General features: G+C 42.4%; 35 protein-coding genes and 2 pseudogenes. 8 read left to right on the top strand and 29 right to left on the bottom strand.

Going from position 1 to position 43,942, the window contains the following annotated elements:
• The 13 genes from CS060_RS10315 to gabT all read right to left on the bottom strand — a co-directional run.
• Nucleotides 1-491: IS630 family transposase (locus CS060_RS10315; protein ID WP_257211131.1), on the bottom strand; the 491-nt coding region annotated here is incomplete at its 3' end.
• Nucleotides 484-1,047, bottom strand: coding sequence for a winged helix-turn-helix domain-containing protein (locus tag CS060_RS10310; protein ID WP_099668930.1), 564 nt, complete (start codon nt 1,045-1,047; stop codon nt 484-486). The genes CS060_RS10310 and CS060_RS10315, both read right to left, overlap by 8 nt.
• An 824-nt stretch (nt 1,048-1,871) precedes the next feature.
• Complete coding sequence (locus CS060_RS10300; RefSeq protein ID WP_035046337.1) at nt 1,872-2,075, bottom strand: hypothetical protein; 204 nt, start codon at nt 2,073-2,075, stop codon at nt 1,872-1,874.
• A gap of 5 nt (nt 2,076-2,080) precedes the next feature.
• The gene (locus CS060_RS10295) at nt 2,081-2,383 is read right to left on the bottom strand and encodes a ferredoxin family protein (RefSeq protein ID WP_025948820.1); all 303 of its coding nucleotides are present in this window, start codon (nt 2,381-2,383) and stop codon (nt 2,081-2,083) included.
• Nucleotides 2,365-3,660 (bottom strand): FAD-dependent oxidoreductase, encoded by a 1,296-nt coding sequence (locus CS060_RS10290; RefSeq protein WP_035046340.1) that lies wholly within the window; start codon nt 3,658-3,660, stop codon nt 2,365-2,367. The genes CS060_RS10295 and CS060_RS10290 overlap by 19 nt, the downstream gene beginning before the upstream one ends.
• The gene (locus CS060_RS10285; RefSeq protein ID WP_035046342.1) at nt 3,653-4,699 is read right to left on the bottom strand and encodes an electron transfer flavoprotein subunit alpha/FixB family protein; all 1,047 of its coding nucleotides are present in this window, start codon (nt 4,697-4,699) and stop codon (nt 3,653-3,655) included. Before CS060_RS10285 ends, CS060_RS10290 begins: the two co-directional genes overlap by 8 nt.
• A gap of 12 nt (nt 4,700-4,711) precedes the next feature.
• Entirely contained in the window at nt 4,712-5,524 is an 813-nt protein-coding gene (locus CS060_RS10280; protein ID WP_035046345.1) for an electron transfer flavoprotein subunit beta/FixA family protein, read from the bottom strand.
• Nucleotides 5,525-5,622: 98 nt separating this feature from the next.
• Complete coding sequence (locus CS060_RS10275; RefSeq protein ID WP_035046347.1) at nt 5,623-6,771, bottom strand: saccharopine dehydrogenase family protein; 1,149 nt, start codon at nt 6,769-6,771, stop codon at nt 5,623-5,625.
• A 12-nt stretch (nt 6,772-6,783) separates the two neighbouring features.
• Nucleotides 6,784-8,259 carry an aldehyde dehydrogenase family protein gene (locus CS060_RS10270; RefSeq protein WP_035046349.1) on the bottom strand — a complete coding sequence of 492 codons (1,476 nt, stop codon included), beginning with the start codon at nt 8,257-8,259 and terminating at the stop codon, nt 6,784-6,786.
• Nucleotides 8,256-9,881 (bottom strand): thiamine pyrophosphate-binding protein, encoded by a 1,626-nt coding sequence (locus tag CS060_RS10265; RefSeq protein WP_099668929.1) that lies wholly within the window; start codon nt 9,879-9,881, stop codon nt 8,256-8,258. The genes CS060_RS10270 and CS060_RS10265 overlap by 4 nt, the downstream gene beginning before the upstream one ends.
• Nucleotides 9,882-9,970: 89 nt before the next feature.
• Nucleotides 9,971-11,350, bottom strand: coding sequence for an APC family permease (locus tag CS060_RS10260; RefSeq protein ID WP_035046351.1), 1,380 nt, complete (start codon nt 11,348-11,350; stop codon nt 9,971-9,973).
• 14 nt (nt 11,351-11,364) lie between these two features.
• The gene (locus CS060_RS10255; RefSeq protein ID WP_180271080.1) at nt 11,365-12,807 is read right to left on the bottom strand and encodes an aldehyde dehydrogenase family protein; all 1,443 of its coding nucleotides are present in this window, start codon (nt 12,805-12,807) and stop codon (nt 11,365-11,367) included.
• Nucleotides 12,807-14,108 (bottom strand): 4-aminobutyrate--2-oxoglutarate transaminase, encoded by a 1,302-nt coding sequence (gene gabT / locus CS060_RS10250; RefSeq protein ID WP_035046355.1) that lies wholly within the window; start codon nt 14,106-14,108, stop codon nt 12,807-12,809. Before gabT ends, CS060_RS10255 begins: the two co-directional genes overlap by 1 nt.
• Nucleotides 14,109-14,517: 409 nt before the next feature.
• On the opposite strand from gabT, the gene CS060_RS10245 reads away from it, so the two are divergent.
• The gene (locus tag CS060_RS10245; RefSeq protein ID WP_035046357.1) at nt 14,518-15,675 is read left to right on the top strand and encodes a CaiB/BaiF CoA transferase family protein; all 1,158 of its coding nucleotides are present in this window, start codon (nt 14,518-14,520) and stop codon (nt 15,673-15,675) included.
• The gene (locus CS060_RS10240) at nt 15,662-16,855 is read left to right on the top strand and encodes an acyl-CoA dehydrogenase family protein (protein ID WP_035019864.1); all 1,194 of its coding nucleotides are present in this window, start codon (nt 15,662-15,664) and stop codon (nt 16,853-16,855) included. The genes CS060_RS10245 and CS060_RS10240 overlap by 14 nt, the downstream gene beginning before the upstream one ends.
• A gap of 20 nt (nt 16,856-16,875) precedes the next feature.
• Here the strand turns inward: CS060_RS10240 and CS060_RS10235 are convergent, their stop codons facing one another.
• From CS060_RS10235 to gltB, 5 genes are all read right to left on the bottom strand, one after another.
• Nucleotides 16,876-17,202, bottom strand: a complete 327-nt coding sequence (locus CS060_RS10235) for a DUF3870 domain-containing protein (RefSeq protein WP_032101467.1) — start codon at nt 17,200-17,202, stop codon at nt 16,876-16,878.
• 85 nt (nt 17,203-17,287) lie between these two features.
• Nucleotides 17,288-18,970 (bottom strand): dihydroxy-acid dehydratase, encoded by a 1,683-nt coding sequence (gene ilvD / locus CS060_RS10230; protein WP_035046359.1) that lies wholly within the window; start codon nt 18,968-18,970, stop codon nt 17,288-17,290.
• 100 nt (nt 18,971-19,070) lie between these two features.
• Nucleotides 19,071-19,439: an alpha-helical endospore appendage domain-containing protein gene (locus tag CS060_RS10225; RefSeq protein WP_069201712.1), complete on the bottom strand. Its 369-nt coding sequence runs from the start codon at nt 19,437-19,439 to the stop codon at nt 19,071-19,073.
• Nucleotides 19,440-19,496: 57 nt separating this feature from the next.
• Complete coding sequence (locus tag CS060_RS10220) at nt 19,497-20,957, bottom strand: glutamate synthase subunit beta (RefSeq protein WP_099668928.1); 1,461 nt, start codon at nt 20,955-20,957, stop codon at nt 19,497-19,499.
• Nucleotides 20,958-20,990: 33 nt separating this feature from the next.
• Nucleotides 20,991-25,535, bottom strand: a complete 4,545-nt coding sequence (gene gltB / locus CS060_RS10215; protein WP_035046363.1) for a glutamate synthase large subunit — start codon at nt 25,533-25,535, stop codon at nt 20,991-20,993.
• 119 nt (nt 25,536-25,654) lie between these two features.
• Here gltB and gltC point away from each other — a divergent pair, with 119 nt between their 5' ends.
• Nucleotides 25,655-26,554: a glutamate biosynthesis transcriptional regulator GltC gene (gene gltC, locus CS060_RS10210; protein WP_035046365.1), complete on the top strand. Its 900-nt coding sequence runs from the start codon at nt 25,655-25,657 to the stop codon at nt 26,552-26,554.
• A 34-nt stretch (nt 26,555-26,588) separates the two neighbouring features.
• Here gltC and CS060_RS10205 read toward each other — a convergent pair whose 3' ends face one another.
• Together CS060_RS10205 and CS060_RS10200 are read right to left on the bottom strand one after the other, a co-directional pair.
• Nucleotides 26,589-27,950 carry a methyl-accepting chemotaxis protein gene (locus CS060_RS10205; RefSeq protein WP_035046367.1) on the bottom strand — a complete coding sequence of 454 codons (1,362 nt, stop codon included), beginning with the start codon at nt 27,948-27,950 and terminating at the stop codon, nt 26,589-26,591.
• 101 nt (nt 27,951-28,051) lie between these two features.
• A pseudogene (locus CS060_RS10200) lies at nt 28,052-28,437 on the bottom strand (GtrA family protein).
• Between the two features lie 115 nt (nt 28,438-28,552).
• On the opposite strand from CS060_RS10200, the gene CS060_RS10195 reads away from it, so the two are divergent.
• Nucleotides 28,553-29,017, top strand: a complete 465-nt coding sequence (locus CS060_RS10195; RefSeq protein WP_035046369.1) for a GyrI-like domain-containing protein — start codon at nt 28,553-28,555, stop codon at nt 29,015-29,017.
• Nucleotides 29,018-29,068: 51 nt separating this feature from the next.
• On the opposite strand, the gene CS060_RS10190 is transcribed toward CS060_RS10195, so the two are convergent.
• From CS060_RS10190 to CS060_RS10165, 6 genes are all read right to left on the bottom strand, one after another.
• Nucleotides 29,069-29,992 (bottom strand): AEC family transporter, encoded by a 924-nt coding sequence (locus tag CS060_RS10190; protein WP_035046372.1) that lies wholly within the window; start codon nt 29,990-29,992, stop codon nt 29,069-29,071.
• A 12-nt stretch (nt 29,993-30,004) separates the two neighbouring features.
• Entirely contained in the window at nt 30,005-30,706 is a 702-nt protein-coding gene (locus CS060_RS10185; RefSeq protein WP_035046374.1) for a response regulator, read from the bottom strand.
• 3 nt (nt 30,707-30,709) lie between these two features.
• Nucleotides 30,710-32,290, bottom strand: a complete 1,581-nt coding sequence (locus CS060_RS10180; protein ID WP_035046376.1) for an ATP-binding protein — start codon at nt 32,288-32,290, stop codon at nt 30,710-30,712.
• A 61-nt stretch (nt 32,291-32,351) separates the two neighbouring features.
• Entirely contained in the window at nt 32,352-33,869 is a 1,518-nt protein-coding gene (locus CS060_RS10175; RefSeq protein ID WP_099668926.1) for a tripartite tricarboxylate transporter permease, read from the bottom strand.
• A gap of 12 nt (nt 33,870-33,881) precedes the next feature.
• On the bottom strand, nt 33,882-34,337 hold the full coding sequence (locus CS060_RS10170; RefSeq protein WP_035046378.1) for a tripartite tricarboxylate transporter TctB family protein: 456 nt from the start codon (nt 34,335-34,337) through the stop codon (nt 33,882-33,884).
• A gap of 54 nt (nt 34,338-34,391) precedes the next feature.
• Nucleotides 34,392-35,426 (bottom strand): tripartite tricarboxylate transporter substrate binding protein, encoded by a 1,035-nt coding sequence (locus tag CS060_RS10165; RefSeq protein WP_052025496.1) that lies wholly within the window; start codon nt 35,424-35,426, stop codon nt 34,392-34,394.
• A 339-nt stretch (nt 35,427-35,765) separates the two neighbouring features.
• On the opposite strand from CS060_RS10165, the pseudogene CS060_RS14445 reads away from it, so the two are divergent.
• Nucleotides 35,766-36,363, top strand: a pseudogene (locus CS060_RS14445) (IS3 family transposase); the annotation flags it as partial.
• A gap of 287 nt (nt 36,364-36,650) precedes the next feature.
• Nucleotides 36,651-37,220, top strand: coding sequence for a Uma2 family endonuclease (locus CS060_RS10155; RefSeq protein WP_035019858.1), 570 nt, complete (start codon nt 36,651-36,653; stop codon nt 37,218-37,220).
• 52 nt (nt 37,221-37,272) lie between these two features.
• On the opposite strand, the gene CS060_RS10150 is transcribed toward CS060_RS10155, so the two are convergent.
• Together CS060_RS10150 and CS060_RS10145 are read right to left on the bottom strand one after the other, a co-directional pair.
• Nucleotides 37,273-38,712, bottom strand: coding sequence for an aldehyde dehydrogenase family protein (locus CS060_RS10150; protein ID WP_035046380.1), 1,440 nt, complete (start codon nt 38,710-38,712; stop codon nt 37,273-37,275).
• Between the two features lie 198 nt (nt 38,713-38,910).
• Nucleotides 38,911-40,314, bottom strand: coding sequence for a cryptochrome/photolyase family protein (locus CS060_RS10145; RefSeq protein ID WP_099668925.1), 1,404 nt, complete (start codon nt 40,312-40,314; stop codon nt 38,911-38,913).
• Nucleotides 40,315-40,384: 70 nt separating this feature from the next.
• Between CS060_RS10145 and CS060_RS10140 the strand changes: the two genes are divergently transcribed.
• Complete coding sequence (locus tag CS060_RS10140) at nt 40,385-41,854, top strand: phytoene desaturase family protein (RefSeq protein WP_231563502.1); 1,470 nt, start codon at nt 40,385-40,387, stop codon at nt 41,852-41,854.
• A gap of 21 nt (nt 41,855-41,875) precedes the next feature.
• Here CS060_RS10140 and CS060_RS10135 read toward each other — a convergent pair whose 3' ends face one another.
• Nucleotides 41,876-42,286, bottom strand: a complete 411-nt coding sequence (locus tag CS060_RS10135) for a protease complex subunit PrcB family protein (RefSeq protein WP_231563504.1) — start codon at nt 42,284-42,286, stop codon at nt 41,876-41,878.
• A gap of 130 nt (nt 42,287-42,416) precedes the next feature.
• On the opposite strand from CS060_RS10135, the gene CS060_RS10130 reads away from it, so the two are divergent.
• Nucleotides 42,417-43,942 (top strand): multicopper oxidase family protein (locus CS060_RS10130; protein WP_099668924.1); only part of this gene is annotated, 1,526 nt, incomplete at its 3' end.

Below are 43,942 nucleotides of genomic sequence, written 5' to 3'. Positions count from 1 at the left end.
CCGATGCGGCGTAACACCTCATCTGGGTGCTGTAAGACGTATTGTTCAAAACGAGTAATCGACTGGGCAATATCGTTTTGGTCTTTATGCAAGACATTGGCGATGACGTCATCTTTCAGCCACTTCCATAACCGTTCTATCGGATTCAAATGTGGAGAATAAGGCGGCAGAAAAATAAAATGAAAGGCACCGCCTTCTTCCCTTTGAAGGAAAGCTTGCACCATGTTGGCATGATGAATACGCGCATTGTCCAATACAAGCACGATAAATCGATCCGCATATTTCTTTTTCAACAGGCGCAAAAAGTCAAGGAACGTTTCAGCATTGGCGGATGATGCGCGATGAAACACGACATCGCCTTGTTGCACGTCGACTGCGCCAAAAATAGAAACGTGGGCGTGGTGACCGTAGCTTGGCACCTGCTTTTGATTCCCTACTTCTGCCCATGTCGTACGAAGCGCTTGATAGGCGCGAACATGCGTCTCATCCACATGAAGAAGAACGATTTCTTCCGTGATTCGTTTTTTTTATAAACTCGAGTTCTTTTTCAAAGGCTGCTTGAAGCACTGGATCGCCTTTGACGAGCTTATACGTCGGGCGTGTCCATGACAAGCGAAGACGATGCAATAACTTACGAATACCTTCGCGTGACATCGAAACGTCATATGTTTGTTGAATGTAAGATTGCAACAGGCGTGTGTTCCATGACGAAGCAATGCCCCAGCCGACCTCCACAGGGGTGGTGGTTAACACGAGTTGTCTAATTTCTTGTTGTTGTTCTTCCGTAAGAAACGGCATACGACCGGGTGGCAAACGGCGATCGAGTAGACGATCGAGCCCTCCTTCATTAAAGCGTGAGACGTAGAGAGCAACTGATTGACGGCATAGGTTGACCATTTTCGCGACATCTTTTCCGAGATACCCTTCCATGACGAGGCGAACGGAGGTGACCCGAGCACGAAGCGAAGCGTCTTTGATTTTCCGTTCTTGTTTCCGAAGGGTTCGAGGTGTCCATCCGTGATCATTCGTAATTTTAAGACGTTTCATGTCATTTCCGCTCCTTTTATACATGATTATTTAGGAGCAGTATAACCATGGAAAAGGGTGTTCATACAGAAGTCATTACTTTAAAGTGCATGTATATAACCAAGACAAAAACAACAGTTCTAATCATTCGAATTGCATTCCTTTGTATGAAAAATAATTTTTTATAAGATTACATTTATCGAAAAAGACAACACAACGCAAAACTAAACTTCTCTCTATTCCCTTTTTATAAGCAAGAGACTTGTGAACTACTCATTACTCATGGACGTTTTATTTGGTAATGCGTTATGGTATTATGTCAAGAAAGATTTAGAATCCTACTACCGCACTTCGTTTGATGACCTCTTGAGAGGGAGAACGATTTGGTAAACCTTTACCTTCTCAAGAGAAAAGATGTTTCTTATATCGTCACTAATGAAATTTTTTATCCTGCCACCGCACAAACAAGCAAAATAAGCAACAACGAAAACGGAAAAACAGCAAAAACAAAAGACCATGAAGTAAAGAATGAAAGGAACGCAAAGACCCCACAGTTGATAGAAATACCTTCTACAAAATCTTTTATACTATCTTCACAATCGGGATAAAAGAAAAAGAAAAATGAAAATACACGTGTAAAACAGTATCTTTTCTCGCGGTTTTCCTTTTCGCTCAATAAGCACATACAACAAAAACGTAATAACAAGCGAGTATAGAAGTTGAAAGAACATAAAATTCACCTTATTTTTATCTTCTTATCGTTACCGATTTCTAGTCCCAATTATAAACTCATATGTTCTTTCCGTACATTCATTTTTCAGAATAAATTGTATATAAAAACCACCCTACAATAAAGGGTGGCTGATGTTAGAAGAAGTGCGAATCGTTTGTTTTTTTGTTAGCTCTTCATCGACTTTTAATAACTCTTTTTTCTCCCAGCTAACAAAATAGTCTTCCCATAAAACGTGACACGAGTGATCGTCAACTTCAAGTACGATACCACGCGCACCATCACGCGTAAATACAACGCAGTCTCCGATGTGAAACATGGCGATCACCCTAGACGGAAGACGATGCCGTAGCCGCCGCGTGGATATTCCCACTGAATGTTTTCATACGGACAGCCGATGCGACAACTGCCACACTCATGACATCCTTCATAGCCGACGTGCATCCGAACTTCTTCCCATTTATACACAGACGCCGGACAAAAAATCGTACAAATTTTATCCGGACATTTCGTTAAACAAATATTCGGGTCAAGCACGTGAAGATGCGATTTCGTATCCGCGTTGAAGCGAACTAAATATTGCTTTTCTTCAATCGTTTGCGCCTTCATCATTTCATCACCTTCCATGCCTTCATCATATCGCGCGCCAGCTTAAACTTTTGTTTCGTCGAGCCAAGATCACGCCAAATTTTTTGCTGTTTTTCCCATTTTGACGTACCGTCCACTGTAAACATTTGGCTTGCGGCGCGGTTCATCATCGGGATGTATTGCTCAAAATATTGCGGGAAGCGCTCAAAATGATGCGTCGCGTCTTTATATTTTTTCAAATCTTGCCCGATAAAGCTTTCCATGAGCTTCATTCGGTATTGGTCAAGCATGCTTTCGGAAAAGTCGTTTTGCGCCTTCGCCATGATAATTGTTTCTGCTGCTAGTCGGCCAGATGTCATCGCCATATTTGAACCTTCGCGATGAATCGCATTGACAAGCTGAGCGGCATCGCCAACAACAAGCACCCCGTTGCCTGCCACTTTCGGAATCGAATGGTAGCCTCCTTCTGGAATTAAGTGCGCTAAATATTCGACCGGTTCGCTTCCTTGAATGTATGGGCGAATCATCGGATGGTTTTTCACGTACTCAAGCAACTCATACGGCTTCATTTTATGTTTAATTAGTCCTGATAATAGCGTTCCGACACCGATGCTGAGCGTATCTTTATTCGTATATAAAAATCCCGTGCCGACAATTCCTTTCGTCGCATCGCCAAAAATCTCAATCGTACAGCCTTGGTTCGGCTCGAGATTGAACCGGTCTTCAATGATGTTTTTATCGAGTTTTAAAATTTCCATCGTCGCTAAAGCGACTTCATCCGGTCGCCATTCACGATGGAAGCCAAGCTGTTTTGCTAAAAGGGAGTTGACGCCGTCCGCTAACACGACGACATCGGCATAAATGTCGCCATCTGGTCGATCCGTACGAACGCCGACGACGCGACCGTTTTCGACAATACATTCAACCGCGACCGTTTCACAAACGAGAAGCGCCCCTTGCTCGACTGCTTTTTCGGCAAACCATTGGTCAAATTTGGCGCGCAATACGGTAAAGTTGTTGTACGGCTCGCGTCCCCATTCTAATCCTTTATAGCTAAACGTCACCGCCGATTCTTTATCCATCATCATAAACCGCTGCTCGACAATTGGGCGTTCGAGCGGTGCTTCTTTATAAAACTCTGGAATAATATCTTCCATCATTTTACGGTACAATACACCGCCCATGACGTTTTTCGCCCCTGGATATTCGCCGCGCTCAAGCAACAATACATTGACTCCTGCTTTTGCTAGTTCATAGGCACAAGCTGTTCCAGCCGGACCTGCGCCAACGACGATACAGTCAAATTTTTCAGGCATGGCGGATTTCCTCCTTCGCGTGAGCACCCTTTAGTTTCGGAATTTCTTCTTTGAACCGTTCGATTAAAAGTGGAACAATTTCAAACGCATCGCCGACAATACCATAATGGCATGATTGGAAAATAGGTGCGTTCGGGTCTTTATTGATGGCGATAATTAGCTCTGAGTTTTGCATGCCGACGACGTGCTGAATGGCACCAGAAATACCGATCGCAAAATAAATTTTTGGCGTGACAGTCACACCCGTTTGTCCGACTTGGTGATGATGATCAATCCACCCTACCTCTACAACGTCACGGCTCGCCCCAACTGCACCGCCAAGCACTTCAGCTAGTTGGTGAATGAGTTGGAACCCTTCTTTGCTGCCCATGCCTTTTCCGCCAGCAACAACAATATCTGCTTCATCAATTCGCGCTTTTTTTGTCGTTTCTCTGACAATCTCTAATACTTTCGTCCGCATTTCTTCTTCGTGTAATTCAATATGTTCCTCGATCACTCGACCTGTGCGCGACGGATCTGGCGGTAGCGCTTTCATCACTTTTGGACGAACAGTTGCCATTTGTGGACGATACTTTTTACATAAAATCGTTGCCATAATATTTCCACCAAACGCCGGACGGCTCGCCAATAATAACCCGGTGTCTTCTTCAATATCAAGGATCGTCGTATCGGCCGTTAAGCCTGTCGGTAAATCGGTGGCGATGGCGCTAGCTAAGTCTTTTCCAGATGGTGTTGCTCCATATAAAATAACTTCAGGTTTATGTTTATGACAGCAATCTAATAAGGCGCGCATATATGGTTCTGTTCGATAATGCTCAAAAATCGGATCGTCATACACATATACAACATCGGCACCGTATTGAAAAAGCATTGGTGCAACTGTTTTTACACCGCTACCAATTAAAACGCCTGCGAGCTCTGTTTTCCGTTTATCGGCAAGCACCCGTCCTGCTCCTAATAATTCTAATGATACAGGAGCAATTTGTCCGTCTTTCACTTCAACGTATATCCATATCCCCCGATAATCATCGAAATTCATTCGCTACTCCCCCTATACAAAAAGCTCTTTTTTCTCAAGTACAATAGATAGAAGTTCGTTCACTTGTTGTTCTTTTGTCCCGGATAATATTTTTCCGCCCTCTGGTTTTGGTGGTGCCCATACTTTTGATACAATCGTTGGAGATCCTTTCAATCCTAGTTGTTTGCGGTCAACATCTTCTAAATCGTCTGCAGTCCAAATGGTTGGTTGATATCGTGCGGCTTTAATCATGTTTGGCAATGGTGCAAAGGAGATGTCATTGATGTCTTTTTCTACGGTAAATAAGCAAGGTAACTGCGATTTCACTACTTCATAACCATCTTCTAATTTGCGATGAACGATCGCATACCCTTTTTCTTTGTTAATTTCAACGACTTTTTTCACGCCAGTAAGAGGAGGGATGTTTAAACGTCGTGCAATGCCAGGTCCTACTTGCCCTGTATCCCCGTCAATGGTCATTTTTCCGCAAATGATAAGGTCAATCGGACGCTGTTTGGCGATTTTTTCAAGCGCTTTTGTAAGTGCATAACTTGTCGCAAGCGTGTCAGCTCCGGCAAATGCTCGGTCTGAAATCATATACCCTTCATCTGCCCCGAGCTCTATACATTTTTTAATCGCTTTGACTGCTGGTGGAGGACCCATCGTTAAAACAGATACGATTCCACCGTACTTCTTTTTTAAACGAACAGCCTCTTCTACCGCATGCGCATCATACGGGTTTAAAATCGCCGGGGCACTCGCACGGTCCATCGTATTCGTTTTCGGATTCATTTTAATAATTTTTGTATCTGGCACTTGCTTAATACAGGCTACAATATGTAGCATATGTTCACCTCCAGATCTATTCGATGTATACATATTTTAGCATAATGAACAAATCACTCGTCATAACAATCAGAAAATTTACTATTTTGTTCACAATTTTAATGCACCGTTGCGCGAATAACGACACCACGGCGAATCATTTCTTCAATATAGCGATCTCCTGGAACGATTTGTTCAGGTGGGTAAGCCCCGCGCTTTTGAATCGTTCTGTCGCCAATCATTTGTGCAACGACAGAAACCGTATATGCTGTTGAACGAGCCATTGCCGTGACTTGTTTTTGACGGTCTTTCTCTGTTACCATCTCATATTCGTACGTTCTTTCTTTCCCATCTTTTTCTCCCGACACAATTACGCGCAACAAGACGACATCGTCTTTTTCTTTTAAATCTAAAAGTGGCGTAAGCACTTTTAACAATACGTCACGCGGACGTACGATCACTCCGTCGACTTCTACTTCGTAGTCTCGACGCGTGAATTGTAGATCGACAAGAAGCTGAAATTTTTCTGCATGGCCAGGATAGCGAATTGTTTTATATTCTAAACATTTTACATGCGGGTAAGAACGTGGCAACGTTGATGTTCCTCCAGATGTATGAAATGCTTCAAGCGGTCCAAAACGCTCAAAATAAATCGTTTCAATTTCTGATAAAGACGGTACTTGTTGCTTTTGGCCATCACGAATAATTAAGGAAGGATCGGTGTAATGATCGAGTAAACCTTCAAGCGAAAAGACGTGATTATATCCAAGTGGCGGTTCTGGCCGAAGAGGAATACCGCCAACATATAATTTAATGGTATGAACGCGATCCAGTTGACTTGCTCCATATCCTGTTAAAATATTAATCATTCCTGGAGCAACACCTAAATCTGGAATTAATGTAACACCTGCTCGTTTTGCTTGTTCGTGTAAAGCAAGGACACGATCTGTCATATGTCCGATATGTCCACCTAAATCTACGGCGTGTACACCCGTTTCAATGGCCGCTTTCGCTACGTTTTCATTAAACGTGTAAAAGAGAGCATTAATGGCTACATCATGCCCATGCATCGCAGCCCGCAGTTCTTGATCATTCGCTGCATTCACTCGCTTCACTTTCACTTTTTCTGATGCCAATGAACGTTGAACAGCTTTTGCTTTCTCCTCATCGACATCCGCAAGTGTCACCGATAATACCCCTTGCTGTTCAATTAAATCTCGCACAGCTTCTTTTCCCATTAACCCCGCTCCAAGAACAATGACATTCATCGGCTAACCTCCTCACACATCAATTTGGGCGCGTTGTAATTTACCACTATAATCGACATAAATGCTTTTCCACTCCGTAAATACATCGAGTGCTGCGACACCGGAATCACGATGTCCGTTGCCTGTTCCTTTCGTTCCACCAAAAGGCAAATGAATTTCTGCCCCTGTCGTTCCTGCGTTCACGTATACAATTCCTGTATCGAAATCACGCATCGCTGTAAACGCTCGGTGAATATCGCGTGTAAAAATCGCACTCGAAAGTCCATAATCAACGCTGTTATTTACTTCAATCGCTTCCTCTAAACTGTGAACAGATATGATCGATGCGACTGGACCAAAAATTTCTTCCCTTGCAATGGTCATTGCTGGTGTGACGTTTGTAAACAATGTTGGGGCATAATAAAATCCGCCTTTGTATTGCTCATCTTGCAACATATACCCTCCTGCAAGCAGCGTGGCTCCTTCGTTTTTACCCATTTGAACGTAATAATCAATTTTTTGCAATGCCTCTTGATTAATGACTGGTCCGACTTTTACTCCTTCCTCTAGGCCGTTTCCAACCGTTAATGTGCTTATCGCTGCGAGTAACCGTTCTTCCAATTGTCGTTTCACACGTTCATGAACAATAATTCGACTGCATGCGGTACAACGTTGTCCAGACGTACCGAAAGCACTCCATATGATCGCTTCTACAGCAAGTGAAATGTCGGCATCGTCCATGACGATAATGGCGTTTTTCCCTCCCATTTCAAGCGATACTTTTTTCAACTGACGTCCGCACGTTTCAGCAATTCGTCTTCCGACTTCATTAGATCCTGTAAACGAAATAACTTTTATATCTGGATGTTTAACAAGCGCTTCACCAACAACAGAGCCACGCCCATGTACAACATTAAATACACCGTTTGGCAATCCGGCTTGCTCGAATATTTGCGCAAGTTGCTGTGCCATAATCGGTGTTTCAAGCGCAGGTTTCCAAACGACCGCATTCCCTGCAACGATGGCAGGAAATGACTTCCACGTAGCAATCGCAATCGGAAAGTTCCATGGAGTAATTAAGCCGACGACACCAATTGGCGCCCGAACGCTCATCGCAAATTTATTCGGTAACTCTGACGGAGTCGTATCTCCAAATAAACGTCTCCCTTCCCCTGCCATGTAAAATGCCATATCGATTCCTTCTTGCACTTCACCACGCGCTTCTTCAATGACCTTTCCCATTTCCATCGTCAATAGGCGTGCGATTTGTTCTTTTCGCTCTTGTAGTAACATGCCCACCTTATAAAGAACTTCGGCTCGTTTTGGTGCTGGAACGAGCGCCCATGCTTTTTGGGCTCGTTTTGCCGCCAACACCGCCTGTTCGACATCTTGTTCATTCGATACCGTCGCTTCCCCGATACTTTCACCGTTAGCTGGATTAATAATGGGTACAAACTGCTTACTTACAGACGGCACCCATCGTCCATCGATATAGTTTAGTACTTTCATTGTTTTCCTCCTCTCGCCTGTTCAACTGTTAAAAACGGAGATAATACATGCGGATCTGTCATTACTTCGATGACAGTCGGCTTATTGTTTTGAAGCGCCTTGATGAGCGCTTGTGAAAATTGTGTTTCGGTTTCTATACGTACACCGTCAGCTCCGAGGCTATGCGCTACATTTGCAAATGATATAGCACTTAAGTCTGTTCCGATGACGCGATTTGGATAACGGAGCTCTTGGTACATGCGGATCGTTCCGTACATTTGATTGTTAAATACGATACTAATGATAGGAATATGGTATCGAACGGCTGTTTCTAGCTCTTGCATCGTCATCATAAACCCTCCATCCCCGCTCAATGAAACGACCGGGCGTTGCGGATGAGCCAATTTTGCACCAATGGCTGCAGGTAGACCATACCCCATCGCTCCGGAAGTCGGCCCAATATATGTATGTTGCTGAAATTGAAAAAATGAATGAAGCCAGCTCGCAAAATTCCCAGCATCGTTTGTAATGATCGATTCTGGAGGGAGAAGGCGTTGAAGGGTATCGATGACAATCTCATTGACGTTACGTTTAACGAGCGGAATCGATGATATTTGTTCATACACTTCTCGTCGTTTTTTTGTCCACGTCGCCCATGTTGGCTGAAGCTTAATGGTGAGCAATCGCTTTAAAGCTTCTTTCGCATCAGAAACAATTCCAATATGTGGGGAATAAGTCACGCCGATCACATCGTAATCAATATCGATATGGATGAGTTGTTGCGTTGATAATAGCCTATAATCTTGTGTCGTCACTTCTGACAAACGTGTGCCAATGGCTAAAACAACATCTGCTTGTTCAACCGTTTCGACAATCGCTCGATGCGTTCCTAAACCGAGATGACCGACATAAAGAAAATGATCGTTTGGAAATACATCGTGTCTACGAAAAGAGGCCATGACAGGGAGCGACCATTTTTCAGCGAACAAACGAAGAACATCGGTAGCTTTTGAACGTATAACACCTCCGCCAGCAATGACAATCGGGCGCTTCGCTGACTGTAACAATTGCTCGATACGCTGGATGTCTTCTTCGCTTGGTGCTGGTTTTGGAACAAATGTTTTGGAAAACTTTTCATTATGAATTTGTTCATGAAGAATATCTTCAGGAAGCGAAACGACAACTGGACCAGGTCTTCCTGTTTGTGCAATTCGAAACGCCCGTGTCAACAACTCCGGCAGCCTTTGTGCATCGTCAATCTCTACTGCCCATTTGGCTAGTGGTCGAAAACATGCTTCAACATCTACCTCTTGAAATCCTTCACGTCCCCGAAACGCTCGCGCAACTTGTCCTAATAATACAATCATTGGTGTCGAATCTTGTTTTGCTGTATGAATACCAATGGCAGCATTTGTCGCTCCTACTGCCCTCGTTGCCATCACAACACCAACTTTTCCGCTTGCCTTCGCATACCCTTCTGCCATAAATGCGGCGCCGCCTTCATGACGAGCAGAAATGAGCTGGATTTTTTTTTCAGAAAAAAGGGCATCAAGAATCGGCAAATAACTTTCCCCTGGTACACAAAAAACGTGAGAAATGTCCTCACTTTTCAAACATTGAACGATCGCCTCAGCTGCATTCACGACAAACCCTCCTTTCTTTTTGTATCATGTATACACAAATGAAATCGTTTTATGACCTTTCAAATAAAAAGAGGAGCGTATTTGCTCCCCTACATCCGATGTACATGTTCTGTTTGTTCCATTGCTTTTTTCTTTATTCTTCCGATAAAAAACGCGCCAATGACCCACCATCCAATAAATATGAGCCACTCATACGGCCAGACGAGCTGTGATGGCATGCCTGGCATGTATAGGACAATAAATCCGATCGACAACACGAGTGCAATCCAACCAACAGCTGATGATTGACCGACTTGAAACGGTCGTGGCATATTCGGTTCTTTTTTACGTAATGCAATAAATGACCAGGCAACAAGGAAATAGGCGATGATGATAGAAAAACCTCCCGCATCTACAAGCCAAACGAGCATTGGTCTGCCAAGTAGAGGAGCAAATGTGGCGAGCGTTCCAATGAATAAAACAGCGTTTGATGGTGTTTTGTATATTGGGTGAATATGGGCAAACCATTGTGGAAGAAATCTTTCTTGTGCCATCGCATAAAGCACGCGACTACCACCGATAATAAATGCGTTCCAACTTGTTAAAATGCCAGCTAACCCCCCGATGATGAGCACTTTTGAAAAAAACGAACTGCCTAATGCAGCTGCCATTGCATCCGCTGTTGGAAGCGACGAATTGGTCAACACATCATCCGATAAAATGTATGATACAGCAAAAACAACTGCGACATAAAACAAAACAGCTAGAGCGACGGATAAAATAAGAAGTTTTCCGATAGAACGTTGAGGGATTTTCATTTCCTCTGCTGTTTGAGGAATGACGTCAAAGCCAACGAACATAAACGGCGTCATAACTAGTACAGCGAGCAAACCAGCTGAACCATCTTTAAATAACGGCTGCAAATTTGCTGTTTCCCCGTTTACAAGTGACCCACCTAAAAGTGCCATGCCGACAAGAAAAATGACAAACGTCAATACAACTTGCAAAAAAGCGGCACTTTTTACGCCACGATAGTTAATCCACGTAATGATGATGGAACCGAGCATACCAATCATTACCCAGGAGGCGTTTACATCCCACCCTGCAATTGTCCAAAGATAACCAAATTTAAATGTCGGGAATAAATACTCAATTACCGTTGGAAGCGCAACTGCTTCAAATGCTACAACCGATAAATAACCAAGGGCTATTGCCCAAGCAGCGATAAACGAAGCTTTAGGACCGAGGGCACGTAAAACGAAATAATGTTCTCCTCCTACTTTCGGCATGGCTGATGATAACTCCGCATACGTTAAACCGACAAAAATCACGAGAATTCCCCCGATTAAAAAGGCGATGATCGCCCCCAGTGCACCCGCACTCGTGATCCACGTACCTGAGAGCACCACCCATCCCCAACCGATCATCGCACCAAATGCTAATAACAACACATCGAGTTTCGTTAGTACTTTATGAAACTGTTGATCCATTCCATATCCCCCTATCACATATTTGGATGTGGTCGAATAGAAATCGTTTGATACGCTGTAAAAAACTCCATGGCCGCTTGCCCTTGTTCACGCGTACCTGAACTTGATTGCTTCATCCCTCCAAAAGGTGCTTGTGGTTCTGCCCCCCCTGTTTCACTGTTCACTTGCACCATACCTGCTTCGATATGTTCAATAAAGTAAAGCGCTTTCGATAAGTTGTTTGTAAATAATGACGCACTTAAGCCGTAAATGCTGTCGTTTGCCATTTCAATCGCTTCATCAATAGATGCTGCTTCTACAATCGACAACACAGGTCCAAAAATTTCTTCTCTTGCAATAATAGATTGATGGGAAACAGAATCAAATACAGTTGGCTCAATATACCAGCCTACATCATCGCTCGCTCCCCCTCCAATAAGCAGTCGTCCTTCTTGTTTTCCAATATGGATATAGCGCTGAACGGTTTCAAATTGTCCTTTCGATACAACCGGCCCCATCGTCACTTGTTCATCCATTCCATTTCCAACGCGAATGCGTTTCACATGTTCAATCACACGTTCCCGAAATACGCCCATGACTTCTTTTTCAACGAATACACGACTCGTTGCCGTACAACGTTGCCCGGTTTGTTTCATCGCTCCTTCCACGACAAGTCGAGCAGCAAAATCGACATCTGCATCGCTTAAAACGATCGCTGGATTTTTCCCACCGAGCTCAAGTTGATATTTCACTCCACGTGCTGCTGCTTTTTTCGCAATTTCACTGCCAATTACATTCGAGCCGGTAAACGTAATCGCATCCACCTCATTATGCTCAACAATAGCATCACCAATGGAACTGCCTCGACCAACAATCAAGTTTAAAACACCTGGAGGTAGCCCCGCTTCTGCAAACAATTCAACGATGCGCGCACCCGTAGCACTTGCTTCTAGTGCAGGCTTAAATACAACTGTATTTCCATAAACGAGGGCAGGGGCAATTTTCCATATTGGAATAGCAAGTGGAAAATTCCACGGAGCAATGACTGCCACGACACCAACAGGAACACGCTTTGTAAAAAATAAGTTTTTAGCATCAAACGACGGTAGCACTTCACCGATTTTTCGCAATCCTTCCCCGGCATAATAACGTAAAATGGCTGCGCTACGATACACTTCTCCTTTCGTTTCGGCAAAACGTTTCCCCATTTCTTTCGTAGCCAATTCTGCCAATTCATCGACATGTTGCTCAAATAACTGAGCGACCTTTTGTAAGTACGCGCCACGTTCTGGGGCGGCCGTTTGCGCCCATTTTCTCTTTGCTTTCACCGCAGCCAACACCGCCTCATCTACATCATGAACAGATGAACCGGCAACGATTGCAACAAGCTCTTTTTTGTCTGCTGGATTGTAGCGTTCAATTATTTCATTTTTTCCTTCAATCCATTGTCCATCAATATAATTTTTCACTTCACGCATCATTTCACCACCTTTTGTTGTACATCTGCTAGTAAGTCACGCAAAATCGAAAATCCGCGTTCTAACTGTTCATCCGTCATGACAAGCGGCGGTAAAAAGCGAACAACGTTACTATACAATCCAGCACTTAAAAAAATTGCCCCGCGCTTCCACGCTTGAGAAACAATATATGCCGTTTGTTCTTTCGCCGGCGTTTTTTGATTGCGATCTGTCACAAGTTCAATCGCGCACATCGCTCCAAGCCCACGTACATCTCCAATGATGTCAAACTGTTGCTTCATTTCTGTTAAAAGCGTCATCATTTTTTCACCTAAATGGCGGGCACGCTCAACGAGCTGTTCTTCTTCAATCACATCTAAAACAGCGAGTGCAGCAGCACATGCCAGTGGACTTCCAGAGAACGTACCTCCAAGCTGGCCAACTTCGGGTCCATCCATCATTTCACTTCGCCCAACGACCGCACTAATTGGCACCCCCGCTCCCATCGACTTTGACAACGTCATTAAATCAGGCGCTATTCCAAAGTGCTCCATCGCAAACAGGCGCCCTGTTCGCGCAAAACCTGTTTGAATTTCATCAGCAATCATGACAATGCCGTATTCATCACAAATACGACGAATGGCTTGCATAAACTTCGCTGACGGAACAACAAACCCACCTTCTCCTTGTACAGGTTCAATAATGATCGCGGCCACATGATCAGGCGCCACTTCCGCAGTAAAAAACTGTTGCAGTGCTGCTATTAACTGTTCATCCACCTCATCTGCTGTTTGTCCGTTTGCCCGATAATAGTATGGGTATGGAAATTTATACACCTCTGGAGCAAATGGACCAAATCCTTTTTTATATGGCATGACTTTGCTCGTCAGCGACATCGTCAATAACGTCCGACCGTGATATCCCCCTGTGAACGACACAATTGCAGGACGCCCCGTGTACTTTCTTGCAATTTTCACCGCATTTTCAACAGCTTCTGCTCCACTATTTAAAAAGATCGTTTTTTTCGGAAAATCGCCCGGTGTTAACTGATTTAATTTTTCTGCTAATAACACATACGATTCATAAGGTGTCACATGAAAACAAGGATGAATAAATGCTGCTGCTTGTTGCTGAATGGCAGCGACGACTTTCGGATGACAATGTCCGACGTTTTGTACGCCAATTCCTCCGGCAAAGTCGATATATTCGCGATCATTTATGTCTCGAATGATCGCTCCTTTTGCTTCTTTAATAAAAATTTCTGTCACGTTGTACGGCGCTCTTGCAACCGCCTCTTTTCTTCGTTCCATCCAATTCGACATCATCTCTCCCCCTTCGACAAATAAAAAGCCAGTTTAATCATCGTGATCACACAATGACTAAACTGGCTGGTGCTTATGCATTGCCCGCCGGTCGGACGAGTAAAATAAGCTCCACAGTTTTTTGCCTATTTGTTTTTATTTTAAGACAGTCTTCTTCTTTTTGTCAAACTATTTTTAAAATAAAAAATATTTACAAAATAAACATATTGCTTTATACTGAAAATAGCTAACCCCACCAAACAACGAACTGTTTGGCCTCGGATAGCAACGTAACTATCTCTTGAAGAACTGTTCCGATTCGACCGACTTTCTTTTCGAAGGGCACGCTCGGATCGTTTATGCCAGTTCCTTTCCTGTACGTTTGAGGGAGGGACTGGCTTTTTTATTACAAAAATATGGAGGTGAACAGATGACGGGAGCTTTAGATGGCATTCAAGTGATTGATTTAACACGCGTTCTTGCCGGTCCATATGCCACGATGATTTTAGGTGATCTCGGGGCGGATGTTATTAAAATCGAAGCACCTGGTGGATCGGATGATACACGATTTTGGGGACCACCGTTTCAAAACGGCATGAGCGCTTACTATGCGGCAGTCAATCGAAATAAGCGAAGCATAACTGTCAACTTAAAAGAAGAAAGTGGAAAAGAAACAATTCGTCAGCTTACAAAAACAGCCGATGTCATCATTCACAATTTTAAAACCGGAACGATGGAACGACTCGGACTTGGATATGACGATCTTTCCACCATTAATCCGAAGCTCATTTACTGTTCCATTACCGGATTTGGTGAGACAGGGCCGTATCGCCATTTAGCTGGCTACGATTATATTATTCAAGCGATGAGTGGTTGGATGAGTATTAACGGTACAGAACAATCTGGGCCATTGAAAGTCGGTGTCGCTGTCACAGATATTTTTACAGGTTTATATGCCGCCATTGCCGTGCAAGCAGCGCTCATCGCTCGGGAAAAAACAGGAAGCGGTCAAAAAATTGATTTAAGTTTATTTGACTGTGCCATTAGCGCCCTTGTGAACGTCGCTTCAAATTATTTAATATCTGGCGAAGTGCCAAAACCGTTAGGAAATGATCATCCAAACATCGTTCCGTATTCAACGTATGAAGCAAGCGATGGTTTGTTTGTTGTCGCTGTTGGAAACGACCGACAGTTTCAAGCACTATGTGAGTTATTAGAAGATCAAACGATTGGTGGGGATGAACGGTTTCAAACAAATGCCGGTCGAGTCGCCCATCGTCATGAACTCAATCAACGACTAAATGACGAATTAAAAAAGAAATCGCGTGCAGAATGGCAACGATTATTTGAACAAAAAGGCATTCCTTGTGGTCCTGTGCATACGCTCGATCAAGTGTTTCAACATCCACAAACGCTCGCACGAAATATGATTATTCGCATGGATCACCCAGATGTCGGTGAGTTAAATCTTGTCGGAACACCGCTAAAGTTTTCACATACACCGGTCACATATCGATTGGCGCCACCGCTCGCAGGAGAACATAACCATTTATTTATTAAAGGAGGAAGTAAACATGATGAACTTTGATTTCACGCAAGAACAAGAAATGTTAAGACAAACCGTGAGAAAATTTGTTGATAAAGAAATTTTACCTCATATTAAAGAATGGGATGAACGAGGCTATTTTGATCCAAACATTTTGAAGCGCTTAGCGGAATTAAATTTAATGGGTGTATGTATCCCAGAACAATATGGTGGAATGGGGATGGATTATAATTCATTAGCTATTGTTTGTGAAGAACTAGAACGTGGGGATACAGCGTTTCGCACCGCTGTTTCTGTCCATATCGGCCTAAATAGCTTAACACTGCTTCAGTGGGGAACAGAGGAACAAAAGCAAAAATATCTCGTGCCACAAGCAAAGGGAGAAAAAATTGGCGCATTCGGATTAACCGAGCCAAACGCTGGTTCAGATGTTGCAGCGATTTCGACAACAGCTGTACGTGATGGAGATGACTACATTTTAAACGGACAAAAAACGTGGATTTCTCTTTGTGACATCGCTGACCACTTCATTGTTTTTGCTTACACAGATAAATCGAAAAAACATCGTGGCATTTCTGCTTTTATCGTTGAACGTACAATGCCTGGTTTTTCATCACGTGCCATTAAAGGAAAACTCGGCATTCGCGCAGGCAATACAGGCGAACTATTTTTCGATAACGTGCGCGTCCCGAAAGAAAATTTACTTGGAGAAGAAGGGGAAGGATTTAAAATTGCCATGTCGGCACTCGATAATGGAAGATTTACTGTTGCTGCTGGGGCATGTGGTTTAATTATGGCTTGCTTGGAAGCAAGTGTGAAATATTGTCACGAACGAAAAACGTTCGGGAAAGAAATTGGTCGTCATCAACTTGTACAACAAATGATCGCAAATATGGAAGCAGGCTTACAAATGAGCCGCTTGCTCGTATATAAAGCCGGATTTTTGAAAAATAAAGGGAGAAGAAATACGCGCGAAACATCGCTAGCGAAATGGATGGCGTGCGATTTTGCCAACAAAGCGGCTGACGATGCCGTACAAATTCACGGCGCATATGGTTATTCAAATGAATATCCAGTCGAACGGTATTTACGTAACTCCAAAGCTCCGGTCATTTATGAAGGAACGCGCGAAATTCATACAATTATGCAAGCGGAGTACGTCCTTGGCTATCGTCAAGACAAACCGCTCCGAAAAATGCTTCCAGCTTGGGAAGAAAAATAGAAGGTGGCTCGTGTCACCTTCTATTTTTCTGTATGCATTTTTTCTTCGAGTTTACAATATTGTTTATACAAATCTTTTAATGCTGCACATAGCGCTTGATTTGCCTTCCCTAAATATCCTTCGTGCAATTGGGCAAGCGGCTCGTCGATTCCGTCTTTTAATGAATGACCTTTTAACAACCGTGCCACATAATCCCGACCGTGCTCTGTCGCTAACGTACAAGAAGCATCAACGATGACGCCATACTTTTTATCTACTTCTGCCGTAATCGTCAATGTATCGAATACGCTTTTTGCCGCCATTCCTGAAGGCAATCGCGCATGACCTGCAATAAACTGCGTATTCATTCCCCTCACTCCCATTATCGTTTTACTTCTTTCATTATAACGGAAGCTTGTTTCGTATTTACGAGTAATCTTTCGACAAAATTTTTTAAATTTTCATAATCCCACCTGTGCTTGCGGATGTTACAAGTTTTGAATAACGGGCTAAATAGCCTGTTTTCACTTTTGGTTCAAAACCTTTCCAATCCGCCCTTCTCTTTTCCCATTCTTCTTCTGGAACGAGGACATCAATTGTTCGTTTCACAATATCAATGACGATACGGTCGCCATTTTGTACAAAAGCAATCGGACCTCCTTCAGCTGCCTCTGGTGATACGTGTCCGATGGATAAGCCGCGAGAAGCGCCGGAGAAACGACCGTCTGTAATGAGGGCTACTTTCGTTCCTAATCCCATCCCAACAATTTGCGATGTCGGGGCTAACATTTCCGGCATGCCCGGTCCACCTTTTGGTCCTTCGTAACGAATGATGACGACGTGACCCGGTTGTACTTTTCCTGCCGCAATGCCTTCAAGTGCTTCTTCTTGAGAATCAAATACGATCGCTGGTCCTTCATGACGTGTAATGCCACCTTGAATGCCACCTGTTTTAATAATTGCACCATCTGGCGCTAAATTACCGAACAATACAGCTAGTCCACCTGTTTCTGAATACGGATTGTCAATTGGACGAATGACTTCATAGTTTTTTACTTCGCACCCTGCAATGTTTTCACCAAGTGTTTTGCCCGACACCGTCAATGCATCTAAATGAAGTGTGCCTTCTTTTTTCGACAATTCATACAATACAGCCGATACGCCACCCGCTTCATGCAAATCTTCAATATGCATATCTGATGCTGGTGCAAGTTTTGCTAAATGCGGTACGCGAGCCGCAACTTCATTAATGCGCTCAAGTGGATAATGAATGCCTGCTTCATTCGCGATCGCCAACGTATGTAGCACCGTATTTGTTGAACCGCCAAGCGCCATGTCGAGCGCAAACGCGTTGTCAATTGCTTTTTCGGTCACGATATCACGTGGTTTAATATCGTGCTCAATTAAATACATTAACTGTTGAGCCGAACGGCGCACAAATTCTTTTCGTTCCGGATCAATGGCTAAAATCGTGCCGTTGCCTGGGAGTGCCAAGCCAAGCGCTTCAGCTAAACAGTTCATCGAATTCGCTGTAAACATCCCTGAGCAAGAACCACATGTCGGACAGCCGTACTGTTCAAGTTCTTGTAACCCTTTTTCATCAATTTTTCCTGCTTGATACGCCCCCACTCCTTCAAATACAGAAGAGAGCGAAATTTTTTTCCCATCGCTTGTCACACCTGCTTTCATCGGCCCCCCGCTTACAAAAATGGTTGGAATGTTTAAGCGCATCGCAGCCATCATCATACCAGGTGTAATTTTATCGCAGTTTGGAATGCATACCATCCCATCAAACCAATGCGCAGAAATGACAGTTTCAACAGAATCGGCAATGATTTCACGGCTCGGCAACGAATAGCGCATGCCAATATGTCCCATCGCGATGCCGTCATCCACTCCGATCGTATTCATTTCAAATGGCACTCCACCTGCTTCTCGAATCGCTTCTTTCACGATTTTCCCAAACTCTTGTAAATGAACATGTCCTGGGATAATATCAATATACGAGTTGACAACCGCAATAAACGGTTTATTGAAATCTTCTTCTTTTACTCCTGCTGCGCGCAATAAACTGCGATGTGGCGCACGGTCAAATCCTTTTTTTATCATATCGCTACGCAAAGCAAATCCCTCCATCTTTTCTGAACTTGTTAAACATTGTAACACTTTTTTAAATAAAATGACAATTCTAAAAATAAAAATCCCTTTATCTATTAGATAAAGGGAGCATGCACATTTATTGATCGCAGTCTGTCTTATCTTTATATTTTTTTCTCTTTTGGTCGTGAAGAAGCTGAATTAAATCACTAACATCTTCTAGTTTAAATTGTAATAACATTTGGTTTTTCAGTACCGTCCTTAGCGTACGCTCTACTGAACGGTTCACCTTCAACAAATCGTGAAGTGATTGAGCTTTCGTCCCGCTTGCACTTGTCGTCAGCGTACCTAATACTGCTTGTAACTTTTCTGCTTCTGCATTCATAATATGAGCCAAACTCAGCTCTTCTAACGCAATTGATGCAAGCAATAACGACAGCACATCTTCTTCATCTAAGTCAATATCCGGTTTAATGTTTGGGATGTTTGGAAAAGACAAGTAGATCATCTCCTTTTTTTTATGATACCCCAATATATGCGCAAAAAAAGGAGATGATTCATTTCCTTAACACTTCATCAAGAAATCGTTCACCGCTTTCGCTGCTTCTCGTCCTTCATGAATCGCCCAAACGACGAGACTTTGTCCACGTCTTGCATCGCCTGCTACAAATACCCCTTCGATATTCGTCTTGTATCCTGGCACCTTCACTTTTTTGTTTACTGTTTCTATTCCGAATTGCTGTAAAATTGGCTGATCTGGTCCTTCAAAGCCGATAGCGATGAACACAAGATCACATGGCCATACTTTTTCTGTTCCAGGGATTTCTTTAAATGTAACACGCCCATGTTCATCTACTTTTTTTTCCATATGAATCGTATGCAATTCTTTTACTTTTCCATTTTCATCGCCGACAATTTTTTTCGTTTGAATACAATATTGTCGTGGATCGGAACCAAACTTCGCTTCCGCTTCTTCATACGCATAATCAACCGTAAAAACAAGAGGATATTGAGGCCACGGATTATCATCCGTACGCTCTTTCGGCAACGAAGGGTGTTTACCGAATTGCACAACGCTTTTGCATTGTTGGCGAAGTGCTGTTGCCACGCAGTCCGCCCCCGTATCGCCACCACCAATGACGATGACATGTTTATGTTTTGCATCAATAAACGTCTCATCCTTTTCACCAGTCAATAACCATTTTGTCGTTACTGTTAAATAATCCATCGCCAAATGAACGCCCGCTAATTCTCGTCCTTCGATAACAAGATCGCGTTGTTTTTGCGCTCCAATACAAAGAACAACCGCATCATATTGTTTTTGTAACTCATCGACGGGAATATGCTTTCCAACTTCTGTGTTTGTAAGAAACGCAATTCCTTCTTCTTCAAGTAAACGCACACGTCGTTCAACGACATCTTTTCCAAGTTTCATATTTGGAATGCCGTATGTTAGTAATCCCCCTATGCGATCGGCACGCTCGTATACAGTGACAAAATGGCCTGCTTGATTTAATTCGTCTGCACATGCTAAGCCGGCAGGTCCTGATCCGATCACCGCTACCTTTTTTCCTGTGCGCTTTTTCGGTACGCGCGGTTGAACCCAGCCTTCTGCGAATGCTTTGTCGATGATTGCTCGCTCAATTCCTTTAATGGCTACCGCTGAATCAGAAATAGCTACTGTACATGACCCTTCACATGGTGCTGGACAAACGCGCCCTGTAAACTCCGGAAAGTTATTCGTTTTTGCTAACCGTTCAAACGCTTCTTTCCAACGTCCACGATATACAAGATCGTTCCATTCTGGAATCAGATTATGAATCGGACAGCCGGACGTTAATCCATTTAACTCCATTCCCATATGGCAAAATGGCGTACCGCAATCCATACAGCGGGCACCTTGTCTAACTAACATATCTGTTGAAAATGGGTCTGTATATTCTTTCCAATCATACAAACGGGAAAGAGGATCACGCTTTTTCTCTTCTTCCCGTACGTATTCCATAAATCCTGTCGCTTTCCCCATGTTTCTCCCCCTTTCTTCGTCAAAAGCGATCGCTTATTTCACGATCGCTTCAATCGTTTTTCCTGCTGCAACATCTTTTTTGTTTACGACCGTATTAAACGCTTCAAATACCGCTTCGTCATGTGACATACCGCTTCGCTTCATCGCTTCAATTGTCCCAATCATAAGTTTGTAGTTTTTCGGAATCACTTTGACAACGTTTCTTACAACACGATCCCAGTTGGCAAGTATATACGCTGCTTTTGGGCTTTCCGTATATTCGTAATGTTTCATAATCATTTGTTGTACATCTTGAATTTCTCCTTTATCTACTAGTGATTCAAATAAAACAAGTTCACGGTTGGCACGTTTTTGCCACGTATTATCATCAGCAAGTACGTACGCAATCCCACCGGACATGCCCGCAGCAAAATTTTTTCCAACAGAGCCGAGGATAACAACACGTCCTCCTGTCATATACTCACAGCCGTGATCACCAACTCCTTCAACAACCGCATGAACGCCACTATTTCGGACGCAAAAACGCTCCCCAGCACGACCACGAATATACGCTTCTCCACTTGTCGCACCGTAAAATGCAACATTTCCAATAATGACTTGATCACTGCATGCAAACGTTGCTTCATGTAGCGGTCGAATGATTACTTTTCCCCCTGATAAACCTTTACCGACATAATCGTTCGCATCACCGACTAATGTCATCGTCATTCCTTTTGGCACGAACGCTGCGAAGCTTTGCCCCGCTGAGCCTTGAAAATATAGTTGAATCGTATCTTCTGGAAGACCTTCTTCACCAAATCGTTTTGATACTTCGCTACCTACTATCGTGCCGACTGTTCGCTGTACGTTGTTAATGCGTACGTGCAATTGCACAGGCTTTTTCTCCTCTATTGCTTGCTGGACAGCTGGCAAAATCGTTTGGTAATCAAGCGTTTGTTCGAGACGGTGATCGTGCGGTTTAGAAAACGTGCGCGATCCTTCCACTTGATGCAACAAACGTGACAACTTAAGATGTTTCGCTTTCCAATGTCGTTTTGCCCGTTCACTTATTTTTAATACGTCCACGCGTCCGACCATTTCCTCGATCGTACGGAAACCAAGTTGCGCCATGATTTCACGTACCTCTTGGGCAATAAAATACATGAAATTAACGATATGTTCTGGCTTTCCAGTAAATTTTGCCCGCAATTTTGGATTTTGTGTTGCAACACCGACCGGACATGTGTCTAAATGACAAACGCGCATCATCACGCAACCTAAAACGATAAGTGGAGCGGTCGCAAAACCAAATTCCTCAGCGCCAAATAACGCCGCCATGACGACATCGCGACCAGTCATCAATTTTCCGTCTGTTTCTAATACAACGCGATCGCGCAGCCCGTTTAACATGAGTGTCTGGTGCGTCTCAGCTAAACCGAGTTCCCAAGGAATCCCCGCATGTTTAATGCTTGTTTTCGGTGAAGCACCTGTACCGCCATCATATCCGCTAATGACGATGACATCCGCACCGCCTTTAGCCACTCCCGCAGCAATCGTGCCAACACCAGATTTTGCAACGAGCTTCACACTAACGCGCGCATGACGATTCGCATTTTTCAAGTCGTAAATAAGTTGCGCTAAATCTTCAATCGAATATATATCATGGTGCGGTGGTGGTGAAATAAGTTCTACACCCGGCGTGGAGCCACGCACTTTTCCGATCCACGGATATACTTTATTCGCAGGAAGTTGTCCCCCTTCTCCCGGTTTCGCTCCTTGCGCCATTTTAATTTGCAGTTCATCCGCATGAACTAAATAATGACTTTTTACACCGAAACGACCGGATGCGACTTGCTTAATCGCACTGCGACGGGAATCACCATTTTCATCTTGTACATAGCGTCGCGGATCTTCGCCACCTTCCCCGCTATTGCTCTTTCCACCGATGCGATTCATCGCAATCGCAAGCGCTTCATGTGCTTCTTGGCTCAATGAACCGTACGACATCGCCCCCGTTTTAAAGCGACGAACAATCGCCTCTATCGGTTCAACTTCTTCAATCGGAATAGGTGTACGTGTGTCGTCAAACTCAAATAAATTACGTAAAAATGTAAGCTGCTCTTCATTCGCCATCGCAGAATATTGTTTAAACAGCGCATAGTCATTTTTTCGACATGCCCATTGTAACGTATGAATCGTTTTCGGATTAAACGCATGATGTTCCCCGTTTTTCCGCCATTGCAATTCACTTCCAGAATCTAATGTTTCATCATAAGACGTGAAAAACGCTTGCATATGGCGCATTTTTGCTTCTTGGGCAATTTCATTCAAACCGATTCCGCCAATTTGCGACGCTGTTTCGGTGAAATATTGATCGATAACATCATCCCCGATGCCGATCGCTTCAAAAATTTGCGCGCCACGATAACTTTGCACGGTTGAAATACCCATTTTTGACATCACTTTCACAACGCCATCTGTCGCCGCTTTTTTATATGTTTCGACTGCCTTTTCGTATGTCGATTGAAGCACTCCTTTTTCAATCGCTTCTCGAATGGTCGCAAATGCCAAATACGGATTGACTGCATCCGCTCCATATCCGATTAACGCTGCGAAATGATGCACCTCACGCGCTTCTCCACTTTCCACAATTAAACTGACTTTCGTACGTGTCCCTTTTCGAACAAGATGTTGATGTACCGCGCTAACCGCAAGAAGTGTCGGAATCGCTACACGTTGTTCGTTTATGCAACGGTCAGATAAAATAAGTAGCGTTGCACCAGAAGCAATCGCTTCATCCGCCGCTTGACATAATTCATCTAACACTTCTTTTAAGTTATGTGTAAAAACTGTTGACAATGTCACACTAGCAAATTCACGATACGGACTCATTCGAATGGCGTTTAGTTGTTTGTTCGTGATTATTGGTGACTCTAATCGAATGCGACGAGCACAAGATGCATCCGGATTCAACAAATCTCCTTCTTTTCCAAGCAACGTCACTGTTGATGTGACGATGTATTCACGAATCGCATCAATCGGTGGATTTGTTACTTGTGCAAATAGTTGCTTAAAATAATTGAATAAACTTTGCGGTCGATCTGATAAGACGGCTAAAGGTGTATCGTTTCCCATCGCCCCTGTTGGATCTTTTCCTTCCGTTGCCATCGGAATGATTGTTTTTTCCACGTCTTCATACGTATATCCAAACGCTTTTTGCCACGTCAAAAGGTTGTTAAACGGTTGTTCCTGCTCATCTTCGGCACATTCGTCAATAGAAATCATTTGTTCATTCACCCATTGACGATATGGTCGTTCATTGGCAATTTGTTTTTTTATTTCTTCATCAGAAACGATGCGTCCTTGTTCAAAATCAATAAAAAGCATTTTTCCAGGACTTAATCGTTCTTTGTATAAAATATTGTTCGGCTCTACATCGATCACGCCTACTTCCGATGAAAAAATAATATAGTCATCTTTTGTGACATAATAACGAGCAGGGCGAAGACCGTTCCGATCTAAAATTCCTCCAATTTGTTTTCCGTTCGTAAACACGATCGCAGTCGGACCGTCCCACGGCTCCATAAGACAGCTATAATATTCATAAAACGCTTTTTTATTATCATCCATCTCTTCATCCCAATACCACGGTTCAGGAATAAGCATCATCGCCGTTTCAGCAAGCGACTTTCCAGCTAACACAAAAAATTCAAACGCATTATCGAGCATGGAAGAATCGCTTCCGTTCGTATCTAAAATCGGAAGTACTTTTTGTAAATCTTCACCAAAAACAGAGGATGAAAATTGTTTTTCACGCGCCATCATCCAATGAATATTGCCTCGTAGCGTATTAATTTCCCCATTATGAATTAAATAACGATTCGGATGTGCCCGCTCCCAGCTCGGAAACGTGTTTGTGCTAAAACGCGAGTGAACGAGCACAAACGCGGAGCGAAATCGTTCATCTTGTAAATCAATATAAAAAGCATCCAGTTGCTCAGGGGTGACTAGCCCTTTGTAAACGATCGTTCGACTGGATAAACTCGCAAAATAGTACTCATTGTTTTTTACTAACTTTTCTGCTCGTTTACGAATGACATATAACTTTCGCTCAAAATGTTGTTCATCTGTTATATCGTCGCCCGCTGCGATAAAAAGCTGACGAATAAACGGACGACTTTTTTTAGCCAATGTTCCGAGTTTTCCGACATTAACAGGTACATCTCGCCATCCGAGCAACGTTTGTCCTTCCTCGCAGATGATGTCATTGATTTTCTGTTCTAAAATGCCCCTCTTTTGTTCGTCATGCTCAAAAAAGAAGACCATCCCGACTCCGTAACGCCCTTTTGCAGGAAGTGAAAACGAACAAACGGATCGAAAATAATCATCAGGAATTTGCACCATGATTCCAGCACCGTCACCTGTTTGCGGGTCGCTCCCTTGACCTCCGCGATGCTCTAATTGACGCAACATATGAAGACCTTGCTTGACAATATGATGAGACGCTTCCCCTTTTAAGTGGGCGTATAACCCGATCCCACATGCATCATGTTCAAATTGTGGACAGTACAACCCTTGCGCCTTTGGTAGTCCTCTCATGTGAATCCCCCATTCCGTTATCTTGTATGTATAATTGTAGGTTTCAATAATTATATAAACAATATATAATTTAGATAATATTCATCTCATTTCGAGAACGATAGAAAGAGGTGGAAAAAATGGAATTAAGACAATTAGTTTATTTCACAGAAGTTGCCAAACGGGAACATGTGTCAGAAGCTGCTGAAGCGTTGCATGTCGCTCAATCTGCTGTTAGTCGTCAAATTGCAAATTTAGAGGATGAACTCGGGGTCAAACTATTCGAACGTGAAGGAAGAAACGTAAAATTAACACCGATCGGCCGCCACTTTTTACAACATATTGAATCGGCATTAAAAGCGATTGACTATGCGAAGCAACAAATTGAAGAATATTTAGATCCAGAGCGCGGAACAATTAAAATTGGTTTTCCAACAAGTCTCGCAAGCTATACGATGCCAATGGTCATTTCCACATTTAAACAAAAACATCCGCACATTTCTTTCCATTTGCGTCAAGGGTCATATAAGTTTTTGATTGATGCAGTGAAAAGGCGAGAAATTGATGTGGCTTTCTTAGGTCCCGTACCAACTGAAGAAAAGGGCATTCAAGGGGATATTTTATTTACCGAGTCGTTCGCCGCACTCATTCCGACAGATCACCCACTTAGTCAAAACCGAAGCATCACTTTAAGTGAATTACGACATGAGCCGTTTGTCATGTTTCCAGAAGGATTTATTTTACGAAAAATAGTAGAAGATGCTTGCAAGCAAGCCGGCTTTTCTCCGATCATTTCATCAGAAGGAGAAGATTTAGATGCAATTAAGGGACTCGTCTCAGCAGGAATCGGGGTGACTTTGCTCCCTGAAAGTACATTTTACGGAACGACACTTCGTTATACAACGAAAGTCCCGATCGAATTTCCGCTCGTTCGTCGCAACGTCGGAATCATTTTACCAAAATATGACCTTGCACCTTCTGTCAACGTATTTTATCAGTTCGTAAAACAATTTTTTGCTACGTTAAATCAATACCAGTAAGCCAGCTGATAAGCGCAACTGGCTTACTGTGTGACTACATAGACAAATCGATGCCGACAACTCCAACTACTTGACCTTTTTGGACAATTGGCGCTGAAACGGTCAAACATGGACGCTTTGTCAACGCTGATGTATATATAGAGGAAACGTACACATTACCTTTAGCGGCCTCAACGAACCACGGTCTCGCTTTCGCATTGACAAGACCGGCTGGCGGATTTGAGTAAATGAACGTCCCATCAATGCGATTTGACCAAACAGCTTCCACATTGTCATTCGTCCGCAAAAACTCATCTAAACATTTCTCATGTTCTCTCACATCTAAACAGTCGAGTGGATAAGCATGTAAAAATGATGTGAGTTTTCCTTTCATCCGTTCAATCACATGTAAATCCACAGAAAACATTTGCTCTTGTTCATCTTTTTTTATAATTGTTTGTAACTCGTTTGATGTTTTTTCAATCGCTTCGTTAACCCGTAACATTTGCTCGACATTTCCATGCTGTATTTCCATATGTTTCGCAACCTCATGCGCGTGGTCTTTATTTTCTAACGCGAGTGAAGAAATATATGCAAGCAAAGCGGAAATTTCTTGCATGCTTCCCGTTTGTTCTTCAACCGATTGCGATGAATCATACGCCATAGCCGTCATATGATGAAGCCTTTCTCTAAAATCAGTCAGAAGAGAAAGGACGTTATTCATTTCACTTGATCCGTTTTCAATTTGTTCTGTCTCTGTTTTCACCATGTGCATTGTCGATGCAATCTCTGATTGAATCGACGACAAAATGTCACGAGTTTGTTCCACAGCAACCGATGTTTGATTAGCTAATTTTCCAACTTCATTGGCGACAACAGAAAATCCTTTCCCATGTTCACCTGCACGCGCTGATTCAATATTTGCATTTAATGCTAAAATACTCGTCCGTTGCGAAATAGAGGCGATCGTTGAAAGAATGTGATGAATTTCCTGTGAACGCTCTACTAACATTTCCATTTGACGAAGTAATGCATAATGTCCTGTCCGCAAATCGTTCATTTCACGTTGAAGATTTTCTAATGAACGTAATGACCGAATAAGTTCATTGCAAGATGCTTCGCTATCCGCATGAATACGCTGGGAAACGTCTGAAATTTTCAACGCCGACTGTTCAATCATTTTCGTCTTTTCTTCTACTTGCATCGTATAAATTACTGTTTTTTCTAAACGATCGATCAGCTGTACAGTGCTTTGTTGTGTAGCACTCGATGTTCGATCAAGTGAATCGGCAGCTAATTTCATTTGCTCTACAACTGCTTTTAGTTGGTCAGCCGCCACTTCAATTTGACTTAGTATCCCACTCGACTTCTCTCCACTAGATTCTTGTACATTCAACCTCTTCTTTAACAAAAACATACACACGCCCCCTTATGTTATATTTTATAACACGAATATAACATAAAAAGTAAATAAAATAAACATTTTTCTTAATATTTTAAAATTCACGTCATTTTTCTTTACGACACACTTTTTGTAGAAAATACCCACATACGACTTCCGATCCAGTTGATCACCATTCCGCTTATCGTCGCTATCATTTTGTTTAAAACAATCGGAAACATTTCTCTGAAACCGTGTAGCATCATGATCGTCACGATGAGAGAACAAAGGTTTACGGCAAGAAAACGAACGAATTGTTTTTCCCCCCTCCTACTGATCGAAACGTCCACGCCCGATTCCATACGTAGCTATTGATCACACCCACACTATAGCCAAACATTTGTGCCCACATATATGGCACATGAAGTGCTATGAGGGAGAAAAATAACAAAAAATCCACAAATGTGTTACTCACTCCAACAACAGTAAAACGAAACAACGTAACGATGTTATTCAATGTCATGCAACACCTTCTTAAAAAATTTACAAACTCATATTGGATTTTTATGTTAATATAAAAAGGTGAGGAATTTCAACTCATACAAAAATATCCATATAAATAAAAGGAGCTATCAAACATGGAGCACAAAATTGAAACGATTCCATTTGAATTAACCATTGTAGGAAAAGGATACCGCGTGAAAACAGACGAAGCATTCCAAATGATTCCTTCGCTTTGGGCTCATGCCGAGAAGAATGGATTGATGCAACAACTTATTGATTTGTCATGGAAACAGCCAAAATGCACACTTGAAGGACTGTTAGGCGTTTGTGGAAGAGATGCAACAATAACAGACGAGGAGTTTGTTTATTTCATGGGGATACGCTATGACGGAGAAGTGTCAAACATGGAACGAATGACGATTTCACATGATACATGGGCAGTTATTCCAAATATTGACGAAGCGTGGCAGCAATTATATTCACAATGGCTCCCTGCTTCTCAATATAAGCTCGCTAATTTTCCTTGCATTGAATGTTATTATCCGCCAACTCGACATCCAGAAAATGAATCGTGGGTTCCTGTCGTCATGAAGTCATAAAACAAACGCATGCCAAAAGAACCATAAACAGTGGCTCCTTTGGCATATGGATTAAAAATACACATCCGCTATACCGATGACACAAGCTACCGTCAACGGACTAAGCAAAGTAGATAAAAATACAGCTTGGGCTGCATATTCGGGATGGTGATTGTATTCTAATGCATACAATGCTGTATTTCGCGAGCAAGGATATGCACTAGCAATAAGCAACGCTTGAGCTGTAGTTCCTTCCATATGTAAGAGTAAAATGATCAAAAAAGCAATTAAGGGCGATAAGATTAGGCGACTACAAATTGTTATAAACATGAGACGCGGAATACGTTTCACATCCATATATGCAAGTTGAGCACCTAGCGTCACCAAGGCAATCGTTAAAAAAGCATCAGCTACATGTTCAAGGGGGCGCCAAATAAATGCTGGAACGGCAATATCGAAAAACTTCCAAATAACAGCGAGAACGAGTGCATAAATAATCGGATTTTTTAACATGTCACGTGTTATTTCCCGCCTATTTTCACTCGCCGAAATAAATTGAAACACGCCGTATGTGTTCGTTAAAAAGTTTTGAAAAATCGTTACAACAATTTGAATCGACATTCCTAACGGTTCATGGCGAAATACGAGCTGGCTAACCGGGATGCCGAAATTACCGGAGTTATTGAGCACGATTGTGTTTTGAAATGTTGCTCCTAGGCTACGGTCAAGCTTTAGCCATTTCGCCATGACAGCGCTAAGCGCAATAAGCGTTCCGTTTTGCAAAATGAGAAAGAAAAGAACGTGAAACAACACCTCGCTTTTTATATCGCTTTTATACACGTTCACAAACCCAACAGCTGGAAGCAAAAAATACGTCGTAAGTTTCGACAACGTATGCATGTCGAAATGAAATAACCGATGCAAATAAGCACCTGCTCCAATTAATAAAAACAACGGTAAAATGACATCAACAACAATGTGGATGAAAATGTCCAATGGAGGTCCTCCTTAACTCCTTTTTAACCGATAAATTCTTTCCGGTCTTCCGACAGTTCCATAGGAAACATCTGCGATGACGATAGAAACAGAGACTAAATACTCTAAATATCTCCTCGTAGTCGTCCGGCTTGCACCAATTAGTTTTCCGACCTCTTCCGCTGTCATCCCCTTATGATATTGCTTCATCACCGTTAGCACTTTCTCTAATGTCAATCGATGAATTCCTTTTGGCAGTTCATCATCTGCATCGCTTAATACGTAGTCTCTGCGAATTAGTTCATCAATTTCTTCTTGGCTAATAATCTCTTTTTCTTTCATCATCCGCTGCATTTTATCGTAATACTCTTTATATCGAACTAATGTTTCTGTAAATCGTTCTAACATAATCGGTTTAATAATATAGTCAAACACCCCTCCATGCATCGCTTTCTTCAACGAATCAACCTCTCGGGCAGCAGTAATCATAATTACATCAATATTCATAAAATGCTCCCGTATCCATTTTAATAAATGCAAACCATGCATGTCTGGAAAGTAAATATCTAATAAAACTAATTCCGGTTGAAGTACGGTGATCAATTCCTTTCCTTCCTGCTCGTTTGTAGCGATTCCTATCACTTCATACCCCGGAACTCGCGCGACAAATCGATGATTAATTTCTGCAATTCGCTTATCATCCTCTACAATAAGAACACGAATCGGTTTTGTCATCTCTCATCTCCTCCGCTTTGGAATCACAACGGTAAAAACTGTTCCTTTTCCTCTTTCTGTATGATACGTAATATATCCTTGCAACGCAGTTAACGATTTTTGAACTAAATCAAGCCCATAGCCGCGATGCGTCCCCGATTTCGTGGAAAACCCTTTACTAAATATTTGAAATTCTAATCCGTCCGGAATCCCTATGCCTGTATCCTCAACCTCAATAATCAAATCCTCGCTAAGATCGGTAAAAAATGCCGTAACACGCTTTTCTTCCCGACCGTTTTCTAATACCGCCTCCATCGCATTATCAATAATATTTCCAATAATTGTAACAAGGTGGTCGCGGTCAATATTGGAAATATCGCGAAAACTACTTTGCCGATCAATATCAAACGTAATTTTTAGCTCGCTTGCTTTATTAAATTTTCCAATTAACAATCCCCCAATCACGGGATCGGGAATTTCTTTCATGACAAAACGGACAATATCTTGTTGGACGTTTGTTTCTTTTGTAATGAGTTCTAGCGCTTCTTCATAAGATTCTAGCTGAATTAATCCAGAAATCACATAAAGTTTATTAGAAAACTCGTGCGTCTGCGCTCGAAGTGCTTCAGCGTAGCTTTTTACTTGAGACAACTCTTTTGCTAATCGGTAAAGTTCGGATTTATTGCGAAATGTCGATACCGCCCCGATGACAGAGCCGTTTTTATCGACAATGGGAATGCGATTAGCAATTACCGTTTGTTCTCCTATTGCCATTTCCACGTCATACTCTGCTTTGCCCGTTTCCATCACATCTAGCAGCCTTGAATGAGGAATAATATGTAAAATGCACTTTCCTAGGACATGTTGTTCGGTTTCGCAGCCTAATATCGCCATTGCCGTTTTATTCACCATCTTCACCATTCCATCTTGATTAACCGCAATAAGCCCTTCATGAATTGCTTCTAATATCGCTTGTTTCTCTTGGTAAAGAAGCCCAATTTCTTTCGGTTCTAATCCGTGAATCGATTTTTTCACCGTTCGAGCAATGAGCACAGAACCAACTACCCCAAACAATAGCGCAATAATCGAAAAAAGGAAAATTTTTGCCGTATACGCCCAAACGACTTGTTGTATATCTTCGATCATAAACCCGACCGAAACAATTCCAATCACTTGGCCAGATTCATCAAAAACCGGCGCTTTCCCGCGAATCGCTGGTCCAAGTGAACCAACAGCTTCTGAAATAATCGATTTCCCTTGGAGAACCGCGTCGTTATCCCCACCAACCATTTTTTTCCCGATTCTCTCTTCCATCGGATGAGAATAACGAATTCCTTCTTTATTTCCGACTACGACATACTCTGCGCCTGTTTTTCGACGAATCATCTCAGCAAACGGCTGAATTTGTTGATGCGGCTCTTTTTGTTGAAAAGCGTCTCTCACTAATGGAACAACTGCTACGCTTTCTGCTACATTCAATGCTCGCAACCCAATCTGTTCTTTTAAAGTGGAGGCTAGCATATGCTGAAAAAGCAGTGATAAAAACACAATGACGACAATAGTTAATGAACAAATAATAATAATAAGCTTCGTTTGTAATTTCATCGTACCACCCTTTAGAAAAAAGAGAAAGACCGACTGCCAAACGCAGTAAGTCTTTCGTTTTTTACATATCTTCGTTTACAATAACCGATTTCCCTTTTAATTTCATTAAAAACGGGATAGCAATCCATAAAATTGCGGCAATTAGCAGAACAAATGAAATCGGTTTTTCAATAAATACAAAAAAATCACCGTTCGATGCTGTAAGCGCCCTTCTCATATTATTTTCAATCATTGGTCCTAATACAAGTCCTAATACGAGCGGTGCAAGTGGAAAGTCATTCGTAGCAAGCAAATATCCTAACACCCCGAAACCGAGCAACAGAAAAATGTCGAACGTTGTCACTTGGACAGCATACACACCGAAAATAGAAATAGCAATAATAAGTGGCAATAAATATTTAGGCGGTGTCTCAATAATTTTAGCAAATATTTTGACAAGCGGCATATTCAAAATAAGAAGCATGACATTTCCAATAAACATACTCGCAATTAAGCCCCATGCCACATCTGGATGTTCATCAAAAAGCAACGGACCTGGTTGAACGTTATACATCATTAATGCTCCCATTAATATCGCCGTCGTTCCTGAACCCGGAATTCCTAGTGTTAAAAGAGGAATCATCGCTCCACCGGAAGCCGCATTATTCGCAGATTCTGGTGCAGCAACGCCAGCGATTGTCCCTTTTCCGAATTTCTCAGGATGTTTACTTATTTTCTTTTCTAACATGTAAGAGAAAAAAGAAGCTAACGTAGCTCCAGCCCCAGGCAATATCCCGACTAAAAAGCCAAGAAGCGAGCCGCGAGCAATCGGACCGGCACTTTCTTTTAATTCTTCTTTCGCTGGAATAATTCTGCCGATTTTTGCAATACGATCATTATTTTGCTCCTTATGGAGAATAGCTTTAAACACTTCTCCAAGCGCGAAAAGCCCAACCGCAACTGTTAAAAATTCCAATCCTCCATAAAGAAACGAAATATTATACGTAAACCGTTCTACCCCTGATACACTATCAAGTCCAATCGTTGAAAGTAATAATCCAAAAACCGTCATCATCCAAGCTTTCGTCATCGAATTTCCAGCAAGTCCGCTGACTGCTGCCAGCCCAAGAATCATTAACGAAAAATATTCTGCCGGTCCGAACTTTAGCGCTACGTTCGAAAGAGGTTCCGCTAGCAACACAAGCGCAATTAACGAAACAATTCCAGCTGCAAACGAGCCAATCGCTGCAATGGCTAATGCGGAGCCTGCCCTTCCTTGTTTCGCCATTTGGTACCCATCAAGCGCCGTAACAACCGACGACGATTCCCCAGGTGTGTTCAGCAAAATAGAAGTCGTCGAACCCCCATACATAGCCCCATAATATACACCAGCAAGTAAAATAATGGAACTTGTTGCAGCCTGTGCCGGTTCAAACCCTGATGTCATGGAGGCTGTAACAGGAATTAACAGTGCTACCCCGCTCATCGGACCTATTCCTGGCAAAACGCCAACAGCCGTTCCAATCAGTACGCCGAGAAAGGCAAAAAATAAATTATGCAACTGCAACGCCGTTTGAAAACCATCAAGAAGAAATGTCACGCTCGTTCCTCCTTACCTCAACCAAATTGGCCAACTTGGCAACGTACCCTGTAGCATCTTAACGTATAGTCCATACACTCCTAACGAAAAACAGGCGGCAATAATGATTGATTTCCATATCGAACCTTTTTCCATCGTCTGAAATCCGATGATAAGGAAAAGAAAAGTGGTGATTACGTATCCGATTGGTTCAAGTAATATAGCATAAAAAATAGAGGAGATGAATATAGTCCAAAACTTTTTATATTGCAGCCGTTGTTTTTCCCCGTGAGTCGACCGATACCGCATCGTTTCGAATAGTAACTTAACGCTAAGCAACACAAGAATAAGCCCTAGCAAAAATGGAAATACGTTTGGACCGACTACACTGCCATAAGCACTCTTTGAAATTCGTAAACTCCCTATCATAAACAGCACTCCTATTGCCAAAAACGTTAAAGTCGCAATACGGTCAAACGTTTTGTTCATCGTTACACCTTCCTTTCGGTTGGGAAAAGGGGAGAGAATTCTCCCCCCATCCATTTATTTATGCATGCCAAGCGACTTCAACATATCGCTAATCAATATTTCTTGTTCTTGTAAAAATTTCGTAAATTCCTCTGCATTTTTGTAGTCTGACTGCCATCCTTGCTTCTCTAGTTCTTGTTTCCACTGATCACTACCTGCCAGTTTTTGGAGCGTTTCTTCCCAAAACTTCTTCGCATCTGCAGACATTTCTTTCGGGCCAAACACCCCTCGCCAAATCGTAAACTCTGCATCAATACCAAGTTCTTTCATCGTCGGAACGTCTTTCAAGTCTCCGCTAAGTCGTTCAGACGAAGAAACAGCAAGCACTTTCACTTTTCCAGCTTTCACATACTCACCAACCGAGGAAGCATCTGTCGCAATAACATCTGCATTTCCACCAAGGAGAGCCGCAATCGCTTCGCCACCTCCATCGTATGAAACGTATTTGACCACTTTCGGATCAATCCCTGATTTATAAATCGGAAGAATCGCCACTAAATGGTCCATTGAACCTGGTGCCGATCCGCCAGCGATTGTGATAGATTTCGGGTCTTTTTTAATTTCATCAAGCAACTGAGCTAATGATTGGAATTTAGAATCTGATTTGACAACAATCGCTCCAAAGTCTTTCGTTAATTGGGCAAGCGGAGTAGTATCTTTATAACCAAACGGGCTATTTCCTTCTGCTTTTAAGTTGTTAATGATGATCGGCGGAGAATTTACAAATAGCTTATAATCATTTTTTGTATCTTGAGTGGCATACTCGGCCATAAACACTGCTCCGCCGCCGCCCGGCTTATTCTCAACTGTCATCGTTTGCTTCACTAAATTCGTTTCGCTCAACACTTTCGTAATTGCGCGTGCAGTTAAATCCCATCCCCCTCCAGCCCCTGAAGGCGCGACAATCACAATCGGCTTCGTCGGATAATCTGACCGTTTTTCAGATGTCTTTGTTGTCGTATTCGCTTCTTTTGTTGTGGCATTTCCACAGGCACTAAGAATTAGTACAACCAACCCTATAACCAACCAACTGACCCATTTTCTCACCATTTTCTTCCCCCTTTGTTTGATAACGTTTACATATTCGAAAGTAATTATAGCAACAATTTTCTGAAAAATAAGTTTTTGAAAATAAAAATAATTTTGTTCATTTTGTGCACAAAATACAAAATTATTTTTATAGATTTACCCGTGGTGCTAGATAAAATCAAGTAAGCATAAAAAATTGATGTTAGTCTAGATTATCGCCACAACGAATAAAGAAATGTATAGTAAATCGATCAATGATGAGGAGTGTCTATAATGACAAGGCGTTTTGATAAAGAATTCAAAATACATGCAGTAAAATGAGTGGTCAAGGAAGGAACAGCGATCGCCCAAACATAAGTCAGTCCAAAAATCCTTCAGAAACAAGGGGACAGAAACAAGTGGCGAAGTATGGACAAAATTATGAAATATGAGAACATTCGTCCAAAAAACAAAGAAAAAATATAAGACAACCACTAACTCGAAGCATCATTGACCTGTGTACCCCAATCGATTGAATCAGCCGTTTGAAGTGAATGAGCCGGTGGCGAATATCACGGATATTCGGACGAAAGAAGGCTGGCTGTATTTCGCATCCATCAGGATTTGTTTTCTCGTAAAATTGTAGGATGGCATCTTTCCGAGCGCATGCCAAAGGAGTTAGTGATCAAAGCATTTCACCGAGCCATTCATCGGCGAAATCCTCAACCAGGTCTGATTCACTATTCAGATCGAGGGAGCCAGTATGCATCGAATGAATACTAAGCCATGTTGAGGCAATACGGCATCCAGACGAGCATGAGTCGAAAGGGAAACGGTTATGACAACACATATGTCGAATCGTTTCACAGCATCTTGAAAAAGAAACTCATTTTCCACGAATCTTTTACACCAAGAAAAAAGCGAAACAACGGATTTTCGAATACATTGAATGGAGAGAATTCATTCCGCTATTGAGTACTGTCTCAAATTGAGCATGCGAAGATGCATCAACTTCACTCTTGAGAAAGGGAAAGGTTTACCAAATCATTCTCCTTCTCAAGAAGCCACCAAACGAAGTGTGGTAGTAGAGTTTTAAAATTTTTCTCGATTTTTATGTGTCTATTTTCTTGACATAATGCCCTCTATCAGCTTGTCTACTTTGTCGACGAGCTTCCGTAAGATATATGGTTGCTTTTTTTTATAGTTTCTCTATAAAATATTGTAAACAAAACATATATCCATTCAATACAAAAAGAGGGTGAAACAATGGGTAATATCCCTGACTCGAACAAAATTTACTCTTACGCCGACTGGAAAACATGGGAAGGGCGCTGGGAATTGATAAATGGAAAGCCATATAATATGACACCTGCTCCATCTTCGGAACATCAATTTGTAGTGGGGGAATTGTATTTTGCTTTACGTCACTTTTTTCAAAATAAACATTGTTATGTTTTTATGGCACCATTTGATGTATTTCTTAGCAAACATGACACGTATGAAATCCCTGATGATATTGTTCAGCCCGATATTGCAGTTATTTGCAATAAAAAACAAATTGTTAAAAAAGGATGTTACGGACCGCCTACGCTTGTTGTCGAAGTATTATCACCTTCAACTGCCTTAAAAGACTACAACGAAAAATTTTATACTTACCAACAATATCAAATTATCGAATATTGGATTGTTGATACTGCTAACAAAATGATTCATGTGTACAATTTGCAGGAAGGGGCGTATCAACGACACGCTACATACGGACAACAAGACACATTGCATTCTGCACAATTTAAGGACTTAGCTATTCCATTAAAGTATGTACTTGAATGGAATTAAAACGGCTCTTGTTTCAGACGACAAGAGCCAAAATTGTTCGATTGTGCACTCTTTACCGATTCCGATTAAAAATAATCAGCTTTAATTCTGTCATTTCTTCGATTGCATATCGAATACCTTCACGCCCAAATCCGCTTTCTTTTACCCCACCATACGGCATATGATCGACACGAAACGTTGGAATATCGTTAATAATCACCCCTCCGACATGCAGTTTCTCCGCTGCTTCCCAAGCAGTATGAACGTTGTCTGTATAGATGCCGGCTTGCAGGCCGTAGCGTGAATCGTTGACAAGATCAATCGCTTCGTCGACGGAAGACACTTGATTAATCAAAACAATTGGCGCAAATACTTCTTGGCACGATACTTTCATCGTTGGCGCCGCATCTAAAATGACCGTTGGCAACAAAATATTTCCTTGTCTCTCCCCACCAATGGCAACAACAGCACCACCTCGTTTTGCCTCTTCAATCCACTCTAGCGAACGCTCGACATCTTTTTCAGAAATGAGAGCCGAAACGTCTGTCTTCGGATCAAGCGGGTCACCAACTTTCAACTGCTTCACCGCTGTCACAAACTTTTCGATGAATTCTTTATACCGTTTTTCATGTACGTAAATACGTTGCAACGAAATGCACACTTGCCCTTGGAACGAGAAAGCACCGACAACGCACCGCGGAATGATTCGTTCGATATCGACTTGTTCATCGATAATAACAGCTGAGTTTGACCCTAACTCTAGCGTGACGCGTTTTAAGCCAGCTTTGTTACGAATAGCAATCCCTACTTCAGGGCTTCCTGTAAATGTGATCATGCGAACACGTGAATCTGTCACAATTTGATCACCAACTGTTTTTCCGCTCCCCGTCACGACATTAAGCGCTCCGTTTGGCAGTCCTGCCTGCTCAAATAATTCGGCAATAAAGTAGGCAGAAAGCGGCGTTTGGCTTGCAGGTTTCAACACGATCGTGTTCCCTGATGCAATCGCAGGACCTAGCTTATGTGCTACTAAATTCATCGGAAAATTAAACGGCGTAATCGCTCCAATCACTCCAATCGGTTCTCTGACCGTAAAAGCGACGCGATGTTCTCCGCCTGGTGCGGCATCAAGGGGAATCGTCTCCCCATGAATTCGCTTCGCCTCTTCCGCCGCAAATTTATACGTTTGAATCGTGCGCGCTACTTCCGCTTTGGCGGTCGTGATCGGTTTTGCGGCTTCTTTTGCAATGATCGTAGCCGCTTCGTCGGCGCGTTGTTGCAATAAAGCTACAACTTTCTCTAAAATCGCTGCACGCTCGTGTGCTGGCATTTTCGCCATCACTTGCCGCGCTTCATACGCAGCCGCAATCGCACGTTTCACATCTTGTTCGGCAGCAATCGGAATCTCGGCTAACACTTCTCCAGAATACGGGGATAAAAGTTTGGTATACGCCTCCACTTTGATCCACTCACCGTTAATATAGAGCTTCTTTCTTTCGATTGCTGTTCTCATCTCGTTTTCCTTCCCTTCTTCGTTTATTCCTTACTTGATGACAAATAGTACTATACGATCATTCCCTTTTTGACGACATACGTCTAGCATAGATGATATTTATTTCTATTCTTTTTCCATGTTTTATAATCCTCCACAAACTTGATTGACTAATGACGAAAAAGATAAAAGCCCACTTCATGAAGCGGACTTTTATAATCACTCATTCATCTGAAATAACGCAATCGCACGTTGACGTTGCAATGAATGGTCTACTGTTGGTGCAGGATAGTCGGTTTTGATGTTGCTTTTCCATGGCTCATGAATATGTGCCGAAGGGAAAGAAGCGAGTTCATGGACATATGTGCGAATATACGTGCCATCCGGATCAAACTTTTTCGATTGTTCAATCGGGTTAAAGACGCGAAAATACGGCACAGCATCTGTCCCGACAGAAGCAGCCCATTGCCATCCTCCAATATTTGATGCTTCATCATAGTCGATTAACATCTGGTGAAAATATTCCTCCCCCATGCGCCAATCGATAAGGTAATCTTTTGTTAAAAACGATGCCACGATCATCCGAAGACGATTGTGCATCCATCCTTCCTCTTTTAATTGACGCATCCCTGCATCAACGAGTGGAAAACCTGTTTTTCCTTCTTTCCACGCTTCAAAACGTTCGTGATCACGCAACCATGGAAGATGGCGATACTTTTCTATAAACGCTTCCGTTTTTGTAAATGGAAAATGTGCATAAATCATATGGTAAAAATCGCGCCAAGCTAATTCTTTTATATATGTTTCTACTGCTTCATCATAGCCATTGCCAAATTGTTGCGCAACCGCATGAAAAACGGTGCGAATAGAAATCGTCCCAGTTTTTATATGTGGAGATAAACGACTTGTCCCTGTAACGCTCGGGATATCTCGTTTCCGATGATAATATGGGAGTGCCGTATCGATAAACTGCTGTAAAACATGTAAAGCGTCTTGTTCGCTCGTACGTTCCCAGTGCTTTGTACATTGCGCAAGCCACATCGCAAACGTGCGCTCATCATCCTCCGAAAGCGGTGTGATGTGTAACATATGCATGCGCAACAAATCGATGTCAACGGAAAGAGGAAAACGTTTCGGACGTTTCCGCCAGGCACGATAATACGGTGTATATACTTTATAAGGCGTTCCATCTGCTTTTAGCACACCAAATGCGCCATGCATATGTGCATCATCGTATGCATATACGTCAACTCCGTGCTTTTTTAACAACGTACAGACGTGATCGTCCCGCTCTTTTCCACGCCCGACTTCATCTTTATTAAAAAAAATTGCACGCATATTTGTATGATGAATGAGGCGAGTAAATACTTGATTCGTATCCCCATACAATACATGCATGTGAATGCCGTATTCACGTAATGACTGGCGAAAGTGCTCAACCGTTTGAAAAAAATATTCATGGTGATACGTTCGTTCTTTTGCAAAATAAGGGTCAAAATGAAAGAAAAAAAGAAGTTTCCCTTCTCTTTCTTTTGCCCACTGAAGCGCGTGAATGAGCGCTGTATGATCGTGTAGACGAAAATCTCGCCGAAACCAAACAACTGCTGTATGCATGTATCCCATCCTTTCATATGTTACGTGTTTTTATTGTACAATATTTGTTTAATAATTGTATAATAAAAAGAAAAAGAAGGTGAACATATTGTACGATGTCATTGTTGTTGGAACAGGATTCGGAGGGATGACCGCAAGTGCGCTGCTTGCGAAAAAAGGATATCGCACACTCTCGATCGAAGCTGCCAGCGAACTCGGTGGATGTGCAGGAAAATTCGAGCGACAGTCGTTTCGTTTTCAAGCAGGCGCTACACTTGGGATGGGATTTGAAGAAGGCGGCGTATTTTCACAACTATTTCATGAACTCGACATATCTCCCCCTCCCGTTCATTTATTGGATACGATCATGGACGTACATTTTTCGGAACGAACGATTCGATATTACCAACAAAAAGAACGTTGGTTTGACGAAATTGCCAGACAGTTTCCAAAAGATAGCGCAGCCATTGTTCGCTTTTTTGAAGAAATGTTTTCTCTGGCGGATGCGATGCTTTCGTTTGTATATAAACGACCGATCGTTCCTCCCAAAACGATCAAACAGTTATTTCAAGCGATGCAAAAAGCAGATAGCAAGCTAATAAGCGCAACACCATTTTTGTTTCAATCGATTGCGAAACGACTCCAACATTACGGCATTCGTGATGAAACGTTCATCGCTTTTTTAAACGGCCAACTCGTTGACAGTGTGCAAACAACGATTGAGCGTTGTCCCGCTTTGCTTGGCGCCGTCGCCTTAAGCATATTTCATCGCGGAGCGTTTTACGTTGAGGGAGGGCTTGCAAACGTTGTTCATGCGCTTGCGGAACGTTACAAACAGCTTGGCGGAGAACAACGGATGCGTGAAAAAGTCGTATCCATTCGTAAACAACGTCATTGGCTTGTGACGACGAATCGAAAACAAACATATGAAGCGAAACACGTTGTATTTAATGGCTCTCTGCATAGTATTTTCTCCATTTTAGACGATTCAATAAAACGCATATTTTCGATTCGTGAAGAAAAGGAAAAAAAGCGCCCAGCTTGGGGGGCATTCACCATTTATATTGGAGCGGACGACGACTTACAGACAGATAGCTTATACCACCAATTTATCGTCAATCAAACAAAACCGATGAGTGAAGGAAATCAATTTTTATTGTCCGCTTCCGCACCGTTCGATCGACAAATGGCACCTATTGGAAAACGTTCCATAACGATTTCGACCCATACCGAACCACTTCATTGGTGGGATCGTCATGCGTATGATGAACAGAAAAAGATGCTTACAGAACAAATATTGCAACGTGTCAATAAAACATTCCCATTAACGAATATACATGTTCAATTAGTCGGCACACCTGTGACATTTTCTCGTTTTACTCATCGGGCGTTCGGAAAGGTAGGAGGATATATTCCAAACGGTGTTTTCAGTTTATTGTCTACGTATTCACCGCAAACAAATGTCGAAGGATTGTGGCTTTGCGGGGACACAGTATTTCCTGGCGCAGGCTCACTCGGCTGTGCATTATCAGGATGGATTGTGGCGGATGGCATTTCAGCAAGCAAATAGCTCTATGCACAATACATAGAGCTATTTCTTTTTTATTTCGATTGGCACAGATGTTTTTATTTTTATTGCCACTTTCGGATATGTTAACGCTTGAGTAACAATCGCATCAGGCGCAGGCTTTCGTTCTTTATAGGAAACGATCGCCTTCCCTTTTTCGTATCGTACATCAATCACCTCAACCTCATATCCGCCCGTCCTTCTCTCACCGAGATGAATGACAACATACGTCACACCTTCTTGTTGAACGGTATACGTTTGAAATTGTTTATGCTGTTTTTCATACAACGCTTTCACATGCTGTGGAAGTTGTTCGGCTGTAACTACTTCGTATGCAATGTGATCTCCTTCTTTATACGCATCTTGTTTCTCTGCTTTCGATATACTGCAAGCAGAAAGAAGAAAACTCATCAACATAACGATCCATTTTTTCATTTTCATATTCCCCTTTCTTATGCTATTGTATGCATAGAGCACAAGAAACAAACTACGTATTTTTCTCCATACATTTTGCACATTTCTTTTTTATGATGATGATACGATACAAGTGGATGGAGGGAAAGCGATGAAGAAATTATTGTTAGGAACTGTTTTGGCGGGAGTTGTTGCAATTAGTGCAGCTTGCTCCAATACGATGCAAGGACACGACACGTCCAACATGCATATGAAAAAAGAGAATGCTTCTAATGAAGGGAAGCAATTGCCTTTAGCAACGAATACAGAAGTGCTATCCGAGAAAGAGATTCACCTTACTGCGAAGGAAGCGTTATTACAAATCAACGATCAAGTCAAACTCCCAGTATACACGTATAATGGATCGGTACCCGGTGCGCAAATCCGCGTAAAACAAGGGGATCGCGTGAAAATTATTTTTAAAAACGAATTGCCTGAGCCGACGGCGATTCATTGGCACGGCTACCCTGTCCCTAACGATCAAGATGGTGTGCCTGGAATGACTATGGATGCCATTAAACCGGGGGAAACGTTTACGTATGAATTTACGGCAACTGTACCTGGAACGTATTGGTATCATTCGCATCAAAAAAGTGCCGAGCAAGTGGACAAAGGATTATACGGTACATTAATCGTTGAACCAAAAGAAGGAGAACAAGTCGATCGAGATTACACGCTCGTATTAGATGAATGGATGAGCCAACAACAAGCATCAACGACTGAACAAGCCAATCATACAAATATGCATCACGGCAATAGCTCGATGATGCATGATATGAGTATGTACGATATTTTCACGATTAACGGAAAAAGCGGAACAGCTATCAAACCGTTAAAAGTGAAAAAAGGCGAAAAAGTGCGACTTCGTCTTGTCAATGCAGGGTACATGTCCCACAAGCTTCATTTACACGGACATACGTTTCAAATTGTCGCAACGGATGGTCAGCCATTAAAAAACCCGCAACTAATCAAAGATGAACTGTTGAATATCGCTCCGGGTGAGCGTTACGATATTGAGTTTATCGCCGATAATCCAGGAGAATGGTTATTAGAATGCCATGGAGATATGAAAGGTACTGATGGCATGAAAGTGAACATTCAATACGAAGGACAAGCAAGCAATACGGACAAAGCGAACGCAAAGGAAAACCTTCCTGTTGTGGATATGACAACATACGGAAAATATGAAGCAGGCCCATTTACGTTAAACCAAAAATATGATGTAGAGTACACGATGGATTTAGGAACGGCGATGGGGAAAAATGGGATGATTTTCACGATTAACGGGAAAACGTATCCTGACACAGCGCCTATTAATGTGAAGACAGGAGATTTAGTAAAAGTAAAAATAGTGAACAATTCACCTATGGATGTACACCCAATGCATTTACACGGACATTTCTTCCAAGTATTAAGCAAAAACGGTAAGCCAGTCACAGGCTCTCCATTGATTAAGGATTCGTTAAATGTAAACCCTGGTGAAGAATATGTCGTCGCGTTTAAAGCGAATAATCCGGGAAATTGGATGTTCCATTGCCATGACTTGCACCATGCTTCAGCGGGAATGGTGACAGAACTAAAATCCCGAGTTCGACAGTTTGAGGGGCATTTTAGGCAAATGAAAATGACCGAAATGCT

The sequence above is a fragment of the Anoxybacillus flavithermus genome, assembly GCF_002742685.1.
GTDB classification, from domain to species: Bacteria; Bacillota; Bacilli; order Bacillales; family Anoxybacillaceae; genus Anoxybacillus; species Anoxybacillus flavithermus_E.
This window is presented reverse-complemented; position numbering and strand designations above follow the sequence as displayed.

Coding starts and splice junctions, on each gene's coding strand:
- CS060_RS10310 (WP_099668930.1), bottom strand. CDS start 1,047: ATGAAACGTCTTAAAATTACGAATGATCACGGATGGACACCTCGAACC.
- CS060_RS10300 (WP_035046337.1), bottom strand. CDS start 2,075: ATGTTTCACATCGGAGACTGCGTTGTATTTACGCGTGATGGTGCGCGT.
- CS060_RS10295 (WP_025948820.1), bottom strand. CDS start 2,383: ATGGAAGGTGATGAAATGATGAAGGCGCAAACGATTGAAGAAAAGCAA.
- CS060_RS10290 (WP_035046340.1), bottom strand. CDS start 3,660: ATGCCTGAAAAATTTGACTGTATCGTCGTTGGCGCAGGTCCGGCTGGA.
- CS060_RS10285 (WP_035046342.1), bottom strand. CDS start 4,699: ATGAATTTCGATGATTATCGGGGGATATGGATATACGTTGAAGTGAAA.
- CS060_RS10280 (WP_035046345.1), bottom strand. CDS start 5,524: ATGCTACATATTGTAGCCTGTATTAAGCAAGTGCCAGATACAAAAATT.
- CS060_RS10275 (WP_035046347.1), bottom strand. CDS start 6,771: ATGAATGTCATTGTTCTTGGAGCGGGGTTAATGGGAAAAGAAGCTGTG.
- CS060_RS10270 (WP_035046349.1), bottom strand. CDS start 8,259: ATGAAAGTACTAAACTATATCGATGGACGATGGGTGCCGTCTGTAAGT.
- CS060_RS10260 (WP_035046351.1), bottom strand. CDS start 11,350: ATGGATCAACAGTTTCATAAAGTACTAACGAAACTCGATGTGTTGTTA.
- CS060_RS10255 (WP_180271080.1), bottom strand. CDS start 12,807: ATGCGTGAAGTGAAAAATTATATTGATGGACAATGGATTGAAGGAAAA.
- gabT (WP_035046355.1), bottom strand. CDS start 14,108: ATGTCGAATTGGATGGAACGAAGAAAAGAGGCGGTTGCAAGAGCGCCG.
- CS060_RS10245 (WP_035046357.1), top strand. CDS start 14,518: ATGACGGGAGCTTTAGATGGCATTCAAGTGATTGATTTAACACGCGTT.
- CS060_RS10240 (WP_035019864.1), top strand. CDS start 15,662: ATGATGAACTTTGATTTCACGCAAGAACAAGAAATGTTAAGACAAACC.
- CS060_RS10235 (WP_032101467.1), bottom strand. CDS start 17,202: ATGAATACGCAGTTTATTGCAGGTCATGCGCGATTGCCTTCAGGAATG.
- ilvD (WP_035046359.1), bottom strand. CDS start 18,970: ATGGAGGGATTTGCTTTGCGTAGCGATATGATAAAAAAAGGATTTGAC.
- CS060_RS10225 (WP_069201712.1), bottom strand. CDS start 19,439: ATGATCTACTTGTCTTTTCCAAACATCCCAAACATTAAACCGGATATT.
- CS060_RS10220 (WP_099668928.1), bottom strand. CDS start 20,957: ATGGGGAAAGCGACAGGATTTATGGAATACGTACGGGAAGAAGAGAAA.
- gltB (WP_035046363.1), bottom strand. CDS start 25,535: ATGAGAGGACTACCAAAGGCGCAAGGGTTGTACTGTCCACAATTTGAA.
- gltC (WP_035046365.1), top strand. CDS start 25,655: ATGGAATTAAGACAATTAGTTTATTTCACAGAAGTTGCCAAACGGGAA.
- CS060_RS10205 (WP_035046367.1), bottom strand. CDS start 27,950: ATGTTTTTGTTAAAGAAGAGGTTGAATGTACAAGAATCTAGTGGAGAG.
- CS060_RS10195 (WP_035046369.1), top strand. CDS start 28,553: ATGGAGCACAAAATTGAAACGATTCCATTTGAATTAACCATTGTAGGA.
- CS060_RS10185 (WP_035046374.1), bottom strand. CDS start 30,706: ATGACAAAACCGATTCGTGTTCTTATTGTAGAGGATGATAAGCGAATT.
- CS060_RS10180 (WP_035046376.1), bottom strand. CDS start 32,290: ATGAAATTACAAACGAAGCTTATTATTATTATTTGTTCATTAACTATT.
- CS060_RS10170 (WP_035046378.1), bottom strand. CDS start 34,337: ATGAACAAAACGTTTGACCGTATTGCGACTTTAACGTTTTTGGCAATA.
- CS060_RS10165 (WP_052025496.1), bottom strand. CDS start 35,426: ATGGTGAGAAAATGGGTCAGTTGGTTGGTTATAGGGTTGGTTGTACTA.
- CS060_RS10155 (WP_035019858.1), top strand. CDS start 36,651: ATGGGTAATATCCCTGACTCGAACAAAATTTACTCTTACGCCGACTGG.
- CS060_RS10150 (WP_035046380.1), bottom strand. CDS start 38,712: ATGAGAACAGCAATCGAAAGAAAGAAGCTCTATATTAACGGTGAGTGG.
- CS060_RS10145 (WP_099668925.1), bottom strand. CDS start 40,314: ATGGGATACATGCATACAGCAGTTGTTTGGTTTCGGCGAGATTTTCGT.
- CS060_RS10135 (WP_231563504.1), bottom strand. CDS start 42,286: ATGAAAAAATGGATCGTTATGTTGATGAGTTTTCTTCTTTCTGCTTGC.